The sequence below is a fragment of the Shigella sp. FJ200513 genome, from assembly GCF_040495915.1.
Taxonomy (GTDB): domain Bacteria; phylum Pseudomonadota; class Gammaproteobacteria; order Enterobacterales; family Enterobacteriaceae; genus ECMA0423.
This window is the reverse complement of the sequence record NZ_JBDYCV010000019.1, coordinates 1-50207: the sequence shown is the minus strand read 5'-3', so window position 1 is coordinate 50207 and position 50207 is coordinate 1. Positions and strand designations below refer to the sequence as shown.

The window sequence follows — 50207 nt, the reverse complement described above, 5'->3', positions numbered from 1 at the left end:
TAGTCTAAAAACTAGTATTAAGACTATCACTTAAATAAGTGATACTGGTTGTCTGGAGATTCAGGGGGCCAGTCTGGATGGCTGGCCGCTGTATGAATCACGCCTGAAGGGAAAGCTGCACGTTATCAGCAAGCGTTACACTCAGCGCATTGAGCGACATAATCTGAATCTGAGACAACATCTGGCAAGGCTGGGACGGAAGTCACTGTCGTTCTCAAAATCGGTGGAGCTGCATGACAAGGTCATCGGGCATTATCTGAACATAAAACACTATCAGTAAGTTGGAGTCATTACCGCATGACAGCCTATACATTCCGCAGCTTCAGCAGCGATAAACGTATTCATTTGCATCCCTTTCATTTAATGAGTTATGTCTTCTCAAATTTCGCGATGCAATAAACGGGCATATATTAGGTAGCATGACCGTTTTAATTATAATTTTGCGACTGAGTTCAAATTATTGCCCCTCAATCTATGCCGCTTTCATTATTTCAACATTGCCGATCAAAAGAGCGCTATCCAGATAAAAACGATTAAATGCGAGAGTGCGACATGCCAGAATGATTAATGAAATATCAATATGAGAAAATTACAGATAATTCCATTGTCAGTTTCTCTTGTCATTTTCGTGGTTTAAGCACGATTATGTGATTGCCTCCGCAATTCCTGTCTCTAACTCCCCTTCCTCGCAAAAACTGGCACTCCACGAGCATGTGTTTAGACAGTTTCATTAACGTAAACGGTTGCTTTTTATTCTGGCGGGCGAAAGGAGAAACACTGATGAGCGCCATAGATTCCCAACTTCCCTCATCTTCTGGGCAAGACCGCCCAACTGATGAGGTTGACCGCATATTATCACCAGGAAAGCTGATCATACTCGGTCTGCAACACGTCCTTGTCATGTACGCAGGTGCAGTCGCTGTTCCTCTTATGATTGGTGACCGACTGGGCCTCTCAAAAGATGCTATTGCGATGCTCATTAGCTCGGATCTCTTTTGCTGCGGGATCGTCACATTATTGCAATGTATCGGTATCGGCCGCTTTATGGGGATCCGCCTGCCGGTGATTATGTCGGTGACCTTTGCTGCTGTAACACCAATGATAGCCATTGGGATGAACCCGGATATCGGCCTGCTGGGGATATTTGGTGCCACTATCGCCGCGGGTTTTATCACCACATTATTAGCGCCACTTATTGGTCGCTTGATGCCTTTATTCCCGCCACTGGTTACCGGTGTGGTTATTACTTCTATTGGGCTTAGCATCATTCAGGTGGGTATTGACTGGGCCGCTGGAGGTAAAGGGAATCCGCAATATGGTAATCCCGTTTATTTAGGTATCTCCTTTGCCGTCTTAATTTTTATCTTGCTCATTACTCGCTATGCGAAAGGATTTATGTCCAACGTCGCCGTATTACTGGGGATTGTATTTGGCTTTTTACTTTCGTGGATGATGAATGAAGTCAATTTATCCGGGCTACATGATGCCTCGTGGTTTGCGATTGTCACCCCGATGTCGTTTGGTATGCCGATTTTCGATCCCGTTTCCATTCTGACCATGACTGCCGTGTTAATCATCGTGTTTATCGAGTCGATGGGGATGTTCCTGGCACTGGGTGAAATAGTCGGTCGTAAACTCTCTTCACACGATATTATTTGCGGGCTGCGTGTCGATGGCGTAGGGACAATGATAGGCGGCACGTTTAACAGCTTCCCCCACACGTCATTTTCTCAAAACGTTGGCCTGGTTAGCGTGATGCGCGTTCATAGCCGCTGGGTGTGTATTTCTTCGGGAATTATATTAATCCTGTTTGGCATGGTGCCAAAAATGGCGGTGCTGGTAGCCTCCATTCCGCAATTTGTGCTGGGCGGCGCTGGTCTAGTGATGTTCGGCATGGTACTGGCGACAGGGATTCGAATTCTGTCGCGCTGTAACTACACCACCAACCGTTACAACCTCTATATTGTGGCGATCAGTCTCGGCGTTGGCATGACTCCGACGCTCTCTCACGATTTCTTTTCTAAGTTACCGGCCGTACTGCAACCGCTGCTACATAGCGGCATTATGCTCGCAACCCTTAGCGCCGTTGTGCTGAACGTCTTCTTTAATGGCTATCAGCATCATGCTGACCTGGTGAAGGAATCCGTCTCTGATAAAGATTTAGAAGTCAGGACAGTACGTATGTGGCTTCTGATGCGCAAGCTGAAGAAAAATGAGCATGGAGAATAATATGAATTTTTTAATGCGCGCTATATTCAGTCTGTTGTTGCTTTTTACTCTCTCTATTCCTGTCATTTCTGACTGTGTTGCAATGGCCATTGAAAGTCGCTTCAAATATATGATGCTACTTTTTTAAATGGTTTTTACCTGTCGGCATCCGCTCAAAACGGGCGGTTGTCGATAAACGCTCTCTTGGTTAATCATTTCACTCTTCAATTATCTATAATGATGAGTGATCAGAATTACATGTGAGAAATTATGCAAACGGAACACGTCATTTTATTGAATGCACAGGGAGTTCCCACGGGTACGCTGGAAAAGTATGCCGCACACACGGCAGACACCCTCTTACATCTCGCGTTCTCCAGTTGGCTGTTTAATGCCAAGGGGCAATTATTAGTTACCCGCCGCGCACTGAGCAAAAAAGCGTGGCCTGGCGTGTGGACTAACTCGGTTTGTGGGCACCCACAACTGGGAGAAAGCAGCGAAGACGCGGTGATCCGCCGTTGCCGTTATGAGCTTGGCGTGGAAATTACGCCTCCTGAATCTATCTATCCTGACTTTCGCTACCGCGCCACCGATCCGAGAGGCATTGTGGAAAATGAAGTGTGTCCGGTATTTGCCGCACGCACCACCAGTGCGTTACAGATCAACGATGATGAAGTGATGGATTATCAATGGTGTGATTTAGCTGATGTATTACGCGGTATTGATGCCACGCCGTGGGCGTTCAGTCCGTGGATGGTGATGCAGGCGACAAATCGCGAAGCCAGAATACGATTATCTGCATTTACCCAGCTTAAATAAAAAACCCCGACATTTGCCGGGGTTGTGAGCATAACGTAATGCTTATTTCACCGGACGCATCGCCGGGAACAGAATAACGTCGCGGATGGTATGGCTGTTGGTGAACAGCATTACCATACGGTCGATGCCAATCCCCAGACCTGCTGTCGGCGGTAAGCCATGTTCCAGTGCGGTAACGTAATCTTCATCGTAGAACATCGCTTCGTCGTCACCTGCGTCTTTCGCGGCAACCTGATCCAGGAAGCGTTGCGCCTGATCTTCCGCGTCATTCAGCTCGCTAAAGCCGTTACCGATTTCACGACCACCGATGAAGAACTCAAAGCGGTCTGTGATTTCCGGGTTAATGTCGTTACGACGCGCCAGCGGAGAAACTTCTGCCGGATATTCAGTAATGAAGGTCGGCTGAATCAGATGTGCTTCTGCCACTTCTTCGAAGATCTCGGTAACGATACGGCCCAGACCCCAGCTCTTCTCAACGTGGATACCGATAGATTCAGCAATCGCTTTCGCAGAGTCGAAGTTATCCAGATCCGCCATGTCGGTTTCCGGGCGATATTTCTTGATCGCTTCACGCATGGTCAGTTTTTCGAACGGTTTACCGAAGTCCAGCGTCACGTCGCCGTAGGTCACTTCCGTCTTACCGAGAATATCCTGTGCCAGAGTACGGAACAGCGATTCGGTCAGCTCGATCAGATCTTTGTAATCTGCGTAAGCCATGTAGAGTTCCATCATGGTGAACTCTGGGTTATGACGTACGGAAATACCTTCGTTACGGAAGTTACGGTTGATTTCGAATACACGCTCGAAGCCACCGACCACCAGACGCTTGAGGTACAGTTCCGGCGCGATACGCAGGTACATGTCGAGATCCAGCGCGTTATGGTGGGTGATAAACGGACGCGCAGCGGCACCGCCTGGGATCACCTGCATCATCGGCGTTTCAACTTCCATAAAGCCGCGGTTCACCATGAACTGGCGAATACCAGAGAGGATCTGCGAGCGTACTTTAAAGGTGTTACGGGATTCATCGTTAGAGATGAGATCCAGATAACGCTGACGATAGCGCGCTTCCTGATCCTGCAAGCCGTGGAATTTATCCGGCAGCGGACGCAGTGCTTTGGTCAGCAGACGCAGCTCGGTACAGTGGATAGACAGTTCGCCGGTTTTGGTTTTGAACAGTTTACCTTTCGCGCCGAGGATGTCGCCGAGGTCCCATTTTTTGAACTGCTCGTTGTAAACGCCTTCCGGCAGATCGTCACGGGCAACGTACAGCTGAATGCGGCCACCCACATCCTGCAGGGTAACGAAAGACGCTTTACCCATAATACGGCGGGTCATCATGCGGCCAGCAACGGCGACTTCGATGTTCAGCGCTTCCAGTTCTTCGTTCTCTTTACCGTCGAATTCTGCGTGCAATTGGTCAGAGGTATGATCGCGACGGAAATCGTTCGGGAAGGCAATTCCCTGCTCACGCAGGTTCGCCAGCTTCTCACGACGCGTTTTCAGTTCATTGTTAAGATCGACTACCGCGTCAGCGCCCTGTGCGTGTTGTTCAGACATGTTGGTTCCTCATAACCCTGCTTTCAAACTTGCTTCGATAAATTGATCCAGGCTGCCGTCCAGCACGGCCTGCGTGTTGCGGGTTTCTACCCCGGTGCGCAGATCTTTAATGCGGGAGTCATCAAGGACATAAGAACGAATCTGGCTGCCCCAGCCGATGTCAGATTTGTTATCTTCCATCGCCTGTTTCTCGGCATTTTTCTTCTGCATCTCCAGTTCATAAAGCTTCGCTTTCATCTGCTTCATGGCCTGATCTTTGTTCTTGTGCTGGGAACGGTCGTTCTGGCACTGGGTCACGATCCCGGTCGGGATGTGGGTAATACGCACCGCAGATTCGGTACGGTTAACGTGCTGACCGCCCGCGCCGGACGCGCGATAAACGTCAATGCGCAGATCCGCCGGGTTGATTTCGATATCAATATCATCATCAACTTCCGGATAAACAAACGCAGAGCTGAACGACGTGTGGCGACGACCGCCGGAGTCAAACGGGCTTTTACGCACCAGGCGGTGAACGCCAGTTTCTGTACGCAGCCAGCCGTAAGCGTAATCGCCGGAGATTTTGATCGTCACGGATTTAATACCCGCCACTTCACCTTCCGACTCTTCGATGATTTCAGTTTTGAAACCACGCGATTCTGCCCAGCGCAGATACATACGCTCAAGCATGCTCGCCCAGTCCTGTGCTTCCGTACCGCCAGACCCCGCCTGAATATCGAGGTAACAGTCGGCGCTGTCATATTCGCCAGAGAACATACGGCGGAACTCAAGCTGCGCCAGTTTTTCTTCCAGGGCGTCGAGTTCAGCAACGGCTTCGTTAAAGGTTTCTTCGTCGTCAGCTTCTACAGCCAGTTCCAGCAGACCAGAAACATCTTCCAGCCCCTGTTTCATTTGGTCGAGGGTGTCGACAACGGCTTCGAGGGAGGAACGCTCTTTACCCAGCGCCTGTGCGCGTTCGGGTTCGTTCCAGACATCCGGCTGTTCCAGCTCGGCGTTTACTTCTTCCAGACGCTCTTTCTTGGCGTCGTAGTCAAAGATACCCCCTAAGAACGTCGGAGCGTTCCGTGAGGTCCTGAATGCGATTATTTACCGGATTAATTTCAAACATGGTCTGATTTCTTTTATTGAGCTAGTCAAAATGCGGTGATAAGAGCGGGATTGTACCCAATCCACGCTCTTTTTTATAGAGAAGATGACGCTAAATTGGCCAGATATTGTCGATGATAATTTGCAGGCTGCGGTTGCCGCGAAACTCGTTGATATCGAGCTTATAAGCCAGTTGCACTTCGCGCACGCCGTTATCCGGCCAGAGAGCGGTATCGACATTAAAAGCAATACCATCCAGCAGTGGACCGCCGCCGACCGGTTCGACCATCACCTTCAAATGACGTTCGCCCACCAGCCGCTGTTGCAGCAGACGGAAATGACCGTCAAACAGCGGCTCCGGGAACATCTGCCCCCACGGGCCAGCATCGCGCAGCAGCTGCGCCACTTCCATGGTCATTTCGGCCGGGCTTAACGGACCGTCTGACACCACTTCGCCTTGCAATAGCGAAGGGGCCAGCCACTCAGTAACCAGTTCGCCAAACCGTTGTTGAAAGAGTTCGAATTTATCCTCTTCCAGCGACAAACCCGCCGCCATCGCATGACCGCCAAACTTGAGCATCATGCCGGGGTAGAGTGTGTCTAATCGCTCCAGCGCATCACGCATATGCAGCCCCTGAATGGAGCGACCGGAACCTTTCAGCGTACCGTCACCTGCTGGCGCAAAGGCGATAACCGGACGGTGAAAACGCTCTTTGATACGCGAAGCCAGAATACCGACAACGCCCTGATGCCATTCGGGGTGATACATTGCCAGCCCGCCGGGTAGCGTGTCACGGCTGCGCTCCAGTTTCTCGCACAGGGTCAGGGCTTCAACCTGCATTCCTTGTTCGATCTCTTTTCGCGTCTGGTTTAGCGCATCGAGTTCATTTGCCAGCACGCGCGCTTCGCCGATGTTGTCGCACAGCAACAGCGCCACACCAACGGACATATCATCCAGTCGCCCGGCAGCATTGAGACGCGGTCCCAGCGCAAAACCTAAATCGCTGGCGGCTAGTTTTTGTGCATCGCGATTTGCCACTTCCAGCAGCGCTTTAATCCCTGGACGGCACTTTCCGGCACGGATGCGACTCATCCCCTGCCAGGTCAGAATGCGATTATTAGCGTCCAGCGGCACGACGTCCGCTACTGTCCCCAGTGCTACCAGATCCAGCAGTTCTGCCAGGTTAGGAATTGCGATGCCGCGCTCATCAAACCAGCCCTGATCGCGCAAAAAGGTGCGCAGCGCCAGCATCAGATAAAACGCCACACCCACGCCTGCCAGTGATTTCGACGGGAAATTACAGTCGCGCAAGTTAGGGTTAATGATCGCTTCCGCTGCGGGTAATGTGTCGCCCGGCAAATGGTGATCGGTAACAATAACCGGGATGCCCAACGAGCGAGCGTGCTCAACTCCCGCATGGGAGGAAATACCGTTATCCACCGTGACAATTAACTGCGCGCCACGGGCATGGGCCTGATCGACCACTTCCGGGCTTAAGCCGTAACCGTCTTCGAAACGGTTTGGTACCAGGTAGTCGATATTGCTGCAACCAAGCGAGCGCATCGCCAGCACGCTTAGAGCCGTGCTGGTCGCGCCGTCGGCGTCGAAATCACCGACCACAATAATCCGCGTTCCTTCGCGAAAAGCGTTGTAAAGGATCTCAACGGCCTTTTCGACACCGCTTAGTTGCTGCCAGGGCAACATACCTTTAACACTGCGTTCCAGTTCTTGCGCACTGCGTACTCCCCGGCTGGCGTATAAACGGCGCAGCAAGGGAGGCAATTCAGCGGGCAAGTCTGCCGTTTCATCGACTTCACGGCGACGAAGTTGTATCTGTTGTTTCACGCGAATTATTTACCGCTGGTCATTTTTTGGTGTTCGTCGAGGAATTCTTTCATGTCTTTCGGCGGCTGGTAACCCGGAACAAGTGTGCCATTGCTCAGCACAACTGCCGGAGTACCGCTAACGCCAAGCTGGACGCCAAGTGCGTAATGGTCGGCAATATCCACGTCGCAGCTGGCTGGTGCGACGCTTTTACCTGCCATCACATCATCAAACGCTTTGTTTTTATCTTTCGCACACCAGATAGCTTTCATTTCTTTCTCTGCATCGCTGTCCAGCCCCTGGCGCGGGAAAGCAAGATAACGCACGGTGATCCCCAGCGCGTTATAGTCTGCCATTTGCTCATGCAGTTTGTGGCAGTAACCACAGGTAATATCAGTAAACACGGTGATGACGTGTTTTTCCTGCGGCGCTTTATAAACGATCATCTCTTTTTCAAGCGCATTCAACTGCTTTAACAGCATCTTATTGGTGACATTGACCGGAGCCGTGCCACTAACGTCATACATTGGCCCCTGAATGATATGTTTACCATCATCGGTGATGTACAACACACCGCTGTTAGTCAGAACTGTCTTCATGCCAGCTACGGGCGCGGGCTGAATATCGCTGCTTTTGATGCCCATTTTGGCTAACGTTTGTTGAATTGCCGCGTCATCAGCCTGAGCAAAGCCTGAAAACGCCGCTAACAAAGTAAACAACATAAAACCTTTCTTCATAAATCTTCCCGTTCTTTTCAGACATCACGCCCGCGGGTGATGCTGTTGATGAAGTTGCCGCAGACGCTCGGTAGCGACATGCGTATAAATTTGCGTGGTGGAAAGATCGCTGTGGCCCAGTAGCATCTGCACCACGCGTAAATCCGCACCATGATTTAATAAATGAGTGGCAAAAGCGTGACGCAACACATGCGGTGACAGCTTTTCGCTGTCGATACCCGCCAGCACGGCATAATGTTTAATGCGGTGCCAGAAGGTCTGTCGCGTCATCTGCTGCGCACGCTGGCTGGGAAACAACACGTCAATTGACACACCATTCAGCAGCCACGGACGCCCATGTTCCAGATAGGTTTCCAGCCAGTAAACCGCCTCTTCCCCTAACGGCACCAGGCGCTCTTTGTTGCCTTTACCAATGACCCGCACTACGCCCTGACGCAGGCTGATATCACTCATTGTCAGCCCGACCAGTTCAGAGACACGCAGCCCGGTAGCATACAACACTTCAAGCATGGCTTTATCGCGTAGCTCCAGTGGCTGATCAATTAATGGCGCCTGTAATAAACGTTCGACCTGCGCTTCGCTTAAATCTTTTGGCAAACGCTGGGGCAATTTCGGTGAAGCGAGATGCGCACTGGGATCGTCTTCACGAAACTTTTCGCGATAAAGATACTGGAACAATCGGCGCACTGCACTCAGCAAACGCGCTGAGCTGGTGGCTTTATACCCGCCCTCCAGCCGTTCTGCCAGTAATGCCTGCAAATCGTCACTTTGCGCCGTCGCCAGCGTCAACCCGCGGTGATGCAACCACTCCACCATCATTGACAGATCGCGACGGTAAGCGTTCAACGTATTTTCAGCCAGATTTTTTTCCAGCCACAGAGCATCAAGAAACTGCTCGATGCGTGCCAGCTCCTGTTTCACTTGCGCCCCTTATGGTCACTCATTTGATCCATTATGCCTTATTGTGCCGTGACTAAAGCGATTCTGATACACTAGCTGCAAAAGCCACAGCAGAATCGAGAAGCTTACGTTATGAATATGGGTCTTTTTTACGGTTCCAGCACCTGTTACACCGAAATGGCGGCAGAAAAAATCCGCGATATTATCGGCCCAGAACTGGTGACCTTACATAACCTCAAGGACGACTCCCCGAAATTAATGGAGCAGTACGATGTGCTCATTCTGGGTATCCCGACCTGGGATTTTGGTGAAATCCAGGAAGACTGGGAAGCCGTCTGGGATCAGCTCGACGACCTGAACCTTGAAGGTAAAATTATTGCGCTGTATGGGCTTGGCGATCAACTGGGATACGGCGAGTGGTTCCTCGATGCGCTCGGTATGCTGCATGACAAACTCTCGACCAAAGGCGTGAAGTTCGTCGGCTACTGGCCAACGGAAGGATATGAATTTACCAGCCCGAAACCGGTGATTGCTGACGGGCAACTGTTCGTGGGTCTGGCGCTGGATGAAACTAACCAGTATGACCTTAGCGACGAGCGTATTCAGAGCTGGTGCGAGCAAATCCTCAACGAAATGGCAGAGCATTACGCCTGATCTCACTGACGGCTTAGCGCATATGCTTTGCCGTCATCTTTATCTTTGCGTCTCTTGTTGCAACAAAATCCGCCGTAAATCCCGCCATTCGGCTTCGTCCATGCTGTCGGCTGCCAGCCATAAATGTTGCCGTTTACCGCCATCAGAACGTAAACGCAGCATCATGCCGCTCTTAATCATCCACGGTGCTTTGACGATGCTCCACTCCTGCCCTTGCCAACGCAAACGCCCGTCCATCAACAAGCGAATTTCCCCCTGGCGAGCATTAATACACCGCTGGCTGCGAACGCAATCAAATACCACCAGCGAAAGTAACACCATCCATAACGGGGTGTAACTGAGCGGCCAGGGCATGAGTAAAATAACAGCGGCAACCAGCCCATGAATCAGCAAGGAAAGCCACTGTGCGCGCCAGGAGACGCGCAAATCAGATTGCCACAGGACCACGTTCCCGGTTCCGTGTCTGGATGAGTCGGACCATTATTTCCAGTTCTGCATCGGCCGGTTTACCGTGATTCATCAGCCAGTTAAACAGGTCCGGATCGTCACATTCCAGCAGACGAATAAAGATGCGTTTTTCGTCATCGCTTAAGCTGTCGTACTCATGTTCGAAAAACGACATGATTGAAATATCGAGTTCGCGCATACCACGGCGGCATGCCCAATGAATTCGGGCTTTGTTGTTAATGTCCATCTTCTTCCTGTCTCACGAAAATCCAGTACCCGGCTATTGTAACGTGTTTTTCGACTTCTTTTACGGGAATATCAGTAAACACCATCGCGATCGCGAAATTAATTCACAACAATTCAAGGGCTTCATTTTTTTGGCAGTCGCCTCGCAGAAGGCACAGATCGCGTAGTGAAAGCACTTGCATTGCCTCATAGCTCTTTTACCATTAGTCATTAATACGCCGTTAAGCAACTCAGGACTCTATTATGGCTTTTACACCTTTTCCTCCACGTCAGCCTACGGCTTCTGCCCGTTTACCGCTGACGCTGATGACGCTTGATGACTGGGCGCTTGCCACCATTACTGGCGCGGACAGCGAAAAATATATGCAGGGTCAGGTGACAGCAGATGTCAGCCAGATGGCAGAAGATCAGCACCTGCTCGCCGCCCATTGCGACGCCAAAGGTAAAATGTGGAGCAATTTACGTCTGTTCCGCGACGGCGATGGCTTTGCATGGATTGAACGGCGCAGCGTGCGTGAACCGCAGCTGACTGAACTGAAAAAATATGCGGTATTCTCTAAAGTGACCATCGCGCCAGACGACGAGCGTGTGCTGCTTGGTGTTGCCGGTTTTCAGGCGCGCGCCGCGCTGGCAAATCTCTTTAGCGAACTGCCTTCGAAAGAAAAACAGGTAGTCAAAGAAGGCGCGACCACTTTGCTATGGTTTGAACACCCGGCAGAACGTTTCCTGATCGTAACCGATGAAGCTACTGCTAATATGCTGACCGATAAACTGCGCGGTGAAGCGGAACTGAACAATAGCCAACAGTGGCTGGCATTAAACATTGAAGCTGGTTTCCCGGTGATTGATGCCGCCAACAGCGGGCAGTTTATCCCACAGGCGACCAATCTCCAGGCGCTGGGCGGTATCAGCTTTAAGAAAGGCTGTTATACCGGACAAGAGATGGTGGCGCGAGCAAAATTCCGTGGTGCCAACAAACGCGCGCTCTGGTTGCTGGCAGGTAGTGCCAGCCGACTGCCGGAAGCTGGTGAAGACTTAGAGCTGAAAATGGGCGAGAACTGGCGTCGTACCGGTACGGTGCTGGCTGCGGTAAAACTGGAAGATGGTCAGGTCGTGGTACAGGTCGTCATGAATAACGATATGGAACCGGACAGCATCTTCCGCGTACGCGACGATGCGAATACACTGCATATCGAGCCGCTGCCGTATTCGCTCGAAGAGTAAATCTCTGTATCGCATCAGGCATTTATCGCCTGATGCGACGCTGACGCGTCTTATCATGTCTGGGATTTGATGCCTTTATCACAACAGGGACGAGGCCCGTAGATCGGATAAGGCGTTCACGCCGCATCCGGCGGTTGCGCTCCGATGCCTGATGCGACGCTGACGCGTCTTATCAGGCCTACAAAGGCATACCCATTACGCCTGCCCAATATACAAATAGATCGCCAGAAAGTGGCACACACTACCGCCGAGCACGAAGCCGTGCCAGATGGCATGGTTGTATGGAATGCGTTTGCAGACGTAGAAAATCACCCCGAGCGAATAAACCACGCCGCCTACCGCCAGTAAGGTAACGCTGCCCGCCGCGAGCTTAACTGCCATTTCATAAATTACCACCAGCGACAGCCAGCCCATCGCCAGATAAGTCACCAGAGATAAAATTTTGAATCGGTGCGCGATGGTCAGTTTGAACAGAATCCCCAGCAATGCTAGGCTCCAGATAACAATCATCAACCCGCGCGCTAACGGAGAATCCAGCCCCACCAGCAAAAACGGCGTGTAGGTTCCGGCAATCAACAGGTAAATAGCGCAATGGTCAAATTTCTTCAGCCACATTTTTGCCCGTTGATGAGGAATGGCGTGATAGAGCGTCGAAGCGAGGAACAGCAGGATCATACTGCCGCCATAGAGGCTGTAACTGGTTATCGCTGTGGCGCTGGCATTGAGATCCACCGCCTGAACCAGTAGCAACACCAGCCCAACGATACCAAACACCAGCCCAATGCCGTGACTGACGCTGTTGGCAATTTCCTCTGCCAGCGAATATCCCTGCTTAATGAGGGGCTTCTGAACCATAACTTACTCCAGAGAAACGTACACGCACATGTATACCTCTCCAGCGTAACTGAGAATAGTTCCAGTGAACACCTGTTAGCTAAAATAAATTCTGATTTGAGACTAATCTCCTAAAAATCATGAAATTAAATGCGAAATTTCAACTAACAGGCGTGAGTTCAATTTAAAGACATTTAAATTCAATCATATAAAATTGTGTCTGACCGGGATAGATGTCAGCAATGACCTTTTTCAGTTCAGGCAGGGTCATATTTTCCTGCTCTGCATGTTTTTCCGTCAGTGTATCCAGCGTTACGGTTGAGGTTGCGGTGACTTCAATCGTGCAAAAATAACCGTCATCTTCAAAACGTCCGACACGAAGCACATCACCCGTTTTGAAGTGCGATTCAGACTCGTCGCGGATGGTGATGGTTTTACGCCCAGCCAGAATGTCATCCTGGAAACGTTGAAAAAAGTGATGTCGTTTGGCTGCATGGTACTATTTCCTGTAAGAATTGACTGATCTGGAGCCTATGATAGTGAAAAAACTCACCTTACCGAAAGATTTCTTATGGGGTGGCGCCGTTGCCGCTCATCAGGTCGAAGGCGGCTGGAACAAAGGCGGCAAAGGACCGAGCATTTGTGACGTTCTGACCTGTGGCGCACACGGCGTGCCGCGCGAAATCACCAAAGAAGTCTTGCCAGGAAAATACTATCCAAACCATGAAGCCGTTGATTTTTATGGTCACTACAAGGAAGACATCAAGCTATTTGCCGAAATGGGCTTCAAATGTTTTCGGACTTCCATCGCCTGGACGCGTATTTTTCCAAAAGGTGATGAAGCTCAGCCAAACGAAGAAGGGCTGAAGTTTTACGACTCTCTGTTCGATGAACTGCTGAAATACAACATCGAACCGGTGATAACCCTCTCCCACTTTGAAATGCCGCTGCATCTGGTGCAGCAATACGGTAGCTGGACCAACCGTAAATTCGTTGATTTCTTTGTCCGTTTCGCGGAAGTGGTATTCGAACGCTACAAGCATAAAGTCAAATACTGGATGACCTTCAACGAAATAAACAACCAGCGTAACTGGCGTGCGCCGCTGTTTGGTTACTGCTGCTCCGGCGTGGTGTATACCGAGCATGACAACCCGGAAGAGACGATGTACCAGGTGCTGCATCACCAGTTTGTCGCCAGCGCCCTGGCAGTGAAAGCCGCGCGTCGCATTAACCCGGAGATGAAAGTCGGCTGTATGCTGGCGATGGTGCCGCTCTATCCCTACTCATGTAACCCGGACGATGTGATGTTCGCTCAGGAGTCGATGCGCGAACGCTACGTCTTTACCGATGTGCAGCTATGCGGCTATTACCCGTCCTATGTATTGAACGAGTGGGAACGTCGCGGATTTAATATCAAAATGGAAGACGGCGATCTCGATGTACTGCGCGAAGGCACCTGCGATTATCTTGGTTTCAGCTATTACATGACCAACGCAGTGAAGGCCGAAGGCGGCACCGGCGATGCGATCTCTGGTTTTGAAGGCAGCGTACCGAACCCGTATGTTAAAGCGTCTGACTGGGGCTGGCAGATTGATCCAGTAGGTCTGCGCTATGCCCTTTGCGAACTGTATGAGCGTTATCAGAGGCCGCTGTTTATTGTCGAAAACGGTTTTGGCGCTTACGACAAAGTGGAAGAAGATGGCAGCATCAACGACGACTACCGCATTGACTACCTGCGCGCCCATATTGAAGAGATGAAAAAAGCAGTGACTTACGATGGTGTGGATCTGATGGGCTACACACCGTGGGGCTGCATCGACTGCGTGTCATTCACTACCGGGCAGTACAGCAAACGCTACGGCTTTATCTATGTGAATAAACATGACGACGGTACTGGCGATATGTCGCGTTCACGTAAGAAGAGCTTTAACTGGTACAAAGAGGTGATTGCCAGCAACGGCGAGAAGCTTTAAGTCGATGAAGTACCGGATGCAATACTTGTTGCATCCGGTCAGACAACTTCCCTGTTTTATTTCCCGCCCGCCAAATCGATAAAACTTCCCGTGACGTAAGAGGCTTTATCACTTAGTAGCCAGACAATGGCCTGCGCGACCTCTTCTGCCTGTCCACCACGCTGCATGGGGATGTTCGACTTAACGCGATCGACGCGTCCAGGCTCGCCGCCGCTGGCGTGCATTTCGGTATAAATAAACCCTGGCCGCACGCAGTTAACGCGGATCCCCTGCGCGGCGACTTCCAGCGATAGTCCGGTGGTTAACGAATCAATCGCCCCTTTCGATGCCGCGTAATCAACATATTCCCCTGGCGAACCCAACCGTGAGGCCACCGAAGAGACATTGACGATAGCGCCGCCACTGCCACCATTTTTAAGCGCCATGCGTTTTACCGCCTCGCGGCAGCAGAGAAAATATCCCGTCACGTTGGTGGAAAGTACTCGGTTGATTCGCTCTGCGGTAAGGTTTTCAACGGTGCACTGGGTAAACAAGATCCCGGCGTTATTGACCAGCGCTGCTAGCGGTTCATCGTGCTGATCGATTGCTGTAAACATCGCAACGACCTGGTTTTCGTCGCTGATATCCGCCTGGAGCACGAATGCTTTGCCACCGGCTTGCATTATTAAGTTCATCACTTCCTGCGCCGCGTGGAGGTTTTGCTGATAATTAACCGCCACCGTATACCCTTCTTGCGCCAACAGTAATGCAGTTGCCCGCCCGATGCCGCGACTGCCACCGGTCACAAGTGCTATAGCCATTTGTTTTTCCGAGAAAAATTAATTCGTTGACGTATCTTTGAGATTGCTAACAAACTGGCTCAATCTTCAATGTTGGCACGCTTTTCCCCCTCGCCCTTTCAGGGAGAGGGTCGGGGTGAGGGTAAATATTCGCGCCAGTGCCGGCCTGTTCCCCTCACCCTAACCCTCTCCCCAAAGGGGCGAGGGGACTGTCTGAGCACTTTTGTACTTTGTCATCTGACTAAAAAGGCGCCGAAGCGCCTTTAGAAAATACTCGAATCAGTGAATTACTGGTATTCGCTAATCGGTACGCAGGAGCAGAACAGGTTACGGTCGCCGTAAACATCATCCAGACGTTTCACCGTCGGCCAGTATTTGTCTGCCACGCCTGCCGGGAATACCGCAACTTCACGGCTGTACGGATGCGCCCACTCGGCGACCAGTTCGCTCTGAATGTGCGGCGCGTTCACCAGCGGGTTATCTTCCAGCGGCCAGACACCGGCTTTCACCTGGTCAATTTCTGCGCGGATAGCCAGCATCGCGTCGATAAAGCGATCCAGTTCCACTTTGCTTTCAGATTCAGTCGGTTCAACCATCAGCGTACCCGCCACCGGGAACGACATCGTCGGCGCGTGGAAACCGTAGTCGATCAGGCGCTTGGCAATGTCCAGCTCGCTGATGCCGGTTTCTTCTTTCAGCGGGCGAATATCGAGAATACATTCGTGCGCCACGCGACCGTCGCGACCGGTATACAGCACCGGGAAGGCATCCTGCAGGCGGCTGGCAATATAGTTGGCGTTGAGGATTGCCACCTGGCTTGCTTTTTTCAGCCCTTCTGCGCCCATCATGCGGATGTACATCCAGCTGATTGGCAGGATAGAGGCGCTACCGAACGGTGCCGCAGAAACTGCGCCCTGACGGGTTAACATGCCTTCGATTTGCACCACGCTATGACCCGGTACAAACGGTGCCAGATGCGCTTTCACACCGATCGGTCCCATACCCGGACCACCACCGCCGTGCGGAATGCAGAAAGTTTTATGCAGGTTGAGGTGCGAAACGTCCGCGCCAATAAAGCCCGGCGAGGTGATGCCAACCTGGGCGTTCATGTTCGCGCCATCAAGGTAAACCTGACCGCCGAACTGATGCACGACTTCACACACTTCACGGATCGTTTCTTCATACACGCCGTGGGTAGAAGGATAAGTCACCATGATACAGGAGAGGTTATCGCCCGCCTGTTCCGCTTTCGCGCGCAGATCAGTCAGATCGATGTTGCCGTTTTTATCACACGCCACAACCACCACCTGCATTCCTGCCATATGTGCAGAAGCGGGGTTAGTTCCGTGCGCAGAAGCCGGGATCAGGCAGATATCGCGATGCCCTTCGTTGCGGCTTTCATGATAATGACGAATCGCCAGCAGGCCCGCGTATTCGCCCTGTGCGCCGGAGTTCGGCTGCATACAAACGGCGTCGTAACCGGTCAGTTTCACCAGCCAGTCAGCCAGCTGCGCAATCATCTGCTGATAACCTTCAGCCTGTTCCGGCGGGCAAAACGGGTGCAGTTCGGCAAATTCCGTCCAAGTGATTGGGATCATCTCGGCGGCGGCGTTCAGTTTCATGGTGCAGGAACCCAGCGGGATCATCGCCTGATTCAGCGCCAGATCTTTACGCTCCAGCGAGTGCATATAGCGCATCATTTCGGTTTCGCTGTGATAGCGATTAAACACCGGATGGGTGAGGATTTCGTCGTCGCGCAGCATCGCAGGCTGGATAGAGCGGCTGTCGTGAGCCACGTCTTTGTCCAGCGTGTCGATCTCCAGCCCGTGGTTATCGCCCAGCAGCACACTGAAAAGCTGCATTACGTTTTCACGCGTGGTGGTTTCATCAAGGGTGATCCCCACGGCGTTCAGGATATCGCTACGCAGGTTGATTTCAGCCGCTTCGGCACGCGTCAGTACGCCCGCTTTGTCGGCCACTTCCACACACAAGGTGTCGAAATAGTGCGCATGGCGCAGTTTCAGACCTTTTTGTTGCAGGCCCGCCGCCAGAATATCGGTCAGACGGTGAATGCGGTTAGCGATACGTTTCAGGCCAACCGGGCCGTGATAAACGGCATACAGGCTGGCGATGTTTGCCAGCAGTACCTGGGAAGTACAAATGTTGGAGTTCGCTTTCTCACGACGAATATGTTGCTCGCGAGTCTGCATCGCCATGCGCAGCGCGGTATTGCCAGCTGCATCTTTCGATACACCGATAATACGGCCCGGCATTGAGCGTTTGTATTCATCTTTCGCCGCAAAGAATGCCGCGTGTGGGCCACCGTAGCCCATCGGCACGCCGAAGCGTTGCGCCGAACCAAAAACAATATCCGCGCCCTGTTTACCCGGCGCAGTTAACAGCACCAGCGCCATAATATCGGCGGCAACGCTGACCACAATTTTGCGTGATTTCAGTTCGCTAATAAGCGCAGTGTAGTCGTGAATTTCACCGGTAGTGCCTACCTGCTGTAACAGCACGCCGAAGACGTCCTGATGGTCGAGCACTTTTTGCGCGTCATCGACAATCACTTCAAAACCAAAGGTTTCAGCACGAGTACGGACCACATCCAGCGTTTGCGGATGCACATTGGAAGCCACGAAGAAGCGGTTGGCATTTTTCAGTTTGCTGACGCGTTTCGCCATCGCCATTGCTTCGGCGGCAGCGGTGGCCTCGTCCAGAAGAGAAGCAGAGGCCATATCCAGTCCAGTCAAATCCAGCGTTACCTGCTGGAAGTTGAGCAGTGCTTCAAGGCGGCCCTGGGAGACTTCAGGCTGATACGGAGTGTACGCGGTATACCAGCCCGGATTTTCCAGCATGTTACGCAGGATAACCGGCGGTAGCTGCACGGCGGTGTAACCCATGCCGATGTAAGACGTGAAGCGTTTATTGCGACTGGCAATAGCCTTGAGTTCTGCCAGTGCGGCGTATTCGGTCGCCGGTGCGCCAACCTGCGGTGGTGTCGCAAGCTGAATATCTTTCGGCACAATCTGGCCGGTCAGCGCGTTTAACGATTGTGCACCAACGGCATTCAGCATTTCTTGCTGTTGCGCGGCGTCCGGTCCGATATGGCGTTCAATAAAAGCGCCGCTGTTTTCAAGCTGGCTTAACGTCTGTGTCATGAGCGATGGTTCCTGAAACGTGCAGTGAATTGTGAACCTCTCTCCTTACGAAGAGAGTGAGGGTGAGGCATAAATTTTCCTCACCCTGATCCTCTCCCGCAGAAGAGGAATAAAGCCGTTACTCATCTTCTAACAATGCTTCGTATGCGGTCGCATCCAGCAGTGATTCCAGTTCGCTTTCATCGCTGGCTTTGATTTTAAAGATCCAGCCGCCTGCATACGGTTCGCTGTTCACCAGTTCCGGGGAATCGCTCAGTGCGTCGTTTACCGCCACGATTTCACCGCTTACTGGCGCATAAATGTCTGACGCCGCTTTTACCGATTCGGCAACCGCGCAGTCATCGCCCGCGCTAACCGTTGCGCCCACTTCCGGCAGGTCAACAAACACCATATCGCCTAACAGCTCCTGAGCATGTTCGGTAATACCAACGGTGTAAGTGCCGTCGGCTTCTTTACGCAGCCATTCGTGTTCTTTGCTGTATTTCAGTTCTGCTGGTACGTTGCTCATCAATCAATCTCCAAAAAAGTAAATCACGCGACGGCTTTGCCGTTACGCACAAAAACAGGTTTTGTCACTTTAACCGGCATTTCACGGTTGCGAATTTGCACAATCGCCGTTTCGCCAATACCTTCCGGCACGCGCGCCAGCGCAATGCTGTAACCCAGCGTCGGGGAGAAAGTACCGCTGGTGATAATGCCTTCATGCTGGTTGCCCTGCGCATCGGTAAAGCGTACCGGCAGTTCATTACGCAGCACGCCTTTTTCGGTCATCACCAGACCAACCAGTTTTTCTGTACCATGCTCACGCTGCACTTCCAGGGCTTCACGACCGATAAAGTCACGATCTGTCGGTTCCCAGGCGATAGTCCAGCCCATGTTGGCGGCTAAAGGAGAAATAGTTTCGTCCATCTCCTGACCATAAAGATTCATGCCCGCTTCCAGACGCAGCGTGTCACGCGCCCCCAGACCGCAGGGCTTAACGCCCGCTTCCACCAGCGCACGCCAGAAATCGGCCGCTTTTTCATTGGGCAGCGCAATTTCATAGCCCGCTTCACCGGTATAACCAGTGGTGGCAATAAACAGATCGCCCACCTGCACGCCAAAGAACGGTTTCATCCCTTCCACCGCCTGACGCTGAGCATCATTAAACAGTGTGGCAGCTTTTGCCTGAGCATTCGGCCCTTGCACGGCAATCATGGAAAGGTCATCACGAACGGTAATTTCGATGCCGAAAGGTTCAGCGTGTTGGGTAATCCAGGAGAGGTCTTTTTCGCGGGTGGCGGAGTTAACAACGAGGCGGAAGAAATCTTCAGTAAAGTAGTAGACGATGAGATCATCTATCACACCGCCAGAGGCATTCAACATCCCCGAGTAAAGGGCTTTGCCGCTTTTGGTGAGCTTCGCCACATCGTTCGCCAGCAGATAACGCAGAAACTCCCGGGTGCGGCTGCCGCGGAGATCGACGATGGTCATATGCGACACATCAAACATTCCGGCATCGGTACGTACCGCATGATGTTCGTCGATTTGCGAACCGTAATGCAGCGGCATCATCCAGCCGTGGAAATCCACCATGCGAGCGCCGCAAAGCGTGTGTTGTTCGTACAAAGGAGTCTGTTGTGCCATCTTGTCCTCATTGAATAAGCGGGGCTGACAACTTTTTCATGGTGAAATTATCACCACAAAACCCAGCATCGGAGCCACTCCCGGTCCCCAACGCAATCGTTCTCTTTTGCCTGAACTTACCACCGAAACAGACTGTTAACCATAAGGTAAAATTGATCATCACATTAGCTTATGGTTAAAAAATGCAAAAATCGCGACAGAATAAAAAACCAAAAAATACACCAATTTCTATACAAAGATGATGTGATGAGAAAGTCAATTTGAATAAGACAATATTAAGAGCTAAAAAAATGTCAAAAAACACTAAATCAAAAAATCATGGTATTAGAAAATATAATGCGAAAACGGAGGTGAAATTAGTTTATTTCAAATGAGGAAAATCTCCCGGCGAAAAAACCGGGAGATGAAAGTGTGATGGGTATCAAATAAACAACAGAGGAGAAATTTTTAACGCAGCCATTCAGGCAAATCGTTTAATCCCATTGCCTGGCGGATAAGTTGCGGCTTAACGCCAGGAAGCGTGTCGGCCAGTTTCAAACCAATATCACGCAGCAGTTTTTTCGCCGGATTAGCGCCGGAAAAGAGATCGCGAAAACCCTGCATACCAGCCAGCATCAGCGCCGCGCTGTGCTTGCGGCTACGTTCATAGCGGCGCAGGTAAATGTACTGCCCGATGTCTTTACCCTGACGATGCAACCGTTTCAGTTCAGCAATCAGCTCTGCGGCGTCCATAAATCCGAGATTAACGCCCTGCCCCGCCAGTGGGTGAATGGTATGCGCGGCGTCGCCCACCAGCGCCAGACGGTGTGCGGCAAACTGGCGCGCATAACGCCCCGTCAGCGGGAACACCTGACGCGCGCTCTCAACCTTGCATAAGCCAAGGCGATTATCAAAAGCGATATTTAACGCGCGATTAAATTCGTCTTCACTTGCCTGCTGCATCCGCTGCGCTTCCTCTGGCGACAGTGACCAGACAATCGAGCAAAGATGCGGATCGCTAAGCGGTAAAAAGGCCAGAATGCCTTCGCCATGGAAAACCTGCCGCGCCACCGCATCATGCGGTTCTTCCGTGCGAATGGTCGCTACCAGCGCGTGATGCTGATAATCCCAGAAAGTCAGCGGAATATCTGCTTTGTTGCGCAACCAGGAATTAGCACCGTCCGCGCCAATCACCAGACGCGCCGTTAACATGCTGCCATCTTTCAGCGTCAGGAAGGTTTCATTTTCTCCCCAGGCGACCTGCTGTAATTCTGTGGGGGCCAACAGAGTAATATCTGACGACTGCTGCGCTTTGTTCCACAGCGCGTAGTGAATCACTGAGTTTTCAACGATGTGCCCAAGATGGCTATAGCCCATGCTTTGATCGTCAAACGAGATGTGACCAAAACTGTCTTTGTCCCACACTTCCATGCCGTGATAACAACTGGCCCTACGAGCGAGAATGTCCTGCCAGACGCCAAGACGGGTGAGTAATTTTTCGCTGGCGGCATTGATAGCCGAAACGCGCAGTTGTGGTAGTGCATCTACCGCCAGAGGTTCCGGTACGCGCTGCTCCAGTACGGCAACGCGTAAGCCGCTCCCCTGTAAGCCGCAGGCAACCGCCAGCCCCACCATGCCGCCGCCAACAATGGCTACATCAACACTTTGCATTGTTTATTCCTTAAAACCGCCTTCAACGCGCCACCCAACCGAGGGTGCGCTGCGCCAGCACATCGCGTGCCGGGGTGAATAATTCCATCGTCATCAGTCCGATGTTGCGCCCGACAACCAGCGGTGCCCAACGGTTGGCAAAAAGATGTACCAGGCTGTCCGTGACGCCGATGGTTGCTTCGCGATCGCTCTGTCGACGCTGCTGATAGCGGCACAATATGCCGTAATCACCGATGTCTTCTCCGCGCTCATGCGCCTGAGTCAGGGTTTCCGCAAGGCTCATGACATCTCGCATACCGAGGTTAAACCCTTGCCCGGCAATCGGGTGCAGAGTTTGCGCCGCATTGCCCACCAGCACAGTGCGATGGGTAATCGGTCTGGCGGCGCGGGTTAATGCCAGCGGATAAGCACTGCGTTTACCGGCGTGGGTAATTTGCCCCAGTCGCCAGCCAAAGGCAGACTGGAGTTCACGGCAAAACTTCTCGTCGCTCCACGACAGCACCTCTTCGCGCCGTTCCAGTGGATGACACCAGACCAGCGAACAGCGTCCGTCAGACATCGGCAACATCGCCAGCGGGCCATGTTGCGTGAAGCGTTCAAAAGCGCGGCCTTCGTGCGCAACAGAAGTAGCAACGTTGGCAATCACTGCCAGTTGTTCGTAAGGCTCCTGCTGCCAATCAACGCCGCACGCGGTGGCTAACGCTGAATGGGTGCCATCAGCGGCTATCAGCACGCGGCCCGTCAGCATCTCGCCGCTCTCCAGCGTCACTTCAACATGACTCTGAGTACGGGCAACGTTAGCTACGCGATCGGGGCAATGCAGCATTACGCCAGGTGCTTTTCGCAGCAATGCAAACAGCCGTTGCCCGACATTATGCAATTCGACAACCTGCCCCAGCGCCGCCAGTTGGTAATCTTCTGCGGCGAGGGTGACGAATCCAGCATGACCACGATCGCTGACATGCACGGTAGTGATGGCGGTTGCGCAATCAGCCAGAGATTGCCAGACGCCGATGCGCGCCAGTTGCTGACAGGTACCCGCCGCCAGCGCTATCGCTCGTCCATCAAAGCCCGGATGAGCATGTGACTCTGGCGCAGTCGCTTCAATCAAATGTACCGGCAGCGCCCCGTGACTTAACCGGGAAATAGCCAGCGCCAGCGTCGCGCCCGCCATGCCGCCACCGACGATGATTACGCTCATTGCTTTCTCGCAGCAGCCATCAACGCTTCGATTTCTTCCGGCTTTTTCACCACGCTGGCGGTGAGGTTTTCGTTGCCGGTTTCGGTAATCACAATGTCGTCTTCAATACGAATGCCGATACCGCGATATTGTTCTGGCACATCCGCATCCGGCGCGATATACAGACCAGGCTCTACGGTCAGTACCATCCCCGGTTCCAGAATGCGCGAGCGATCCTGACCATAAACGCCAACGTCATGGACATCCAGTCCTAACCAGTGGCTAAGGCCATGCATAAAGAAAGGACGATGGGCGTTCTGAGCGATCAGTTCATCAACATTACCTTTCAGGATGCCGAGTTTTACCAGGCCGCTAACCATGATGCGCACCACTTCACCAGTGACTTCCAGAATGGAAGTTCCCGGACGATACAGGCGCAGGCTGGTTTCGAGAGACTCCAGCACAATGTCGTAGATTTCACGCTGGGCCTGGGTGAATTTGCCGTTGACCGGGAAGGTGCGGGTAATATCGCCCGCGTAACCTTTGTATTCACAACCCGCGTCAATCAACACCAGGTCACCGTCGCGCAGTTCACTCTCGTTTTCGGTGTAGTGCAGAATGCAGCCGTTTTCACCGCTGCCTACAATGGTGTTATAGGAAGGATAGCGCGCACCGTGGCGGTTAAATTCGTGGTGAATTTCGCCTTCCAGATGGTACTCGAACATTCCCGGACGGCATTTTTCCATCGCCCGTGTATGTGCCATGGCGGTGATTTCTCCCGCGCGGCGGAGTACGGCAATCTCTTCTGGCGATTTGAACAGGCGCATTTCATGAACAACAGGACGCCAGTCGATCATCGTTGCCGGTGCGGTGAGATTTTGCCGCGAACCTTTACGCAGTTTTTCCAGCGCACTGTTCACGATTTCATCAGCATATGCATATTCGCCCTGGGCATGGTAAACCACATCCAGGCCGTTAAGTAGTTGATAAAGTTGCTGATTGATTTCGCTGAATGCCAGTGCGCGGTCAACGCCCAGTTTCTCTGGCGCGGCATCCTGGCCTAAGCGACGGCCAAACCAGATCTCCGCCGTCAGGTCGCGAACGCGGTTAAACAGAACGCTGTGGTTATGAGTGTCATCGCTTTTAATCAGCACCAGCACCGCTTCCGGTTCGTTAAAGCCGGTGAAGTACCAGAAGTCACTGTTCTGACGATAGGGGTATTCGCTGTCGGCGCTACGTGTTACTTCTGGTGCAGCAAAAATCAGCGCGGCGCTGCCGGGTTGCATTTGCTCCACCAGGGCCTGACGGCGACGCTGAAACTCTTGCCGGGATATCTCACTCATAACACTCTCCTTACGTTTTTTGTTTTTAGTGTAGAGTCGGTTTTTGTACTTCTGGCGCGGTCGGTTGCGGATGAGTAAAGGTGTCGTGGCATAACAGCGCGGCAACACGAACGTATTCGATGATCTCTTCAAGCGACATTTCAAGCTCTTCCTGATCTTCGTCTTCGTCGTAGCCCAGCTGCGCGATGTTACGCAGATCGTCGATGGCTTCACCGGTTTCGCCGGTCACTTTGTCCAGCTTCGGTTGCGTAACGCCAAGACCAAGCAGGAAGTGATTGACCCAACCTGCCAGTGCATCAGCCCGATCGAAAACGCTGACATCATCGCCATCAGGCAGATAAAGCTGAAAAAGGAAGCCGTCATCCTGCAGGGCATCGCTGGTGGCAGAGTGCATTTTACGCAGTGCCTGTGCCAGCTCATGACCGAAAGCCATGCCTTCGTTCGTCAGGTCGTGAAGTAGCGGCAGCCATGAGCTGTCATCGTTACCGCCACATATCATCCCACTGATTAAACCATGCATCTCGGCAGGGGTCAGACCCGTCCCTTGTTGGTTCAGATACTGGTTCATTTCGTTGTAACCAGGCATTTCGTTCTGTATAGACATAAGCATTCGTCGTCAAAGGGAGGAATATTCATGATATGCTACCACTTTGGGCCCTGGTGGACCAGAAAAGGGCTTGTCTCTTCTCATCAGGGTAGCTATAGTGTCGCCCCTTCGCAGACCATGGGTCTAAAGACGAAGGCAGCGCAGTCAATCAGCAGGAAGGTGGCATGTCTGCACAACCCGTCGATATCCAAATTTTTGGCCGTTCACTGCGTGTGAACTGCCCGCCTGACCAAAGGGATGCGTTGAATCAGGCAGCGGACGATCTGAACCAACGGTTGCAAGATCTGAAAGAACGCACTAGAGTCACAAATACTGAACAGTTGGTCTTCATTGCCGCATTGAATATCAGCTATGAGTTAGCGCAAGAAAAAGCAAAGACTCGTGACTACGCGGCAAGTATGGAACAGCGTATTCGGATGCTGCAGCAGACCATAGAACAAGCGTTACTTGAACAAGGTCGCATCACCGAAAAAACTAACCAAAACTTTGAATGACACTTTTCGGTTTACTGTGGTAGAGTAACCGTGAAGACAAAATTTCTCTGAGATGTTCGCAAGCGGGCCAGTCCCCTGAGCCGATATTTCATACCACAAGAATGTGGCGCTCCGCGGTTGGTGAGCATGCTCGGTTCGTCCGAGAAGCCTTAAAACTGCGACGACACATTCACCTTGAACCAAGGGTTCAAGGGTTACAGCCTGCGGCGGCATCTCGGAGATTCCCTTCTTATCTGGCACCAGCCATGACGCAACTACCAGAGCTCCCACTGACATTATCCCGACAAGAAATCCGCAAAATGATTCGGCAACGTCGTCGTGCGTTAACGCCGGAACAACAGCTGGAAATGGGTCAACAAGCCGCTACCCGGATGATGACTTATCCCCCGGTGGTGATGGCGCATACGGTCGCTGTATTCCTCTCTTTTGATGGTGAACTCGACACCCAGCCGCTAATAGAACAACTCTGGCGCGCCGGTAAGCGCGTATATCTTCCAGTTTTGCATCCCTTTAGTGCCGGTAATTTGCTGTTCCTGAATTACCATCCGCAAAGCGAACTGGTGATGAACAGGTTGAAGATCCATGAGCCAAAACTGGATGTGCGTGACGTGCTACCCCTTTCCCGATTAGACGTGCTGATCACACCGCTGGTCGCCTTTGATGAGTACGGTCAGCGTCTGGGAATGGGCGGTGGTTTTTATGATCGGACCTTACAAAACTGGCAGCACTATAAAACGCAACCGGTGGGTTATGCGCATGATTGTCAGTTGGTGGAAAAACTCCCCGTTGAAGAGTGGGATATCCCTCTTCCTGCGGTGGTTACACCGTCGAAAGTCTGGGAGTGGTAAGGGCGATACACCTGCATCGCCCTGATTGACATCGTTGATTCTTTAACCTAATTTAGTGAGTAAGGGTAAGGGAGGATTGCTCCTCCCCTGTGACTGACTGTTAATAAGCTGGGAAACTTATGAGTAACAGTACAATCAGTATGATGGCAAGTCGCATCATAACCCTTCTCCTTCAAGCCCTCGCTTCGGTGAGGGCTTTACCGTTACAGCCCCATGCTGCCCAGCTATCGTAAGCTCTCTTTAAATAACCACAACGCATTGATCTACCTTTAAATCTTTTCTTCGAGCGTGCTCGAAAAACCCCATGCAAAACAGAGATAATTTTTGGGAAAAAGGATCTATTACGGCAGTAAACGTGGGCGATGAAGTGGCTATCAAAAAGTTCGGTTCAGGGCGATGCACCCCGCATCGCCCTGATTGACATCGTTGATTCTTTGACCTAATTTAGTGAGTAAGGGTAAGGGAGGATGACTCCTCCCTTGAGACTGACTGTTAATAAGCTCCGAAACTTATCAGTAACAGTACAATCAGTATGATGACAAGTCGCATCATAACCCTTCTCCTTTAAGCCCTCGCTTCGGTGAGGGCTTTACCGTTACAGCCCCATGCTGTCCCGCCATCGTAAATCCCCATTAAATAAACACAACGCATTGATCTGACTTTGATTTATTTTCTGGAGCAGACTCGCAAAGTAGAATGCGCAACGCGGCAACGGTGTGGAGAAGGGATAAAAAAACGGGCAAGTCAGTGACCTGCCCGTTAATTTTCAGAGAAGGGGAATTAGTACAGCAGACGGGCGCGAATGGTACCCGGAATAGCTTTCATTGCCTGCAGCGCTTTTTCGGCAACGTCTTCGTCAGCTTCAATATCAATAACTACATAACCCATCTGGGCGGAAGTTTGTAGATATTGCGCGGCGATGTTGACGCCCTGCTCGGCGAAGATTTTGTTCAGCGCAGTTAGCACGCCCGGACGGTTTTCGTGGATGTGCATCAGACGACGACCACCATGCAGTGGCAGCGAGACTTCCGGGAAGTTCACCGCAGAGAGCGTTGAGCCATTGTCAGAATACTTGATCAATTTACCCGCAACTTCCAAGCCGATATTCTCCTGCGCTTCCTGAGTCGAACCGCCAATGTGTGGCGTCAGAAGGACGTTGTCGAATTCACACAGTGGAGAGGTAAATGGATCGCTATTGGTCGCCGGTTCCGTCGGGAATACGTCGATTGCCGCCCCCGCCAGATGTTTGCTCGCCAGCGCATCACACAGCGCCGGAATATCCACCACAGTACCGCGCGAGGCATTAATCAGCAGCGAGCCGGGCTTCATTAGCGAAATCTCTTTCGCGCCCATCATATTTTTGGTGGACGGATTCTCTGGTACATGCAGACTCACCACATCGCTCATATTCAGCAGGTCAGAAAGATGCTGTACCTGAGTGGCGTTGCCCAGCGGCAGTTTGTTTTCAATATCATAAAAGTAAACATACATTCCCAGCGATTCAGCCAGAATGCCCAATTGCGTACCAATATGACCGTAGCCGATGATACCCAGCTTTTTGCCGCGCGCTTCAAAAGAACCCGCCGCCAGTTTGTTCCACACGCCACGGTGCGCTTTAGCATTGGCTTCCGGCACGCCGCGCAATAGCAGCAGCAGTTCGCCAATCACCAGCTCCGCAACAGAGCGCGTATTTGAGAACGGTGCGTTAAATACCGGGATCCCGCGCTTTGCCGCCGCATCCAGATCAACCTGGTTTGTTCCGATACAGAAACAGCCAATAGCGACCAGTTTTTCTGCGGCGTTGATCACGTCTTCAGTCAGATGGGTACGGGATCGCAGGCCGATGAAGTGGGCATCGCGGATGGATTCTTTTAATTGTTCATCATCCAGCGCGCCTTTGTGAAATTCGATGTTGGTGTAACCAGCTGCACGAAGGCTTTCCAGCGCCTTTTGGTGCACGCCTTCTACCAGCAGAAACTTAATCTTGTCTTTCTCCAGCGATACCTTTGCCATTTACCCAATCCTGTCTTTTGAAATGTTGTGTGCGGATTTGCATCCGCCTTTCAACATATCAAAAAATAATATTGCGGCAATATGAACGTTTGCGTCGCGATGTTGAGGAAATATCACGCAAAGGTAATTCTTGGATGAATATGCTGGTTTAGAGGATTTATTTAGAGCAATCGACAATTGCTTGGTAAAAGCGTGACACATGTCACCAAATTTAATGAAGAGAATTTTTTTAACGGGGGAGGTTCCCCCGTCAGATCATTTCACAATGGTTTTGACACCGTCAGGTGTGCCAATCAGCGCAACGTCCGCGCCACGGTTAGCAAACAAGCCAACAGTCACCACGCCAGGAATCGCATTTATGGCGTTTTCCATCGCTATCGGGTCAAGGATTTCCATGCCGTGGACGTCGAGGATCACGTTGCCATTATCGGTCACCACGCCCTGACGGTATTCCGGACGACCGCCCAGTTTCACCAGCTGGCGCGCCACTGCACTACGTGCCATCGGGATAACTTCTACTGGCAGCGGGAATTTACCCAGAATATCAACCTGCTTGGAGGCGTCGGCAATACAGATAAATTTTTCCGCAACCGAAGCAATGATTTTTTCACGGGTCAGCGCCGCGCCGCCGCCTTTGATCATTTGCATGTGGCCGTTGATTTCATCTGCGCCATCAACGTAGATGCCAAGGCTGTCGACTTCGTTGAGATCAAAAACGTGAATGCCGAGGCTTTTCAGTTTTTCAGTGGAAGCATCTGAACTGGAAACGGCCCCTTCAATCTGGCCTTTCATCGTGCCGAGCGCGTCAATAAAGTGTGCGGCGGTGGAACCTGTACCTACACCAACAATGGTACCGGGCTGAACATACTGAAGTGCCGCCCATCCTACTGCTTTTTTCAATTCATCCTGCGTCATGATCGTTTCGCCTGTGGTATGAAATTTCACACGCATTATATACAAAAAAAGCGATTCAGACCCCGTTGGCAAGCCGGGTGGTTAACTCATCCATAAAATATCGCGCAATGGCGGGCATCCCCTTTCGCCCCGCAAATAAAGCATACAACGGTCTGGGTATGCCGCTCCACGGTGCGAACAGAGGCAATAACGCCACGCCATTCAACATAACCAGGGCGCGAAGTCGCTAAGCGAAATGCAATAGCGCAAATCCCTGATCTTTTAAGCTGCGCGTTTAACCATTGATACAAATGTTACCCGCCGACGGCTTCGGTATATGCAACCTGACACAAAATTGTGTCATAGTGCAGGAAAAAGCATTTACCAGGAGCAGACAACAGCAATGAAACGCCCGGACTACAGAACATTACAGGCACTGGATGCGGTGATACGTGAACGAGGATTTGAGCGCGCGGCACAAAAGCTGTGCATTACACAATCAGCCGTCTCACAGCGCATTAAGCAACTGGAAAATATGTTCGGGCAGCCGCTGTTGGTGCGTACCGTACCGCCGCGCCCGACGGAACAAGGGCAAAAACTGCTGGCACTGCTGCGCCAGGTGGAGTTGCTGGAAGAAGAGTGGCTGGGCGATGAACAAACCGGTTCGACTCCGCTGCTGCTTTCACTGGCGGTCAACGCCGACAGTCTGGCGACGTGGTTGCTTCCGGCACTGGCTCCTGTGTTGGCTGATTCGCCTATCCGCCTCAACTTGCAGGTAGAAGATGAAACCCGTACTCAGGAACGTCTGCGCCGCGGCGAAGTGGTCGGCGCGGTGAGTATTCAACATCAGGCGCTGCCGAGTTGTCTTGTCGATAAACTCGGTGCGCTCGACTATCTGTTCGTCAGCTCAAAACCGTTTGCCGAAAAATATTTTCCTAACGGCGTAACGCGTTCGGCATTATTGAAAGCGCCAGTGGTCGCGTTTGACCATCTTGACGATATGCACCAGGCCTTTTTGCAGCAAAACTTCGATCTTCCTCCTGGCAGCGTACCCTGCCATATCGTTAATTCTTCAGAAGCGTTCGTACAACTTGCTCGCCAGGGCACCACCTGCTGTATGATCCCGCACCTGCAAATCGAGAAAGAGCTGGCCAGCGGTGAACTGATTGACTTAACGCCTGGGCTATTTCAACGACGGATGCTCTACTGGCACCGCTTTGCTCCTGAAAGCCGCATGATGCGTAAAGTCACTGATGCGTTACTCGATTATGGTCACAAAGTCCTTCGTCAGGATTAATCCATCAAATAATGCCTGATAGCACATATCAGGCGTTGTCCTCACTTCTTTTTGTATTCCTTGAATCACATCACAAAATAGACAAATCTCAGGCGGCAAAAAACGACGTCTGAATGCATTTTTTTTGCTGGCGACAAACCCACGTAAAAAGCTCACCGTAAGCGCAAATACCCTCATTTTGATTGCGTTTTACGGAGCAAATAATGTCTAACGAGCAGGAGTGGCAACAGCTTGCCAACAAGGAATTGAGCCGTCGGGAGAAAACTGTCGACTCGCTGGTTCAGCAAACCGCGGAAGGGATCGCCATCAAGCCGCTGTATACCGAAGCCGATCTCGATAATCTGGAGGTGACAGGTACCCTTCCTGGTTTGCCGCCCTACGTTCGTGGCCCGCGTGCCACTATGTATACCGCCCAACCGTGGACCATCCGTCAGTATGCTGGTTTTTCAACAGCAAAAGAGTCCAACGCTTTTTATCGCCGTAACCTGGCCGCCGGGCAAAAAGGTCTTTCCGTTGCGTTTGACCTTGCCACCCACCGTGGCTACGACTCCGATAACCCACGCGTGGCGGGTGACGTCGGCAAAGCGGGCGTCGCTATCGACACCGTGGAAGATATGAAAGTCCTGTTCGACCAGATCCCGCTGGATAAAATGTCGGTTTCGATGACCATGAATGGCGCAGTGCTACCAGTACTGGCGTTTTATATCGTCGCCGCAGAAGAGCAAGGTGTTACACCTGATAAACTGACCGGCACCATTCAAAACGATATTCTCAAAGAGTACCTCTGCCGCAACACCTATATTTACCCACCAAAACCGTCAATGCGCATTATCGCCGACATCATCGCCTGGTGTTCCGGCAACATGCCGCGATTTAATACCATCAGTATCAGCGGTTACCACATGGGGGAAGCGGGTGCCAACTGCGTGCAGCAGGTAGCATTTACGCTCGCCGATGGGATTGAGTACATCAAAGCAGCAATCTCTGCCGGACTGAAAATTGATGACTTCGCTCCTCGCCTGTCGTTATTCTTCGGTATCGGCATGGATCTGTTTATGAACGTCGCCATGTTGCGTGCGGCACGTTATTTATGGAGCGAAGCGGTCAGTGGATTTGGCGCACAGGATCCGAAATCACTGGCGCTGCGTACCCACTGCCAGACCTCAGGCTGGAGCCTGACTGAACAGGATCCGTATAACAACGTTATCCGCACCACCATTGAAGCACTGGCTGCGACGCTGGGCGGTACTCAGTCACTGCATACCAACGCCTTTGACGAAGCGCTTGGTTTGCCTACCGATTTCTCAGCACGCATTGCCCGCAACACCCAGATCATCATCCAGGAAGAATCAGAACTCTGCCACACCGTCGATCCACTGGCCGGATCCTATTACATTGAGTCGCTGACCGATCAAATCGTCAAACAAGCCAGAGCTATTATCCAACAGATCGACGAAGCCGGTGGCATGGCGAAAGCGATCGAAGCAGGTCTGCCAAAACGAATGATCGAAGAGGCCTCAGCGCGCGAACAGTCGCTGATCGACCAGGGCAAGCGTGTCATCGTTGGTGTCAACAAGTACAAACTGGATCACGAAGACGAAACCGATGTACTTGAGATCGACAACGTGATGGTGCGTAACGAGCAAATTGCTTCGCTGGAACGCATTCGCGCCACCCGTGATGATGCCGCCGTAACCGCCGCGTTGAACGCCCTGACTCACGCCGCACAGCATAACGAAAACCTGCTGGCTGCCGCTGTTAATGCCGCTCGCGTTCGCGCCACCCTGGGTGAAATTTCCGATGCGCTGGAAGTCGCTTTCGACCGTTATCTGGTGCCAAGCCAGTGTGTTACCGGCGTGATTGCGCAAAGCTATCATCAGTCTGAGAAATCGGCCTCCGAGTTCGATGCCATTGTTGCGCAAACGGAGCAGTTCCTTGCCGACAATGGTCGTCGCCCGCGCATTCTGATCGCTAAGATGGGCCAGGATGGACACGATCGCGGCGCGAAAGTGATCGCCAGCGCCTATTCCGATCTCGGTTTCGACGTAGATTTAAGCCCGATGTTCTCTACACCTGAAGAGATCGCCCGCCTAGCCGTAGAAAACGACGTTCACGTAGTGGGCGCATCCTCACTGGCTGCCGGTCATAAAACGCTGATCCCGGAACTGGTCGAAGCGCTGAAAAAATGGGGACGCGAAGATATCTGCGTGGTCGCGGGTGGCGTCATTCCGCCGCAGGATTACGCCTTCCTGCAAGAGCGCGGCGTGGCGGCGATTTATGGTCCAGGTACACCTATGCTCGACAGTGTGCGCGACGTACTGAATCTGATAAGCCAGCATCATGATTAATGAAGCCACGCTGGCAGAAAGTATTCGCCGCTTACGTCAGGGTGAGCGTGCCACGCTCGCCCAAGCCATGACGCTGGTGGAAAGCCGTCACCCACGTCATCAGGCGCTAAGTACACAGCTGCTTGACGCTATTATGCCGTTCTGTGGTAACGCCCTGCGACTGGGCGTTACCGGCACACCCGGCGCGGGGAAAAGTACCTTTCTTGAAGCCTTTGGCATGTTGTTGATTCGTGAGGGATTAAAGGTTGCTGTTATTGCGGTCGATCCCAGCAGCCCGGTCACTGGCGGTAGCATTCTCGGGGATAAAACCCGCATGAATGACCTGGCGCGTGCCGAGGCGGCGTTTATTCGCCCGGTACCCTCCTCCGGTCATCTGGGCGGTGCCAGTCAGCGAGCACGGGAATTAATGCTGTTATGCGAAGCGGCGGGTTATGACGTAGTGATTGTCGAAACGGTTGGCATCGCGCAGTCGGAAACGGAAGTCGCCCGCATGGTGGACTGTTTTATCTCGTTGCAAATTGCCGGTGGCGGCGATGATCTGCAGGGCATTAAAAAAGGGCTGATGGAAGTGGCTGATCTGCTCGTTATCAACAAAGACGATGGCGATAACCATACCAATGTCGCCATTGCCCGGCATATGTACGAGAGTGCCCTGCATATTCTGCGACGTAAATACGACGAATGGCAGCCACGGGGTCTGACTTGTAGCGCACTGGAAAAACGTGGAATCGATGAGATCTGGCACGCCATCATCGACTTCAAAACCGCGCTAACTGCCAGTGGTCGTTTACAACAAGTGCGGCAACAACAATCGGTGGAATGGCTGCGTAAGCAGACCGAAGAAGAAGTACTGAATCACCTGTTCGCGAATGAAGATTTCGATCGCTATTACCGCCAGACGCTTTTAGCGGTCAAAAACAATACGCTCTCACCGCGCACCGGCCTGCGGCAGCTCAGTGAATTTATCCAGACGCAATATTTTGATTAAAGGAATTTTTATGTCTTATCAGTATGTGAACGTTGCCACTATCAACAAAGTGGCGGTCATTGAGTTTAACTATGGACGAAAACTTAATGCCTTAAGTAAAGTCTTTATTGATGATCTTATGCAGGCGTTAAGCGATCTCAACCGGCCGGAAATTCGCTGTATCATTTTGCGGGCGCCAAGTGGATCCAAAGTCTTCTCCGCAGGTCACGATATTCACGAACTGCCGTCTGGCGGTCGCGATCCGCTCTCCTATGATGATCCATTGCGTCAAATCACCCGCATGATCCAAAAATTCCCGAAACCGATCATTTCGATGGTGGAAGGTAGTGTTTGGGGTGGCGCATTTGAAATGATCATGAGTTCCGATCTGATCATCGCCGCCAGTACCTCAACCTTCTCAATGACGCCTGTAAACCTCGGCGTCCCGTATAACCTGGTCGGCATTCACAACCTGACCCGCGACGCGGGCTTCCACATTGTCAAAGAGCTGATTTTTACCGCTTCGCCAATCACCGCCCAGCGCGCGCTGGCTGTCGGCATCCTCAACCATGTTGTGGAAGTGGAAGAACTGGAAGATTTCACCTTACAAATGGCGCACCACATCTCTGAGAAAGCGCCGTTAGCCATTGCCGTTATCAAAGAAGAGCTGCGTGTACTGGGCGAAGCACACACCATGAACTCCGATGAATTTGAACGTATTCAGGGGATGCGCCGCGCGGTTTATGACAGCGAAGATTACCAGGAAGGGATGAACGCTTTCCTCGAAAAACGTAAACCTAATTTCGTTGGTCATTAATCCCTGCGAACGAAGGAGTAAAAATGGAAACTCAGTGGACAAGGATGACCGCCGATGAAGCGGCAGAAATTATCCAGCATAACGACATGGTGGCATTTAGCGGCTTTACCCCAGCGGGTTCGCCGAAAGCCCTACCCGCCGCGATTGCCCGCAGAGCTAACGAACAGCATGAGGCCAAAAAGCCGTATCAAATTCGCCTGCTGACGGGGGCGTCAATCAGCGCCGCCGCTGACGATGTACTTTCTGACGCCGATGCTGTTTCCTGGCGTGCGCCATATCAAACATCGTCCAGTTTACGTAAAAAGATCAATCAGGGCGCGGTGAGTTTCGTTGACCTGCATTTGAGCGAAGTGGCGCAAATGGTCAATTACGGTTTCTTCGGCGACATTGATGTTGCCGTCATTGAAGCATCGGCACTGGCACCGGATGGTCGAGTCTGGTTAACCAGCGGGATCGGTAATGCGCCGACCTAGCTGCTGCGAGCGAAGAAAGTGATCATTGAACTTAATCACTATCACGATCCGCGCGTTGCAGAACTGGCAGATATTGTGATTCCTGGCGCGCCACCGCGGCGCAATAGCGTGTCGATCTTCCATGCAATGGATCGCGTCGGTACCCGCTATGTGCAAATCGATCCGAAAAAGATTGTCGCCGTCGTGGAAACCAACTTGCCCGACGCCGGTAATATGCTGGATAAGCAAAATCCCATGTGCCAGCAGATTGCCGATAACGTGGTCACGTTCTTATTGCAGGAAATGGCGCATGGGCGTATTCCGCCGGAATTTCTGCCGCTGCAAAGTGGCGTGGGCAATATCAATAATGCGGTAATGGCACGTCTGGGGGAAAACCCGGAAATTCCTCCGTTCATGATGTATTCGGAAGTGCTACAGGAATCGGTGGTGCATTTACTGGAAACCGGCAAAATCAGCGGGGCCAGCGCCTCCAGCCTGACAATCTCGGCCGATTCCCTGCGCAAGATTTACGACAATATGGATTACTTTGCCAGCCGCATTGTGTTGCGTCCGCAGGAGATTTCCAATAACCCGGAAATCATCCGTCGTCTGGGCGTCATCGCTCTGAACGTCGGCCTGGAGTTTGATATTTACGGGCATGCAAATTCAACGCACGTAGCCGGGGTCGATCTGATGAACGGCATCGGCGGCAGCGGTGATTTTGAACGCAACGCGTATCTGTCGATCTTTATGGCTCCGTCGATTGCTAAAGAAGGCAAGATCTCAACCGTCGTGCCAATGTGCAGCCATGTTGATCACAGCGAACACAGCGTCAAAGTGATCATCACCGAACAAGGGATCGCCGATCTGCGCGGTCTTTCCCCGCTTCAACGCGCCCGCACTATCATTGATAATTGTGCACATCCTATGTATCGGGATTATCTGCATCGCTATCTGGAAAATGCGCCCGGCGGACATATTCACCACGATCTTAGCCACGTCTTCGACTTACACCGTAATTTAATTGCAACCGGCTCGATGCTGGGTTAATGGTTTGTCCCGTCACGATCTTCAGCAATATGCTGAAGATCGTGGCGGTATAACGATGATTTCTGATTGAATAAAGATATTCCTGCATATACATCGGCCTGTGCGGCGCATCAAAATATTTCAGCGTTGCCGGATTCACCAGTCGCCAGGCAAAATGCGGGATCACCGTCAGAAAATGTCCGCGCTCCACGGCGCTGATTTTGGCCATAAAACTGTAGGGACGATAAATAATGGTGGGATTGATCCCACAAGGTCGCATATTCGCATCAATCATTGCTTCGAAGTTAGCCCGGTTTTGAAAGCGCATTTGTAGCCAGGGCAGCTCCTGAAGCAGCTCTTGCTCTTGACGCTCTTCATAACGGCGAGAAACGAGAAAGCCCAATCGCAGCGGTGGTAATTCACTGATAGTCAGGTTTTCCAGTTCCTGAACTCGTGCAGATACATGCTGTGGGGAGATAATAAAATCTAACTGACGGTCAAAAAGATTATCGATAACGCCGTTTTCGCTGAACTCAACTGGCTGGGCGGTCACGCCTTCATACTTATCTCCGAGACTAATCAACTGATCGAAAATAATTGTCGGATAAGTATTATCTATGCCAATCACAATTTCTCGTGAACGACGCCCTGAGTTATGGATTTCATTATCAATCGCAGAAAGTCGTTGATAAACCGGGAACAGTTTTTGATACAGTTCCTGACCGGCTTTATTGAGGCTGATATTATTATCTTTGCGGGTAAATAGCGTATAGCCAATTTGTTCTTCCAGCGCGGCAATGCTTTTACCAAATGGCGAAGCCGTCATATGGATTTTTTCTGCCGCCCGGGCAATATTATTGGTTTGCGCTAATAAAATGAAATTGCGCATCTTTTTCGAAATAAAAATGTCCATCCCCCCTCCCCGCATCCTTGTCCGCTTAACCGTTTCAGTCAGCCTATCCTTGATGAAACCGCGAGCAAAGATAGGTGATTACGTCATGGTTTTACAGAAAATTACAGAAAAAGGAGGCAATATCGGGTAAAGGCATTAGCCCGACGAATACGTCGGGCTACAAGTATTATTGTGCTGCAGGTGTTTTAGCGGGTTGTTGATCCACAGGTTCTAACTGGAAGACCACATCGACCTGATCATCAAACTGAATAGCGGCCTGCTCGTAAGTTTCCTGGGCAGACACCGGCGCGGCATCGGCTTTCATCATCCGCACCATTGGGCTGGGCTGATAGTTGGAAACATGGTAGCGCACGCTATATACCGGCCCCAGTTTACGATGAAAGCCGTTCGCCAGTTCCTGCGCCTGATGAATCGCGTTATCAATCGCTGCCTTACGCGCTTTGTCTTTATAGGCATCCGGCTGCGCCACGCCCAGCGACACAGAACGAATTTCGTTAAGACCCGCCTTCAGCGCGCCATCCAGCAAGGAATTCAGTTTGTCTAACTGACGGAGCGTGACTTCCACCGTTCTCACAGCTCGGTAGCCTTTCAGGATACTTTTACCATCCTGATAGTCATAATCTGGCTGGGTGCGTAAATTCGCTGAGCTGATATCTTTTTTCGCGATCTGATTGAGTTCAAGGAAGGAAATGTATTGTGCGACGCGCTCATCTGCCTGTTTCTTGGCTGTAGCGGCATCCTTCGCGGCCACGTTAACTTCAATCGCAAGAGTGGCAATGTCTGGCACCGCATCCACACTTGCCGTACCGGAGGTGACAATATGCGGTCCATCCGGCAATTCGTTAGCCTGCGCTGCCATCCCGCTAATACCCATTAATGCCGCCAGGGCGATAACTTTGAACTTCACGTTAGTCTCTCCGTGTTAATTGACTTGCCCAAAATTCAGGACCTCTGGAGGCAAGCTTAGCGCCTCTGTTTTATTTTTCCATCAGATAGCGCCTAACTGAACAAGGCTTGTGCATGAGCAATACCGTCTCTCGCCAGCTGCAAGGCTATAAACCACATGACACATCCCACTACCAGATTGATAATGCGCTGTGATTTTGCCGTGCGCAGGCGCGGTGCCAGCCAGGCTGCGAGAATAGCCAGACCAAAGAACCACAGGAAAGAGGCGCTAATTGTCCCGAGCGCAAACCAACGTTTTGGTTCGACGTCAAGCTGCCCGCCAAGGCTGCCCAGTACAACAAAAGTATCCAGGTAAACATGCGGATTCAGCCAGGTCACTGCCAACATGGTGGCGATAATTTTCCATCTGCCTTGCTTCAGGACTTCGGCACTAGCTAACTCAATATTACTACTCATCGCTGTTTTAAAAGCGCCAAAACCATACCAGAGCAAGAAGACTACGCCGCCCCAGGTGACCAGCGCTAGCAACCACGGCGACTGCATCAATAACGCGCTACCACCAAAAATCCCCGCGCAAATCAGGACCAAATCGCTGATAGCGCAAAGTAAGGCAATCATAATGTGGTACTGACGACGAATGCCCTGATTCATCACAAAAGCATTTTGTGGGCCGAGCGGCAGAATCATAGCTGCCCCAAGAGCAAGACCTTGAAAGTAATAAGAAAACACGTTGGATATTCCGAATTAAGTATCTGATGCAGAGACTATATCGCGGGATTGTTATTAGCGGAAATTGATAATATTAATTGGCAATCAGAATAACTAATAAGAGAGAGGCCAGAGAGTATTATCTGGCCTCAGCGTTGATTACGCAGCTTTGTCTTCTTTCACCCGCTTAAAGTTCACATCCATTTGCGGGTACGGGAAGCTGATACCGGCGGCATCAAATTCACGTTTAATACGCTCCAGCACATCCCAGTACACGTTTTGCAGATCGCCGCTGTTGCTCCAGACGCGGACCACGAAATTAATCGACGATGCACCAAGTTCGTTCAGGCGCACAGTCATTTCGCGATCTTTCAAAATGCGATCTTCAGACTGGATAATATTGGTCAGGATCTGCTTAACCTGATCGATATCGGAATCATACGCCACGCCAATAATAAATTCGTTACGGCGAACTGGCTCGCGGGAGAAGTTAATAATATTTCCGGCAATAATTTTACCGTTCGGAATAACGATAATTTTACCGTCTGCAGTACGCATGGTGGTGGAGAAAATCTGCACACTCAGCACAGTACCGGCTACGCCGCCGAGGTCAACATATTCTCCGGCACGGAACGGGCGGAACATGACAAGTAACACGCCAGCGGCCAGGTTAGAAAGTGACCCCTGCAAAGCCAGACCAACAGCTAAGCCTGCGGCACCGAGTACAGCAATGACTGACGCTGTTTGTACACCCACGCGTCCCAGGGCAGCGATTAGCGTAAAGGCGATAATACCGTAACGGACTAATGCAGAAAGAAAATCAGCAACAGTGGCATCGATTTTACGGGAGATCATCAGGCGATTCACCGCGTTGGAAATCATCCGCGCGATAATCAAACCAACGATGATGATCGCGAGTGCCGCCACGATGTTTACTGCATAACTTAGCAGCAGCGCCTGGTTAGCTACCAGCCAGCTTCCCGCGCCGTTTATGCTATCGACAACATTCAAATCTTCCATTCAATATTCCTTTTCAACTGACTCAAAATGGAGAAATACACTCCGCCGCCTTATGACGGGCAGTCTGACAAGGGTAAACAATAAAGCATAATTTTGCCAAATAGATCACAGATTTCTCATCTGAATCACCTTGCTTTTGGCGAAAAAAAGACCCGCAGAGCGGGCCTTGAGATAAGCAGAAAGGAATGACTTACAGAACGTCGATCGCGTTCAGTTCCTGGAATGCTTTTTCCAGACGAGCGATCATCGAAGTCTGACCGGCACGCAGCCATACGCGCGGATCGTAGTATTTCTTGTTCGGCTGATCTTCGCCTTTCGGGTTACCCAGCTGACCCTGCAGATAAGCTTCGTTCGCTTTGTAGTAGTTCAGAACGCCTTCCCAGGTTGCCCATTGGGTATCGGTATCGATGTTCATTTTCACTACGCCGTAGCTTACGGAGTCTTTGATTTCCTGAGCAGTAGAACCGGAACCACCGTGGAATACGAAGTTCAGGCTGTTGTGCGGCAGGTTGTGTTTCTTAGAAACATATTCCTGAGAATCACGCAGGATGGTCGGAGTCAGAACCACGTTACCCGGCTTGTAAACACCGTGTACGTTACCGAAGGACGCAGCGATGGTGAAACGCGGGCTGATTTTGCTCAGCTCGGTGTATGCGTAATCAACGTCTTCCGGCTGGGTGTACAGTGCAGAAGCGTCCATGTGGCTGTTGTCCACGCCGTCTTCTTCACCACCGGTGCAACCCAGTTCGATTTCCAGAGTCATGCCGATTTTGGACATACGCTCCAGGTATTTAGAGCAGATTTCGATGTTCTCTTGCAGAGATTCTTCAGACAGGTCGATCATGTGAGAAGAGAACAGCGGCTTACCGGTAGCTGCGAAGTGTTTTTCACCCGCGTCCAGCAGACCGTCGATCCACGGCAGCAGTTTCTTCGCGCAGTGGTCAGTGTGCAGGATAACCGGAACACCATAATGTTCAGCCATCTGGTGAACGTGATGCGCACCAGAGATCGCGCCCAGGATAGCAGCACCCTGCGGAACGTCAGATTTCACGCCTTTACCAGCGATAAAGGAAGCACCACCGTTGGAGAACTGAACGATAACCGGCGCTTTAACTTTAGCAGCAGTTTCCAGTACGGCGTTGATGGAGTCAGTACCGACGCAGTTTACTGCTGGCAGTGCGAAGTTGTTTTCTTTTGCTACCTGGAAAACTTTCTGTACGTCATCACCAGTGATTACGCCAGGTTTTACGAAATCAAAAATCTTAGACATGTCTCTTGTCCTGTATCGTCGGGCCTTATACTCATAATACTTCAAGTTGCATGTGCTGCGTCTGCGTTCGCTCACCCCAGTCACTTACTTATGTAAGCTCCTGGGGATTCACTCTCTTGTCGCCTTCCTGCAACTCGAATTATTTAGAGTATGAAAAAATGCGTGCTCTAAAAGCGCGCTGAAACAAGTGCAGGTTTCCCTGCCCTGTGATTTTTTACTTCTTAGCGCGCTCTTCGAGCATCGCTACTGCAGGCAGTACTTTACCTTCCACGAATTCGAGGAATGCGCCGCCGCCAGTGGAGATGTAGGAGATTTTGTCAGCAATGCCGAACAGGTCGATTGCTGCCAGAGTGTCGCCGCCGCCAGCGATGGAGAACGCTTCGCTGTCTGCGATAGCGTTAGCCACGATTTCAGTACCTTTGCGGAAGTTCGGGAATTCGAACACGCCAACCGGACCGTTCCACAGAATGGTTTTCGCATTCTTCAGGATTTCAGCCAGTTCCTGAGCGGAAGCATCACCGATATCCAGGATCTGCTCGTCAGCTTTCACATCGTTAACAGATTTCAGGGTAGCCGGTGCAGTTTCAGAGAACTCGGTTGCTACGCGAACATCAGACGGAACCGGGATGTTGCAGGTGGTCAGCAGACGTTTAGCTTCGTCAACCAGGTCAGCTTCGTACAGGGATTTACCCACATCGTGGCCTTGTGCCGCGATAAAGGTGTTAGCGATACCACCACCAACAATCAGCTGGTCAGCGATTTTAGACAGGGAGTCCAGAACGGTCAGTTTGGTAGATACTTTAGAACCACCAACGATAGCCACCATCGGGCGAGCAGGTTCTTTCAGTGCTTTACCCAGCGCGTCCAGTTCAGCTGCCAGCAGCGGGCCTGCGCACGCAACGTCAGCGAATTTACCGATACCGTGAGTAGAAGCCTGCGCGCGGTGAGCAGTACCGAATGCGTCCATTACGAACACGTCACACAGTGCAGCGTATTTTTTGGACAGGGTTTCGTCGTCTTTCTTCTCGCCTTTGTTGAAGCGAACGTTTTCCAGAACAACCAGTTCACCTTCAGCAACGTCAACGCCGTCGAGGTAATCTTTAACCAGACGAACCGGGTTAGACAGTTTGTCTTTCAGGTAGTTAACAACCGGCAGCAGAGAGAATTCTTCGTTGTACTCGCCTTCGGTAGGACGACCCAGGTGGGAAGTTACCATCACTTTTGCGCCTTGTTTCAGGGCCAGTTCGATGGTCGGCAGAGAAGCACGGATACGCGCGTCGCTGGTTACTTTCCCGTCTTTTACTGGTACGTTCAGATCCGCACGGATAAATACACGTTTCCCAGCAAGATCCAGATCGGTCATCTTAATTACAGACATGGTGAATCCTCTCGTTGATTCTAAAAGTTTTGCAGACGCTGCTTGCGTCTTACCTGAAAGCAACAGTAGCCATAGCTAACGTCGTGTCGAGCATTCGGTTAGCAAAGCCCCATTCGTTATCGCACCAGACCAACGTTTTGATCAGGTGTGCGCCACTGACCCGGGTTTGGGTGCCATCGACAATGGCACTGTGCGGATCGTGGTTAAAATCTACAGAGACCAACGGCAATTCCGTATAGTCAACTATACCATGAAATGCACCTTGTGCTGCTTTTTGCAGCAACAGGTTGACTTCATTGGCTTTTACAGGTTTCTTCACCGTCACGCTTAAATCGATTGCCGTCACATTTATGGTTGGCACACGTACCGCAATCGCTTCAAAGCGATCGTTAAATTGCGGAAAAAATCGTGTGATACCAGCGGCCAGTTTAGTATCGACCGGAATGATCGACTGGCTGGCTGCCCGGGTGCGACGCAGGTCAGGATGGTATGCATCAATAACCTGTTGATCGTGCATGGCGGAGTGAATTGTGGTCACAGTGCCGGACTCAATACCGTACGCATCATCTAACAATTTGATGACGGGAATTATGCAATTCGTGGTACAGGAAGCGTTAGAAACGATGCGGTGTTCCGCACGAAGTTGATCCTGATTGACGCCGTAAACAACGGTCGCGTCGAGATCGTTACTGCCAGGATGTGAAAAGAGCACTTTTTTGGCCCCGGCGGCAATATGCGCTTCGCCATGCTCGCGGGAGCCATATACGCCGGTGCAGTCGAGGACTACATCAACGCCAAGTTCACGCCAGGGGAGCGATTGCAGTGAACGTTCATGCAATACGCGGATGGCGTCATCACCAACAAAAAGTTGATCGCGTTCCTGTCGTACTTCCCATGCAAAACGGCCATGGCTGGTGTCATATTTCAACAAATGCGCCATGCCCGCAGCATCCGCCAGTTCGTTGATTGCCACCACGGTAATTTCCGCCCGGCGTCCGGATTCATACAAAGCACGAACCACATTACGCCCGATGCGACCGAAGCCATTTATCGCTACGCGTACGGTCATAGATCTCCTGCAAGGTTTTCCCTGAGCAAATTTGCCAGACAGAGTAATCCAGCAAATCGTCCGGGGAAACCTTACCTGTCGCAAACTGCGACTGATTGGTTAATTGTCGAACATTTAATCGACTGAAACGCTTCAGCTAGGATAAGCGAAACGTGGAATAAAAGGAATGATTGTCCAGTCAAAGAAAGCAATTATCTGACTTACGTCACGTTTTCAGCCCCGCCCCTGTGGAATTTATTCCACTTTGCAGAATCACGAATAAGCGTAGCAAAATCTTTTCGTTGTGCCGTCACAAACCCTGACTTATATCAGAATATGACTGATGCAGCGTCGATATTATCCGCAATACGTCCGAGTTTCGGAGTACTCCAATGATGACATTGCCCTACTCATATTCTTCCTCCGCACGCTTTTACGCACTGCGCCTCCTCCCCGGGCAGGAAGTTTTTTCCCAGCTACACGCTTTTGCACAGCAACATCAACTTCATGCCGCCTAGATTGCAGGCTGTACCGGTAGCCTGACTGACGTCGCCTTGCGCTATGCCGGGCAAGAAGGCACCACGCTCCTGAACGGTACATTCGAAGTGATCTCACTAAACGGCACGCTGGAACAGAGTGGTGAGCATCTTCATCTCTGCGTTTCCGATCCACACGGCACGATGCTTGGCGGTCATATGATGCCCGGCTGTACCGTGCGGACCACGCTTGAACTGGTGATCGGTAGCCTTGAGGAACTGGCGTTTAGCCGCCAACCTTGCGCGCTTTCTGGTTACGACGAGTTGCATATTTCCCCCGTTAAATAACTACTTTCAAAGAGGTTTTCTTATGGCGCGTAGCCACTTTTCCAGTCAGGCACTGGTGTTGATCGTTATATCTATCGCCATCAATATGATCGGCGGGCAACTGGCCAGCATGGTCAAATTACCTATATTTCTCGACTCCATCGGCACACTTATTAGCGCGGTACTGCTTGGTCCGGTGATCGGAATGCTGACCGGCTTACTGACCAATTTACTCTGGGGATTGCTGACCGACCCGATCGCCGCCGCATTTGCACCCGTCGCGATGGTCATCGGCCTGGTCTCCGGTTGGCTGGCGCGAGCGGGTTGGTTTCGCACCCTGCCAAAAGTCGTTGTCAGCGGCGTGATTATTACGCTTGCGGTAACGGTCGTCGCTGTACCGCTGCGTACTGCGCTGTTCGGCGGTGTCACCGGTAGCGGAGCCGATTTGTTCGTTGCCTGGATGCACTCGATGGGGCAAAACCTGGTGGAGTCGGTGGCGATTACGGTGATAGGCGCGAACCTGGTCGATAAAATTCTTACAGCGGTGATTGTCTGGCTTTTACTGCGCCAGCTGCCGATTCGCACCACGCGCCATTTTCCGGCAATGGCTGCCGTGCGCTAAATGCATCCATTTACCTCATTAACACTGTGGGCATTAGCGGCCTGCACCACGCTTATCCTGCCCGCGCAGACCATTTTGCCGATCTATAGCGCGGCGACCTTTTTCTGCCTTATTGCGCTAAAGGCCACGCGGCGGCGGGCAAAATATGTCGTCTGGCTGATGTTCTCGCTGGGAGCCGGGCTGTGGCTGGTACACGGTGGCTGGCTACCAGAATGGCTAAGCGGCACGCCACGCTCGCCAGAACGGTGGTCGCATGCTATTACGCTCTGGTTGCTGATTCTGGCGATTGTTTCAACCTCACAGTTGTGAATGCAGTACGTCCCCGTGCAATGTTTTATTCGCGCTCTGTTTGCTTCTCGCCTGCCGCCAGGCGTCGCTTATCTGTTTGCCGGGCCGTTATTGGTCGTTGAGCAGTTAAAACGGCAATTAGCGATTATTCATGAAGCGCAGCGTGCCCGCGGCGTGCCGCTGGATGAGGGCTGGTATCAGCGTTTACGTGCTATGCCCGCGTTAATTATTCCGCTAACACACAATGCGCTTAACGATCTGGCTGTCCGTGGTGCGGCGCTGGATATGCGGGCATTTCGGATCCACAACCGACGAACAACGTTGTGGGCACCAGCCGATAGCACCCTACAACGCGTAGCGCGTTACACCATGATCTTGCTGATGCTGACAGAATTCGGAGCGTGGATATGGTTACGTTAGAACAGTTCCGTTATTGCCCGACACACTCAACGCATCCTCCGTTCTGTTATGACTTTCACTATGTCAAACCGGGGATGGTCGCCATCTTTGGTGACAACGGCAGTGGCAAAAGTACGCTGGCACAGCTGATGGCGGGCTGGTATCCGGACTTTCTGCCAAGAGAGATAACAGGCACGGGGACGCTCCTCGGTACGCCCATTGGGCATCTCCCGCTTAATGAACAATCCGCCACCATCCAGCTCGTCCAGCAATCGCCCTATTTGCAGCTCTCCGGCTGTACCTTTAGCGTGGAAGAAGAAGTTGCCTTTGGGCCAGAAAATCTGTGTCTTGCTGAAGCAGAGATTATGGCGCGGATTGATGCCGCCCTGACTCTGACCGAGTGCCAGCCGTTGCGCCATCGTCACCCGGCAACACTCTCCGGTGGAGAGACACAGCGCGTGATCATCGCCTGCGCCATCGCGATGCAGCCAAAGCTCTTAATTCTTGATGAAGCCTTTAGCCGCCTGACACCGCAGGCCAGCGAAATGCTGTTGCAGCGCTTACAACACTGGGCGTTTGAACGTGGTTCGCTGATTATTCTTTTTGAACGTCATCGCACACCTTTCCTGAACTACTGCCAGCAAGCGTGGCAATTGCAAAACGGAGCGCTCCAGCCACTATGTTAACGTTAAATAAGATATCTTATCGCTGGCCTGGCGCGGCAACGGATTGTCTTTGCGACATTTCTCTGCAACTCAAACAAGGTGAATGGTTGGCGCTGACCGGTGACAATGGCGCAGGGAAATCGACGCTGTTACGAGTAATGGCAGGTCTTCTTACGCCCACAGCCGGTACGGTTATGCTGCAACAACAGGCGATGAAAAACCTGAAAAACCGCCAGCGCGCGGCAAAGGTTGGCGTACTGTTTCAGGAAGCGGAAAACCAACTTTTTCACAGCACCGTCGCTGACGAGATCGCATTTGGTTTGAAACTGCAAAAATGCCCGGCGGATGAAATCACTCAACGTACCCATGCTGCCCTGCAATGTTGTCAGTTAGCAGACACTGCCAACTCGCACCCGTTGGATCTGCATAATGCGCAGCGACGGATGGTCGCCGTCGCCTGCCTGGAAGCACTCTCTCCGCCACTATTACTGCTGGACGAGCCGAGTCGGGATTTTGACGAAAATTGGTTGAGCGTGTTTGAAAGCTGGCTGGAGAAGTGCCGCCAGCGAGGCACGAGCGTGGTAGCAATCAGTCATGACGCCGCATTTACCCGGCGTCATTTCTCTCGTGTGGTGCGGCTGGAAGATGGTGTAATCAGGAACGTTAATCCACCAGACGATATTCACCCGTAGCGGTCATCATTAAGGTCAAATTTGCAGGCAGACTCTCTTCCAGCCCCCGGCGAACATTCGGCCCGTCGGTACGGTCATAAAAGGCTTCTGCATCTGCCAGCGATACCCCTCCCGCCAGCTTGCGCCCCACCAGACGCTCCCGCAACGCAGCAGCTGGCGCGTTGATAAAGATCGAGAAATCACAAAATTGCGCAAGCTGGCACCACTTCTCGTCGTCCAGCAACAACCAGTTTCCTTCGACGATGACGAGTGGTGCGGTAACGTGCAACGCATCTTCAACAGGATCATGCTTTTGTCGATCGTACTGCGGCCACGTACAATCCCCTTCCACCACCTGGCGCAGATTTTCCGCCAGTTTCGCAACGTCAAATGTCTCTGGTGCGCCTTTGAAGGGGCGCAATTGATGCGCGTCCAGCCAGCTATTGTAATGGTGAAAACCATCCATCGGGAGCGCCTGAATAGCGGGCAGCTCCGGGTCTTGTTGCGCGAGATATTCCCAGAAGGTGGTTAGGGTAGATTTACCCGTCCCCGGCGGAGCGCAAAGAAAAACCACCGTACGCCGCTGCGGATTTACCGTCTGTAAGGCCGCCAGCATACGCAGCAACAGTTTATGCACGCGTTCTATCTCTTCATCATGGTACTGCGCTTGCACGTTCAGCCCATTCACCGTTAATTCAATTTTCACGGCGTTAATTCCTTTAAGGTGGTCGTTACTGCCAGCGTCAGCGCCGTTTTGACCATTCCGCTAAAACGCGCCTCTGACCAGACGGCGAAATCGGCGAACTTCATCGCTTTTAACGCATCGTAGAGCGTCGCATTGCGAGTTATACTGTTGACATTGCTGATAAAATCCCAGGTTATATCATCGGCAAATCCGGGCGTTTCATCCTGTTCGTTCAGGTAATGCCAGTACTGGGAAAAGTGCGTGATATCGGCATACAGCCATTTATCCATTTTCCCCAGCGCATAAATCAAACGCAGCGCAACATCAATATCGTCAAGCGGGCCGCTTTGGGCGAGTAACGGCTTCACTGCATATTCGACGATCTCTTCATCGTTATCGACAAACAGCGACGGCAGAAACTGGCGTATCCCCTGGAGCAAAATAGAATGCGCAGTTTTCATAAATGAAAATAAATTGTCCTGTGCATCCAGTTGCTCAAGCACATCATCTTCTGTCAGCGTCGCCATTGGTCTTCCGATAGATCACCATCAATGCAGGGAGTCTATTATATTACACGTTTGGTCCGCGCCGCCGATCAGTAATGTCTGCGTCCGCACCCCATTCGCCGTCTGTTGGATACCGTTCACCAACTCGCCGCCCGTCACGCCCGTAGCGCTAAAGAGGATATCGTTCCCCCTCACCAGTTCATCGAGCGAGTACACACGGTTAACGTCAACGCCCATTGCCTTACAACGCTTGCGCTCCTGCTCTGCAATCTGCCGATTTTCCGTGTAATCCCCTTTAGCCTGACAAAAGTCAATCAGCTCGGCCTGCATATCCCCGCCTAACGCTTTAACGGCACAGGCAGAAATCACGCCTTCTGGCGCACCGCCGATGGTGTACATCACATCGTAAGGATTATCCTGCCAGCAGGTCAGCACGCTGGCGGCGACATCGCCATCCGGCAGGGCAAAAACCTTCACGCCCAGCTGTGTTGCTTCTTCAATCGCGGCACTCAGACGCGGTTTATCCAGCGTAACCATGCGCAGCTTGTCCAGCGGTTTACCTAACGCCCGCGCCACGTTACGCAAGTTGTCCGCCAGAGGCAAAGACAGATCAATCGCCCCGGCAGCCAGTCGATTAACAACCAGCTTTTTCATATACATATCGGGCGCATGTAACAGGCTATCTCGAGGAGCGAAAGCCATGACCGCCAGCGCATTGCTCTGCCCCATCGCCACCATCCGCGTGCCTTCAATGGGATCAACCGCGATATCGACTTCTGGCCCATCGCCTTTGCCCACCTCTTCGCCAATCCACAGCATCGGCGCATGGTCAATTTCTCCTTCGCCGATAACCACTCGTCCACGAAAAGCGACGTCGTTTAATGCCTGGCGCATCGCGGTGACCGCCAGGCCATCAATTTTATTTTTGTCGCCACATCCGGTTTGCGGCCAGGCAGCCAACGCTGCCTGTTCCGTAACGCGAAATAATGGCCACGCCAGGGACATCATTGCGCGGCCTCCCCGATATCAACGCCAAATTGTGCCAGCAGATATTTCTCGGCCTGTTCATTCCAGATGCCGTGCGTTTCCTCAACCAGCCGCGCCAACTCTTTAAACAGCGGATCGGTTTTGCCTTTTTCGGCAAAATCGGCAATGGCAGTGAGCGGCATGGTCACGCCGTTATAAATGAGTTTTTTACCGCCAGGGATATCCGGCAGATTGAGCACGGTTTCTGGCACCGCATCCAGGCCACCAATATGGGTCACCATAAACGACGGCTGTAACTGTCCTGTGGCGCTAAGGGCAATCGCCTCTTTCATGTCGTCCGTTGAACCGCCGGATGTACCGACTACGTGCGTGCTGTTGTAATGGACGTTGTAGAAATTAAACGGCACTTTGAAGTTTTTATCCGTCAGCCCGGCAAAGAAGTTCAGACAGCCATCTTCCGCCAGTAATTCGTCAGCCATCTCAACGACAGCAGGCACCGCCGCATAAACAAAAATGTCATCGAACCCGACATCTCCTGTCAGCGCCCGCAGCATCTGGATAGGATCGCTCATCCCTTTGGTATTCACATACACCAGCTCAATGCCTTTACTGGCCGCCAGATCCACCGGCAGCAGCTTCTGCACCTGCGCCAGGCGTTTGTCGTCGATATCGACCACCACCACCCGTGACGGTTGTATGCCACCGTTAATGGCGTAATCGATAGCGCCAATGCCCATCGGACCCGCACACGCCAGCAGTGCAATATTGCCGCCAGGTTTGACGCCCATGCGATGCTCATAAACATATTGCGTGGTGTGATAATTGGCATGATAAGCACCAATAATGCAGCACATAGGCTCTGCCAGCGACGCCGCAGCAAAATAAGAGCCGTGATACGGTAATACGCAGCCCAAATTAATGGCGATTTCGGGAATAATCATATAAGTGGCATTGCCGCCAAAATATTCGTAGCTGTAGCCCGCTGAATATCCGCTTGGTAACCCCATCGCCGGTTGCAATACAAAACGCTGGCCTTTTTTATATTTGCCAGTGAGATTTTTACCCACTTCGACAATAACCCCGGCACATTCATGCCCGGTAATGACCGGATGATTTTCTAAATCGTCGGGTACGCGTTTATGTTCACTACCGAGTAACGCCGCTTTCCAGGTCGATAAACAGACGCTGTCAGAAATTACACTCACTAACAGTTCATTATCGGTAATTTCTGGCAGTTCAAATTCGGGTAATGACTCCAACTTACTGATAGTGTTTTATGTTCAGATAATGCCCGATGACCTTGTCATGCAGCTCCACCGA

The 50207-nt window shown here is 51.8% G+C and carries 49 protein-coding genes, 1 other RNA gene and 5 pseudogenes; 21 read left to right on the top strand and 34 right to left on the bottom strand.

Features of this window, described 5'->3' with window-relative positions:
• Nucleotides 1-76 precede the first annotated feature (76 nt).
• The 3 genes and pseudogenes from ABZJ92_RS06690 to yqfG all read left to right on the top strand — a co-directional run.
• Nucleotides 77-280, top strand: a pseudogene (locus ABZJ92_RS06690) (IS1 family transposase); the annotation flags it as partial.
• Nucleotides 281-780: 500 nt separating this feature from the next.
• A complete protein-coding gene (uacT, locus tag ABZJ92_RS06685) occupies nt 781-2229 on the top strand; it encodes a urate/proton symporter UacT (RefSeq protein WP_005105789.1) in 1449 nt (482 codons plus the stop codon).
• A 1-nt stretch (nt 2230) separates the two neighbouring features.
• The gene (gene yqfG, locus ABZJ92_RS06680; protein WP_001010156.1) at nt 2231-2356 is read left to right on the top strand and encodes a protein YqfG; all 126 of its coding nucleotides are present in this window, start codon (nt 2231-2233) and stop codon (nt 2354-2356) included.
• On the opposite strand, the gene ABZJ92_RS06675 is transcribed toward yqfG, so the two are convergent.
• Nucleotides 2353-2424, bottom strand: a complete 72-nt coding sequence (locus ABZJ92_RS06675) for a hypothetical protein (protein ID WP_128567310.1) — start codon at nt 2422-2424, stop codon at nt 2353-2355. The genes yqfG and ABZJ92_RS06675 overlap by 4 nt on opposite strands.
• A gap of 54 nt (nt 2425-2478) precedes the next feature.
• On the opposite strand from ABZJ92_RS06675, the gene idi reads away from it, so the two are divergent.
• Entirely contained in the window at nt 2479-3027 is a 549-nt protein-coding gene (gene idi / locus ABZJ92_RS06670; RefSeq protein WP_001192802.1) for an isopentenyl-diphosphate Delta-isomerase, read from the top strand.
• A gap of 42 nt (nt 3028-3069) precedes the next feature.
• On the opposite strand, the gene lysS is transcribed toward idi, so the two are convergent.
• From lysS to xerD, 5 genes are all read right to left on the bottom strand, one after another.
• On the bottom strand, nt 3070-4587 hold the full coding sequence (gene lysS, locus ABZJ92_RS06665; RefSeq protein WP_000003068.1) for a lysine--tRNA ligase: 1518 nt from the start codon (nt 4585-4587) through the stop codon (nt 3070-3072).
• A gap of 9 nt (nt 4588-4596) precedes the next feature.
• Nucleotides 4597-5695, bottom strand: a protein-coding gene (prfB, locus tag ABZJ92_RS06660; RefSeq protein ID WP_001701073.1) for a peptide chain release factor 2 whose coding sequence is annotated in 2 segments (ribosomal slippage) — nt 4597-5619 and nt 5621-5695 — 1098 coding nt in all. Because the reading frame shifts where the segments join, the coding sequence is not laid out codon by codon here.
• A 90-nt stretch (nt 5696-5785) separates the two neighbouring features.
• Nucleotides 5786-7519 carry a single-stranded-DNA-specific exonuclease RecJ gene (gene recJ / locus ABZJ92_RS06655; RefSeq protein WP_000813187.1) on the bottom strand — a complete coding sequence of 578 codons (1734 nt, stop codon included), beginning with the start codon at nt 7517-7519 and terminating at the stop codon, nt 5786-5788.
• Nucleotides 7520-7524: 5 nt separating this feature from the next.
• Nucleotides 7525-8235, bottom strand: a complete 711-nt coding sequence (gene dsbC, locus ABZJ92_RS06650; RefSeq protein WP_000715213.1) for a bifunctional protein-disulfide isomerase/oxidoreductase DsbC — start codon at nt 8233-8235, stop codon at nt 7525-7527.
• Nucleotides 8236-8259: 24 nt separating this feature from the next.
• Nucleotides 8260-9156, bottom strand: coding sequence for a site-specific tyrosine recombinase XerD (xerD, locus tag ABZJ92_RS06645; protein ID WP_000806987.1), 897 nt, complete (start codon nt 9154-9156; stop codon nt 8260-8262).
• A gap of 111 nt (nt 9157-9267) precedes the next feature.
• On the opposite strand from xerD, the gene fldB reads away from it, so the two are divergent.
• Complete coding sequence (fldB, locus tag ABZJ92_RS06640) at nt 9268-9789, top strand: flavodoxin FldB (RefSeq protein WP_001055867.1); 522 nt, start codon at nt 9268-9270, stop codon at nt 9787-9789.
• Between the two features lie 39 nt (nt 9790-9828).
• On the opposite strand, the gene ABZJ92_RS06635 is transcribed toward fldB, so the two are convergent.
• Nucleotides 9829-10236 carry a protein YgfX gene (locus ABZJ92_RS06635; protein WP_000244767.1) on the bottom strand — a complete coding sequence of 136 codons (408 nt, stop codon included), beginning with the start codon at nt 10234-10236 and terminating at the stop codon, nt 9829-9831.
• A complete protein-coding gene (sdhE, locus tag ABZJ92_RS06630; RefSeq protein WP_000354052.1) occupies nt 10217-10483 on the bottom strand; it encodes an FAD assembly factor SdhE in 267 nt (88 codons plus the stop codon). The genes ABZJ92_RS06635 and sdhE overlap by 20 nt, the downstream gene beginning before the upstream one ends.
• 242 nt (nt 10484-10725) lie before the next feature.
• Here sdhE and ygfZ point away from each other — a divergent pair, with 242 nt between their 5' ends.
• Nucleotides 10726-11706 carry a tRNA-modifying protein YgfZ gene (ygfZ, locus tag ABZJ92_RS06625; RefSeq protein WP_000886062.1) on the top strand — a complete coding sequence of 327 codons (981 nt, stop codon included), beginning with the start codon at nt 10726-10728 and terminating at the stop codon, nt 11704-11706.
• A 195-nt stretch (nt 11707-11901) separates the two neighbouring features.
• Here ygfZ and trhA read toward each other — a convergent pair whose 3' ends face one another.
• Together trhA and yqfB are read right to left on the bottom strand one after the other, a co-directional pair.
• Nucleotides 11902-12561, bottom strand: coding sequence for a PAQR family membrane homeostasis protein TrhA (gene trhA / locus ABZJ92_RS06620; protein ID WP_000250274.1), 660 nt, complete (start codon nt 12559-12561; stop codon nt 11902-11904).
• A 163-nt stretch (nt 12562-12724) separates the two neighbouring features.
• Nucleotides 12725-13035 (bottom strand): annotated as a pseudogene (yqfB, locus tag ABZJ92_RS06615) (N(4)-acetylcytidine aminohydrolase).
• A gap of 44 nt (nt 13036-13079) precedes the next feature.
• On the opposite strand from yqfB, the gene bglA reads away from it, so the two are divergent.
• On the top strand, nt 13080-14513 hold the full coding sequence (gene bglA, locus ABZJ92_RS06610) for a 6-phospho-beta-glucosidase BglA (RefSeq protein ID WP_005051722.1): 1434 nt from the start codon (nt 13080-13082) through the stop codon (nt 14511-14513).
• A gap of 56 nt (nt 14514-14569) precedes the next feature.
• Here the strand turns inward: bglA and ABZJ92_RS06605 are convergent, their stop codons facing one another.
• From ABZJ92_RS06605 to gcvT, 4 genes are all read right to left on the bottom strand, one after another.
• The gene (locus ABZJ92_RS06605; RefSeq protein ID WP_000951957.1) at nt 14570-15313 is read right to left on the bottom strand and encodes an SDR family oxidoreductase; all 744 of its coding nucleotides are present in this window, start codon (nt 15311-15313) and stop codon (nt 14570-14572) included.
• A 266-nt stretch (nt 15314-15579) separates the two neighbouring features.
• Complete coding sequence (gene gcvP / locus ABZJ92_RS06600) at nt 15580-18453, bottom strand: aminomethyl-transferring glycine dehydrogenase (protein ID WP_000195082.1); 2874 nt, start codon at nt 18451-18453, stop codon at nt 15580-15582.
• A 118-nt stretch (nt 18454-18571) separates the two neighbouring features.
• On the bottom strand, nt 18572-18961 hold the full coding sequence (gene gcvH / locus ABZJ92_RS06595) for a glycine cleavage system protein GcvH (protein ID WP_001295377.1): 390 nt from the start codon (nt 18959-18961) through the stop codon (nt 18572-18574).
• A gap of 23 nt (nt 18962-18984) precedes the next feature.
• A complete protein-coding gene (gene gcvT, locus ABZJ92_RS06590) occupies nt 18985-20079 on the bottom strand; it encodes a glycine cleavage system aminomethyltransferase GcvT (RefSeq protein ID WP_000068718.1) in 1095 nt (364 codons plus the stop codon).
• A gap of 290 nt (nt 20080-20369) precedes the next feature.
• On the opposite strand from gcvT, the gene ABZJ92_RS06585 reads away from it, so the two are divergent.
• Nucleotides 20370-20453: a hypothetical protein gene (locus tag ABZJ92_RS06585; protein ID WP_122985416.1), complete on the top strand. Its 84-nt coding sequence runs from the start codon at nt 20370-20372 to the stop codon at nt 20451-20453.
• Nucleotides 20454-20526: 73 nt separating this feature from the next.
• On the opposite strand, the gene ubiI is transcribed toward ABZJ92_RS06585, so the two are convergent.
• From ubiI to ygfB, 4 genes are read right to left on the bottom strand one after another with little or no spacing between them, the layout of a single operon-like run.
• Nucleotides 20527-21729, bottom strand: coding sequence for an FAD-dependent 2-octaprenylphenol hydroxylase (gene ubiI, locus ABZJ92_RS06580; protein ID WP_001192220.1), 1203 nt, complete (start codon nt 21727-21729; stop codon nt 20527-20529).
• Between the two features lie 22 nt (nt 21730-21751).
• On the bottom strand, nt 21752-22930 hold the full coding sequence (gene ubiH, locus ABZJ92_RS06575; RefSeq protein ID WP_000111174.1) for a 2-octaprenyl-6-methoxyphenyl hydroxylase: 1179 nt from the start codon (nt 22928-22930) through the stop codon (nt 21752-21754).
• The gene (pepP, locus tag ABZJ92_RS06570; RefSeq protein WP_001290130.1) at nt 22927-24252 is read right to left on the bottom strand and encodes a Xaa-Pro aminopeptidase; all 1326 of its coding nucleotides are present in this window, start codon (nt 24250-24252) and stop codon (nt 22927-22929) included. The genes ubiH and pepP overlap by 4 nt, the downstream gene beginning before the upstream one ends.
• A 25-nt stretch (nt 24253-24277) precedes the next feature.
• Nucleotides 24278-24856: a UPF0149 family protein YgfB gene (gene ygfB / locus ABZJ92_RS06565; protein ID WP_001295378.1), complete on the bottom strand. Its 579-nt coding sequence runs from the start codon at nt 24854-24856 to the stop codon at nt 24278-24280.
• Between the two features lie 167 nt (nt 24857-25023).
• Between ygfB and zapA the strand changes: the two genes are divergently transcribed.
• The 3 genes from zapA (at nt 25024) to ABZJ92_RS06550 (ending at nt 26201) form a co-directional block, all read left to right on the top strand.
• Entirely contained in the window at nt 25024-25353 is a 330-nt protein-coding gene (zapA, locus tag ABZJ92_RS06560; protein ID WP_001276008.1) for a cell division protein ZapA, read from the top strand.
• Nucleotides 25354-25394: 41 nt separating this feature from the next.
• Nucleotides 25395-25578: non-coding RNA, 6S RNA (gene ssrS, locus ABZJ92_RS06555), on the top strand.
• A 20-nt stretch (nt 25579-25598) separates the two neighbouring features.
• On the top strand, nt 25599-26201 hold the full coding sequence (locus tag ABZJ92_RS06550) for a 5-formyltetrahydrofolate cyclo-ligase (protein ID WP_000192745.1): 603 nt from the start codon (nt 25599-25601) through the stop codon (nt 26199-26201).
• A gap of 100 nt (nt 26202-26301) precedes the next feature.
• Here the strand turns inward: ABZJ92_RS06550 and ABZJ92_RS06545 are convergent, their stop codons facing one another.
• The 4 genes from ABZJ92_RS06545 to rpiA form a co-directional block, all read right to left on the bottom strand.
• Nucleotides 26302-26361 (bottom strand): type I toxin-antitoxin system Ibs family toxin, encoded by a 60-nt coding sequence (locus ABZJ92_RS06545; protein WP_001387035.1) that lies wholly within the window; start codon nt 26359-26361, stop codon nt 26302-26304.
• A 332-nt stretch (nt 26362-26693) separates the two neighbouring features.
• Nucleotides 26694-26753: a type I toxin-antitoxin system toxin IbsC gene (ibsC, locus tag ABZJ92_RS06540; protein WP_071524576.1), complete on the bottom strand. Its 60-nt coding sequence runs from the start codon at nt 26751-26753 to the stop codon at nt 26694-26696.
• A gap of 228 nt (nt 26754-26981) precedes the next feature.
• Nucleotides 26982-28214 (bottom strand): phosphoglycerate dehydrogenase, encoded by a 1233-nt coding sequence (gene serA, locus ABZJ92_RS06535; RefSeq protein ID WP_001151604.1) that lies wholly within the window; start codon nt 28212-28214, stop codon nt 26982-26984.
• Nucleotides 28215-28469: 255 nt separating this feature from the next.
• Nucleotides 28470-29129, bottom strand: a complete 660-nt coding sequence (rpiA, locus tag ABZJ92_RS06530) for a ribose-5-phosphate isomerase RpiA (protein ID WP_000189743.1) — start codon at nt 29127-29129, stop codon at nt 28470-28472.
• Nucleotides 29130-29511: 382 nt separating this feature from the next.
• Between rpiA and argP the strand changes: the two genes are divergently transcribed.
• The 5 genes and pseudogenes from argP to scpC all read left to right on the top strand — a co-directional run bounded on the left by argP (nt 29512) and on the right by scpC (nt 36039).
• Nucleotides 29512-30405 (top strand): DNA-binding transcriptional regulator ArgP, encoded by an 894-nt coding sequence (gene argP / locus ABZJ92_RS06525; protein ID WP_000828351.1) that lies wholly within the window; start codon nt 29512-29514, stop codon nt 30403-30405.
• Nucleotides 30406-30608: 203 nt separating this feature from the next.
• Nucleotides 30609-32753 (top strand): methylmalonyl-CoA mutase, encoded by a 2145-nt coding sequence (gene scpA, locus ABZJ92_RS06520; RefSeq protein ID WP_000064244.1) that lies wholly within the window; start codon nt 30609-30611, stop codon nt 32751-32753.
• The gene (meaB, locus tag ABZJ92_RS06515) at nt 32746-33741 is read left to right on the top strand and encodes a methylmalonyl Co-A mutase-associated GTPase MeaB (RefSeq protein WP_000606497.1); all 996 of its coding nucleotides are present in this window, start codon (nt 32746-32748) and stop codon (nt 33739-33741) included. The genes scpA and meaB overlap by 8 nt, the downstream gene beginning before the upstream one ends.
• Before the next feature lie 10 nt (nt 33742-33751).
• Nucleotides 33752-34537 carry a methylmalonyl-CoA decarboxylase gene (gene scpB, locus ABZJ92_RS06510; RefSeq protein ID WP_000122063.1) on the top strand — a complete coding sequence of 262 codons (786 nt, stop codon included), beginning with the start codon at nt 33752-33754 and terminating at the stop codon, nt 34535-34537.
• Nucleotides 34538-34560: 23 nt separating this feature from the next.
• Nucleotides 34561-36039 (top strand): annotated as a pseudogene (gene scpC, locus ABZJ92_RS06505) (propionyl-CoA:succinate CoA transferase).
• On the opposite strand, the gene srsR reads toward scpC, so the two are convergent.
• The 7 genes from srsR to epd form a co-directional block, all read right to left on the bottom strand.
• The gene (gene srsR / locus ABZJ92_RS06500) at nt 35981-36931 is read right to left on the bottom strand and encodes a LysR family transcriptional regulator SrsR (RefSeq protein WP_011069499.1); all 951 of its coding nucleotides are present in this window, start codon (nt 36929-36931) and stop codon (nt 35981-35983) included. The pseudogene scpC and the gene srsR sit on opposite strands and share 59 nt — an antisense overlap.
• A gap of 166 nt (nt 36932-37097) precedes the next feature.
• Nucleotides 37098-37838: an oxidative stress defense protein gene (locus ABZJ92_RS06495; RefSeq protein ID WP_000669834.1), complete on the bottom strand. Its 741-nt coding sequence runs from the start codon at nt 37836-37838 to the stop codon at nt 37098-37100.
• Nucleotides 37839-37930: 92 nt separating this feature from the next.
• The gene (gene argO, locus ABZJ92_RS06490) at nt 37931-38566 is read right to left on the bottom strand and encodes an arginine exporter ArgO (RefSeq protein ID WP_000493360.1); all 636 of its coding nucleotides are present in this window, start codon (nt 38564-38566) and stop codon (nt 37931-37933) included.
• Between the two features lie 138 nt (nt 38567-38704).
• Complete coding sequence (mscS, locus tag ABZJ92_RS06485; protein WP_000389818.1) at nt 38705-39565, bottom strand: small-conductance mechanosensitive channel MscS; 861 nt, start codon at nt 39563-39565, stop codon at nt 38705-38707.
• Between the two features lie 190 nt (nt 39566-39755).
• Entirely contained in the window at nt 39756-40835 is a 1080-nt protein-coding gene (gene fbaA / locus ABZJ92_RS06480) for a class II fructose-bisphosphate aldolase (protein ID WP_000034372.1), read from the bottom strand.
• A 214-nt stretch (nt 40836-41049) separates the two neighbouring features.
• Entirely contained in the window at nt 41050-42213 is a 1164-nt protein-coding gene (pgk, locus tag ABZJ92_RS06475) for a phosphoglycerate kinase (protein WP_000111269.1), read from the bottom strand.
• A 49-nt stretch (nt 42214-42262) separates the two neighbouring features.
• Entirely contained in the window at nt 42263-43282 is a 1020-nt protein-coding gene (gene epd / locus ABZJ92_RS06470; protein WP_000218480.1) for an erythrose-4-phosphate dehydrogenase, read from the bottom strand.
• A 371-nt stretch (nt 43283-43653) separates the two neighbouring features.
• On the opposite strand from epd, the pseudogene ABZJ92_RS06465 reads away from it, so the two are divergent.
• From ABZJ92_RS06465 to ABZJ92_RS06445, 5 genes and pseudogenes are all read left to right on the top strand, one after another.
• Nucleotides 43654-44085 (top strand): annotated as a pseudogene (locus ABZJ92_RS06465) (PPC domain-containing DNA-binding protein).
• A 22-nt stretch (nt 44086-44107) separates the two neighbouring features.
• Complete coding sequence (locus tag ABZJ92_RS06460) at nt 44108-44686, top strand: ECF transporter S component (protein WP_000124315.1); 579 nt, start codon at nt 44108-44110, stop codon at nt 44684-44686.
• A pseudogene (locus ABZJ92_RS06455) lies at nt 44687-45394 on the top strand (energy-coupling factor transporter transmembrane component T). It abuts the gene before it with no gap.
• Nucleotides 45382-46059, top strand: a complete 678-nt coding sequence (locus ABZJ92_RS06450) for an ABC transporter ATP-binding protein (protein WP_000256979.1) — start codon at nt 45382-45384, stop codon at nt 46057-46059. Before ABZJ92_RS06455 ends, ABZJ92_RS06450 begins: the two are co-directional and overlap by 13 nt.
• Nucleotides 46053-46730 (top strand): ABC transporter ATP-binding protein, encoded by a 678-nt coding sequence (locus tag ABZJ92_RS06445; protein WP_000956870.1) that lies wholly within the window; start codon nt 46053-46055, stop codon nt 46728-46730. The genes ABZJ92_RS06450 and ABZJ92_RS06445 overlap by 7 nt, the downstream gene beginning before the upstream one ends.
• Here ABZJ92_RS06445 and ABZJ92_RS06440 read toward each other — a convergent pair.
• From ABZJ92_RS06440 to ABZJ92_RS06420, 5 genes are all read right to left on the bottom strand, one after another.
• Nucleotides 46702-47415 carry a nucleoside/nucleotide kinase family protein gene (locus tag ABZJ92_RS06440; protein WP_000687747.1) on the bottom strand — a complete coding sequence of 238 codons (714 nt, stop codon included), beginning with the start codon at nt 47413-47415 and terminating at the stop codon, nt 46702-46704. The genes ABZJ92_RS06445 and ABZJ92_RS06440 overlap by 29 nt on opposite strands.
• The gene (gene fumE / locus ABZJ92_RS06435; RefSeq protein WP_000224135.1) at nt 47412-47921 is read right to left on the bottom strand and encodes a fumarase E; all 510 of its coding nucleotides are present in this window, start codon (nt 47919-47921) and stop codon (nt 47412-47414) included. Before fumE ends, ABZJ92_RS06440 begins: the two co-directional genes overlap by 4 nt.
• 21 nt (nt 47922-47942) lie before the next feature.
• Nucleotides 47943-48908, bottom strand: coding sequence for a class II fructose-bisphosphatase (glpX, locus tag ABZJ92_RS06430; protein WP_000987277.1), 966 nt, complete (start codon nt 48906-48908; stop codon nt 47943-47945).
• The gene (locus ABZJ92_RS06425; RefSeq protein ID WP_029717779.1) at nt 48905-50155 is read right to left on the bottom strand and encodes a zinc-binding dehydrogenase; all 1251 of its coding nucleotides are present in this window, start codon (nt 50153-50155) and stop codon (nt 48905-48907) included. The genes glpX and ABZJ92_RS06425 overlap by 4 nt, the downstream gene beginning before the upstream one ends.
• Nucleotides 50148-50207 (bottom strand): IS1 family transposase (locus ABZJ92_RS06420; RefSeq protein WP_071528444.1); only part of this gene is annotated, 60 nt, incomplete at its 5' end. The genes ABZJ92_RS06420 and ABZJ92_RS06425, both read right to left, overlap by 8 nt.

Bases quoted from the DNA above. Each gene is read 5' to 3' on its own strand.
- uacT (WP_005105789.1), top strand. From the start codon at position 781: ATGAGCGCCATAGATTCCCAACTTCCCTCATCTTCTGGGCAAGACCGC.
- yqfG (WP_001010156.1), top strand. From the start codon at position 2,231: ATGAATTTTTTAATGCGCGCTATATTCAGTCTGTTGTTGCTTTTTACT.
- idi (WP_001192802.1), top strand. From the start codon at position 2,479: ATGCAAACGGAACACGTCATTTTATTGAATGCACAGGGAGTTCCCACG.
- lysS (WP_000003068.1), bottom strand. From the start codon at position 4,587: ATGTCTGAACAACACGCACAGGGCGCTGACGCGGTAGTCGATCTTAAC.
- dsbC (WP_000715213.1), bottom strand. From the start codon at position 8,235: ATGAAGAAAGGTTTTATGTTGTTTACTTTGTTAGCGGCGTTTTCAGGC.
- fldB (WP_001055867.1), top strand. From the start codon at position 9,268: ATGAATATGGGTCTTTTTTACGGTTCCAGCACCTGTTACACCGAAATG.
- sdhE (WP_000354052.1), bottom strand. From the start codon at position 10,483: ATGGACATTAACAACAAAGCCCGAATTCATTGGGCATGCCGCCGTGGT.
- ygfZ (WP_000886062.1), top strand. From the start codon at position 10,726: ATGGCTTTTACACCTTTTCCTCCACGTCAGCCTACGGCTTCTGCCCGT.
- trhA (WP_000250274.1), bottom strand. From the start codon at position 12,561: ATGGTTCAGAAGCCCCTCATTAAGCAGGGATATTCGCTGGCAGAGGAA.
- ABZJ92_RS06605 (WP_000951957.1), bottom strand. From the start codon at position 15,313: ATGGCTATAGCACTTGTGACCGGTGGCAGTCGCGGCATCGGGCGGGCA.
- gcvP (WP_000195082.1), bottom strand. From the start codon at position 18,453: ATGACACAGACGTTAAGCCAGCTTGAAAACAGCGGCGCTTTTATTGAA.
- gcvH (WP_001295377.1), bottom strand. From the start codon at position 18,961: ATGAGCAACGTACCAGCAGAACTGAAATACAGCAAAGAACACGAATGG.
- gcvT (WP_000068718.1), bottom strand. From the start codon at position 20,079: ATGGCACAACAGACTCCTTTGTACGAACAACACACGCTTTGCGGCGCT.
- ABZJ92_RS06585 (WP_122985416.1), top strand. From the start codon at position 20,370: ATGTCAAAAAACACTAAATCAAAAAATCATGGTATTAGAAAATATAAT.
- ubiI (WP_001192220.1), bottom strand. From the start codon at position 21,729: ATGCAAAGTGTTGATGTAGCCATTGTTGGCGGCGGCATGGTGGGGCTG.
- ubiH (WP_000111174.1), bottom strand. From the start codon at position 22,930: ATGAGCGTAATCATCGTCGGTGGCGGCATGGCGGGCGCGACGCTGGCG.
- pepP (WP_001290130.1), bottom strand. From the start codon at position 24,252: ATGAGTGAGATATCCCGGCAAGAGTTTCAGCGTCGCCGTCAGGCCCTG.
- ygfB (WP_001295378.1), bottom strand. From the start codon at position 24,856: ATGTCTATACAGAACGAAATGCCTGGTTACAACGAAATGAACCAGTAT.
- zapA (WP_001276008.1), top strand. From the start codon at position 25,024: ATGTCTGCACAACCCGTCGATATCCAAATTTTTGGCCGTTCACTGCGT.
- ABZJ92_RS06550 (WP_000192745.1), top strand. From the start codon at position 25,599: ATGACGCAACTACCAGAGCTCCCACTGACATTATCCCGACAAGAAATC.
- serA (WP_001151604.1), bottom strand. From the start codon at position 28,214: ATGGCAAAGGTATCGCTGGAGAAAGACAAGATTAAGTTTCTGCTGGTA.
- rpiA (WP_000189743.1), bottom strand. From the start codon at position 29,129: ATGACGCAGGATGAATTGAAAAAAGCAGTAGGATGGGCGGCACTTCAG.
- argP (WP_000828351.1), top strand. From the start codon at position 29,512: ATGAAACGCCCGGACTACAGAACATTACAGGCACTGGATGCGGTGATA.
- scpA (WP_000064244.1), top strand. From the start codon at position 30,609: ATGTCTAACGAGCAGGAGTGGCAACAGCTTGCCAACAAGGAATTGAGC.
- meaB (WP_000606497.1), top strand. From the start codon at position 32,746: ATGATTAATGAAGCCACGCTGGCAGAAAGTATTCGCCGCTTACGTCAG.
- scpB (WP_000122063.1), top strand. From the start codon at position 33,752: ATGTCTTATCAGTATGTGAACGTTGCCACTATCAACAAAGTGGCGGTC.
- srsR (WP_011069499.1), bottom strand. From the start codon at position 36,931: ATGGACATTTTTATTTCGAAAAAGATGCGCAATTTCATTTTATTAGCG.
- mscS (WP_000389818.1), bottom strand. From the start codon at position 39,565: ATGGAAGATTTGAATGTTGTCGATAGCATAAACGGCGCGGGAAGCTGG.
- fbaA (WP_000034372.1), bottom strand. From the start codon at position 40,835: ATGTCTAAGATTTTTGATTTCGTAAAACCTGGCGTAATCACTGGTGAT.
- pgk (WP_000111269.1), bottom strand. From the start codon at position 42,213: ATGTCTGTAATTAAGATGACCGATCTGGATCTTGCTGGGAAACGTGTA.
- epd (WP_000218480.1), bottom strand. From the start codon at position 43,282: ATGACCGTACGCGTAGCGATAAATGGCTTCGGTCGCATCGGGCGTAAT.
- ABZJ92_RS06460 (WP_000124315.1), top strand. From the start codon at position 44,108: ATGGCGCGTAGCCACTTTTCCAGTCAGGCACTGGTGTTGATCGTTATA.
- ABZJ92_RS06450 (WP_000256979.1), top strand. From the start codon at position 45,382: ATGGTTACGTTAGAACAGTTCCGTTATTGCCCGACACACTCAACGCAT.
- ABZJ92_RS06445 (WP_000956870.1), top strand. From the start codon at position 46,053: ATGTTAACGTTAAATAAGATATCTTATCGCTGGCCTGGCGCGGCAACG.
- fumE (WP_000224135.1), bottom strand. From the start codon at position 47,921: ATGGCGACGCTGACAGAAGATGATGTGCTTGAGCAACTGGATGCACAG.
- glpX (WP_000987277.1), bottom strand. From the start codon at position 48,908: ATGATGTCCCTGGCGTGGCCATTATTTCGCGTTACGGAACAGGCAGCG.